A 51,471-nucleotide genomic window follows, 5' to 3' on the forward strand; every position below is an offset into this window, starting at 1 on the left:
CGCGTCCGTGCTCCGCGCGGCCCCCCCCTGGCGAGGGCGCCGCCCCGTCGCCGTTTCCCCAGTCGGTACACCTAAGAATTCCGCCCAATCAGGTGTAGCCCACGCTCGCGTGGGAAGGGTCGGAATACGAAATACGCCCCGAGGGTTGTCGGCATCCGCAACACTGTCGCAGTCCCTCCTAGGAAAGTGAGCGTCGTGGCGAAGAAGGCAACATCCGTCAAGCCGTCTGCGGACACCCTGGTGGTCAAGGAGGGCGAGGAGCCCTGGACCCCCGCCGAGCTCGACGAGCTCATCGAGGAGCTCACCTCCACCCAGGCGCACAGCCTGGAGGTCCTCGAGGCCGCCGAGGCCGAGCTCAACGGCCTCATGAAGGACTCGGGGGACGGGGCCGGTCAGGACCAGGCCGACGTCGGCGCGACCAGCTTCGAGCGTGACCACGAGCTGACGGTGGTCAACAGCGAGCGCGACAAGCTCCTCCAGATCGAGCGCGCCCTCACGCGCATCGAGAACGGCACCTACGGCGTCTGCGAGTCCTGCGGCCAGCCGGTCGGCAAGATGCGGCTGATGGCGTTCCCGCGTGCGACGCTGTGCATGACATGCAAGACGCGAGAAGAGCGACGCTGAGCGACGCGGCACCCCAGGTCCACCGGTCAGGCCCGAGCACGACGTTGCGGCTGCTGTTCGCAGTCGTCGCGCTCGCGGCCTATGCCGTCGATCAGGTCACCAAGGCGCTGGCGGCGGCCCACCTGACGCCCGGCGAGCCGCGGGACCTGCTGGGGTCGCTGCTGCGGCTCAACCTGACCCGCAACCCTGGGGCGGCGTTCAGCACCGGGACCGGCCACACCGTCCTGTTCACCCTGCTCGCGATCGTCGCGCTGGTCGTGACGACCTGGTTCGCCCTGCGGTCGGGCACCCGGCTGTGGTCGGTCGCGCTCGGGATCCTGGCGGCCGGCATCGCGGGCAACCTGACGGACCGGATCCTGCGGGCGCCGCAGGGCTTCAGCGGCCATGTCGTGGACTTCCTGGAGCTGCCGCACTGGCCGATCTTCAACGTCGCCGACATCTGCATCAACGTCGCGGCTCTCCTGATCCTCGTCCTGGCCTGGCGCGGCGTGCGCCTCGACGGCCGACCGGCCGCCACGAAGGCCGCTGACGATGAGTGACCAGCGCACCCTGTTCGTGCCCGACGGGCTCGAGGGGGAGCGGCTGGACGCGGCGATGGCGCGGCTCTTCGGGGTCTCGCGCACCCGCGCCGCCGAGCTCATCTCGGAGGGGTACGTCACCCTCGACGGACGTCCGGCGATGAAGTCCGACCGGGTCGCTGCCGGCTCGATGCTGGACGCGACCATCCCCGTCGAGCGCGATCCGCTGGAGATCAAGGCCGAGCTGGTCGAAGGGATCGGGATCGTCTACGACGACGACGCGATCGTGGTGATCGACAAGCCGGTCGGCGTCGCGGTGCACCCCTCGCCGGGTTGGACCGGAGCGACCGTCGTGGGCCACCTGCGTGCCGCCGGGTTCCGGATCTCGACCTCGGGCGCCACCGAGCGCGAGGGCATCGTCCAGCGCCTCGACGTCGGCACCACCGGCCTGATGGTCATCGCGAAGCAGGAGCACGCGTACTCGGTGCTCAAGCAGGCCTTCCGCGACCGGACGCCGCACAAGGTCTACCACGCGCTGGTCCAGGGCCACCCGGATCCGCTGGAGGGCACGATCGACGCCCCGATCGCGCGCAACCCCAAGTACGACCACAAGTTCTGCGTGCGCGCCGACGGCCGGCCGTCCATCACGCACTACCAGACGCTCGAGGCGCATCGGTTCGCCTCGCTGCTGGAGATCCACCTCGAGACGGGCCGTACGCACCAGATCCGCGTGCACATGAGCGCCACCAAGCACCCGTGCGTCGGCGACCTCACCTACGGCGCCGACCCGACCCTCGCCAAGCGCACCGGTCTGCTGCGGCAGTGGCTGCACGCGCACCGGCTCGGCTTCGAGCACCCGGAGACGGGGGAGTACGTCGAGTTCGAGTCGCCCTACCCCGCCGACCTCGCGCACGCGCTCGAGGTCATCCGCGACGAGCACTGACGCCGGGCCATGGGTCCGTCGCGGGGCGAGTGATGGGTCAGTCGCCCGTGAGTGACGGATCCGTCCTGCGGCCGGCCGAGGCCGGGGAGGCTGCGAGCCTCGCCGCCATCCAGGTCGCGGCCCGCGCGGCCGCGCCGATGCCGGCCAACGTCCACCCCGCGGCCGAGATCTCGGCGTTCCTGGCCTCGCGGCTGGGCCAGGACGAGGTGTGGGTGGCCGAGGTCGATGGCGAGGCCGTCGCCTATGCCCGCTTCACCGCCACCTGGCTCGACGACCTGTACGTCCTGCCCGCGCACCAGGGGAGCGGTCTCGGCGGTGCGCTGCTCGACCTGGTGCTCTCCCTGCGCCAGGACGGTGTCGGGCTCTACGTCTTCGAGACCAACGTGCCCGCGCGGCGCTTCTACGAGGCCCGTGGCTTCGTGGTCACGGCGCGCTCCGACGGCTCGGAGAACGAGGAGCGGCGACCCGACCTGCGGATGGAGTGGGGCGTCCGTTCTGTCGGTGGCCTCGGGTAGGCTGAGGCCCTTCCCTGCAGGCCTCGGTCTGCCGTGCCCGGATCAACCCTGAGGGGAGCGTATGAGCGACTCGTTCGTCCATCTCCACGTCCACACCGAGTACTCGATGCTGGACGGTGCCTCGCTCCTCGACGGACTGTTCGAGCGCACCAGCACCCTCGAGATGCCGGCGATCGCGATGACCGACCACGGCAACCTGCACGGTGCGTACGACTTCTACTCCAAGGCGAAGAAGTACGGCGTCAAGCCGATCATCGGCATCGAGGCCTACCTCACGCCCGGCACGCACCGCACCGAGCGCAAGCGGATCCGCTGGGGCAAGGGCGACCAGTCCGAGGAGGGCGGCGACGACGTCTCGGGTGGCGGCTCGTACACCCACATGACGATGTGGGCCGAGAGCACCGAGGGGATGCACAACCTCTTCCGGCTCTCCTCGAAGGCCTCCATGGAGGGCTACTACTTCAAGCCCCGCATGGACAAGGAGCTTCTCCAGACCTACAGCAAGGGCCTGATCGTCTCCACCGGCTGCCCCTCGGGCGCCATCCAGACCCGGCTGCGCCTGGGGCAGTGGGACGAGGCCGTCCGCGAGGCCGGCGAGCTGCAGGACATCTTCGGGCGCGACAACGTCTTCCTCGAGCTGATGGACCACGGCATCTCGATCGAGAAGCGGGTCCGCGACGACCTGCTCAAGCTCGGTCGCGAGATGGGCATCAGGCCGATCGCGACCAACGACTCGCACTACAACAACCCCGAGGACGCCAGCGCCCAGGAGGCGCTGCTGTGCGTCAACTCCGGCAGCCGGCTCTCCGAGCCGACCTATGCCCAGGGCGGCAAGCGGTTCGCCTTCGAGGGCACCGGCTACTACATCAAGTCCGCTGCGGAGATGCGTGAGCTGTGGGGCTCCCAGGACCTCATGGAGGCCTGCGACAACACCCTGCTCATCGCCGAGCGCTGCAACGTCGAGTTCACCGAGTCGACCGGTGGCTACATGGCGCGCGCCGACATCCCGGCCGGCGAGACCGAGGAGTCGTGGCTGCGCAAGGAGGTCTTCCGGGGCCTCGAGTTCCGCTACCCGGGCGACAAGCTCACCCAGGAGGTCAAGGACCGGGCGGAGTTCGAGCTCGAGATCATCACGCAGAAGGGCTACTGCGGCTACTTCCTCGTGGTCGCCGACTTCATCCAGTGGTCGAAGAACAACGGCATCCGGGTCGGCCCGGGCCGTGGCTCGGGCGCCGGCTCGCTGGCCGCGTACGCGCTGAAGATCACCGACCTGTGTCCGCTGGAGCACGGCCTGTTCTTCGAGCGGTTCCTCAACCCTGAGCGACCCTCGATGCCCGACTTCGACATCGACTTCGACGACCACCGCCGCGGCGAGGTCATCCAGTACGTCACCGAGAAGTACGGCGCCGAGCGCGTCGCCCAGATCGCCACCTTCGGCCGGATCAAGGCCAAGCAGGCGATCAAGGACGCCGCCCGCATCCTCGACCACGGCTTCGCCATCGGAGACCGGATCACCAAGGCCCTGCCCGCCGACGTGATGGGCAAGGGCGTCCCGCTCAAGGAGCTCTTCAACCCCGAGCACAAGCGCTACGGCGAGGGCGGCGAGTTCCGCGCGCTGCACGACTCCGACCCCGAGGTCCGCCGGATCTACGAGGTCGCGATCGGCCTCGAGGGCCAGATCCGCCAGACCGGCGTCCACGCCGCTGGCGTCATCATGTCGAGCGAGCCGCTGCTCGACGTCGTCCCGCTGATGGACCCGAAGCAGGACGGCGCCATCATCACCCAGTTCGAGTACCCCATGTGTGAGGCGCTCGGCCTGGTCAAGATGGACTTCCTGGGCCTGTCCAACCTGCACACGCTCGAGGACGCGGTCGCCAACATCAAGGCGAACCGTGGCGAGGACCTGATCCTCGAGGAGCTGCCGTTCGACGACAAGGCCACCTACGAGCTGATGGGGCGCGGCGACACGCTCGGCGTCTTCCAGCTCGATGGTGGCGGCATGCGCCAGCTGCTGCGCCTGATGCAGCCCGACCAGTTCGCCGACATCACCGCCGTCTCCGCGCTCTACCGCCCGGGCCCGATGGGTGCCGACTCCCACACCAACTACGCCCTGCGCAAGAACGGGCGCCAGGAGATCGACTACATCCACCCGGCGCTCTCGGACGCGCTGCAGGAGGTGTTGGGGGAGACCTACGGCCTGATCGTCTATCAGGAGCAGGTGATGGCGATCGCCCAGGTGCTCGCCGGGTTCTCCCTGGGCGCCGCAGACAACATGCGTCGCGCCATGGGCAAGAAGAAGAAGGAGGAGCTCGACAAGCAGTACGCCGGCTTCGAGGCCGGCATGCTCGAGCGCGGCTACCCCAAGGACTCGGTCAAGGTCCTGTGGGACATCCTCGTCCCCTTCGCCGACTACGCCTTCAACAAGTCGCACTCCGCGGCGTACGGCGTCGTCACGTACTGGACCGCCTACCTCAAGGCCAATTACCCGACCGAGTACATGGCGGCGCTCCTGACTTCGGTCAAGGACAACAAGGACAAGATGGCGATCTACCTCGGCGAGTGCCGGCGGATGAAGATCGCGGTCCTGCCGCCCGACGTCAACGAGTCGGCGCACAACTTCACCGCCGTCGGCAACGACATCCGCTTCGGCCTCACCGCCGTGCGCAACGTCGGCTGGAACGTCGTGGACGGCATCGTCGCGGCGCGCGAGGAGAAGGGCCGCTACGAGGACTTCAACGACTTCCTCTCCAAGGTCCCGCAGCCGGTCTGCAACAAGCGCACCATCGAGTCGCTGATCAAGGCCGGTGCCTTCGACGACATGAAGCACAAGCGGCGCGCGCTGGTCACGGTGCACGAGTCCGCGGTGGACCAGTTCGTCGACATCAAGCGCAACGAGGCGATCGGCCAGGACTCGCTCTTCGGGGGACTCGACGAGGACATGGGCGGCTCGTTCGGCTCCTCGGTGACGATCCCCGACATCGACGAGTGGGACAAGATGACCCTGCTCGGCCACGAGCGGGAGATGCTCGGCCTCTACGTCTCCGACCACCCGCTGCTCGGCCTCGAGCACGTCCTGGTCAACAACTCCGACTGCTCCATCGGCCAGCTCCTCGCCGATGAGGACCGGCCGCACAACAGCAGCATCCAGGTCACCGGTCTGGTCACCGCCGTGCAGCGCCGGATCACCAAGAAGGGCGACCCCTGGGCGACGGTGACGATCGAGGACCTCGACGGTGCCATCGAGGCGCTCTTCTTCCCGAGCAGCTACGTCCTGGTCGCCCCGCACCTGGGCGAGGACGCGATCATCACGGTCAAGGGCCAGCTCTCCCGCGACAAGGAGCAGCCGGAGATCCGCGGGCAGGAGGTCAGCGTCCCCGACGTCACCGACGGGCCCAGCGGCCCGGTCGTCGTGAGCCTGCCCTCGACCCGATGCACGCCGCAGGTCGTGGCCTCGCTGCGCGACGTCCTGTCGTCCCACCCGGGCAGCACGGAGGTGCGGCTACGGTTGCTGACGCGGGAGTCGACGCGCGTGCTCCGGCTCGACGACCGGCTGCGCGTCACGCCGAGCTCCGCGCTGTTCGCCGACCTGAAGCACCTGTTGGGACCGGGATGTCTGACCAGCTGATCGCCGCTGCGGAGGCCCGCGTGGAGCGCGGCGCGCTGCGCCAGGCCGCGGTGATCGTCGCGATCTTCGCGATCGCCGGCGTGCTCTGCGGTCTGCTGTGGGAGGCGCTGTGGACCCCCGCGCAGGGCGGCGTCATCAAGCACGTCTGGTACCCCGTGTCCTGGTACGCCTGGCAGGACACGTTCTTCGCCGCCTCCGCCTGGTACATCGTGGTCGGGGCGGTCGCCGGCCTGCTCCTCGGCGCACTCGCCGCGTGGCGGTTCGACCGCGCGGAGATGGTCAGCCTGGCAGCGGTGGTCGTCGGAGGACTCGTCGCCGCCCTCCTGATGCGGCTGGTCGGAATGCACCGTGGCCCCGGCGACCCCCAGGCGGCCGCGAAGACGGCGGCTGACGGCGTCACCCTGCCGAGTGAGTTCACCGCGCCGAGCTGGTGGCTGCTCCTCGTCTTCCCGGGGAGCGCGCTGGCCTCGCTCGGGCTCTACTTCATGACCGTCGCCAAGCGTGGCGCGAGCGGTCCGGAGAACACGACGGCTCAGCCGCCGCCGGCTGAGTAGTCTGAAGACATGCCCGACTACGGTACGCCGCCACCGCCCTCCGACACCGTCACCCTCGGTGGCGGGGCGTGGCAGGACCCGCGTGAGCCACGCCGTGGTCGGACCTGGTGGTACGTCGGAGGCGGAGCCGCGGTCGCGATCGCGCTGGTGGTGGGCGGCACCGTCTTCGCGGCATCGCAGCTCAACGACGATCGCGCGCCCGGCGCGGCCGCGGGACTGCCGTCCGACACGCTCGCCTACGCCGGGATCGACCTCGACCCGAGCATGGGGCAGAAGATCGCGGCCATCCAGGCGCTGCGCAAGTTCCCCGCGTTCACCGGGGACCTCAAGATCGACCCCTCCACCGACCTGCGCAAGCTCATGCTGGACGACCTGCTCCAGGGTCCGGCCTGCAAGGACCTGTCCTGGGACGACGACGTGAAGCCGTGGCTCGGCACCGACATCGCTGCAGCGATCGTGCCGACCGTGAGCGGTGGTCCGCAGCCGGTGACGGTCCTCAAGGTCACTGATGAGTCGGCGGCCACCAAGAGCCTCCCGGCGCTGCTCAGCTGCGCTCACGGGCCGCAGGGACTGTCGGTCGCCCACGGCTGGGCAGTCGTCGCCAAGAACACCGCGATCGCGCAGAGCGTCAGCAACCAGTCGGCGAGCAACGCCCTCGCCGACGACGGCGACTTCAAGACCTGGACCGAGCGCACCGGCGACCCGGGGGTCGCCACCTTCTACGCCTCGCCCGCCGCCGGCAAGACGCTCGCCAGCTCCCTCGACTCGCTCGCGATGCTCGGCATGAGCCCCTTCGCCTTCAGCTCGGGCAGCGGCGCCTCCAGCAGCGCGAGCGGCGCCGCGGCTCCGGCCGCGCACGTCACCTCGGCGGCGAAGACCCTCGAGCCGCCGACGGACCCGTTCGCCGCGCTCGGGGCGGTCTGCCCCCACGCGATGAGCGGCAAGGGGATGGGCGACCAGACCCCGCTCAGCGGCGGGCAGATGGATCTCTACAAGGCGCAGATGCGCAAGCTCCAGGGCGCTGCCGCGACGCTGCGCTTCGCCCGCAGCGGCTTCGAGCTGGAGACCGCCTCAGGGGTGGAGGGCGCCACGCCCAGCAGCGGCACGTCGGGCCTGGCCACCCTGCCGAAGGACACCGCGGTCGCGTTCGGCTTCGGCGGCGCCCGCGACTGGATCACCTCCGTCACCGACGCGTTCGCCCAGGGCTTCGTCCAGGAGTGCGGGGGCACCCCGGAGAAGCTGTGGCAGACGGTCTCCACGATCTCGGGCCTGAGCCTGCCGGGCGACCTGCACACCCTCTTCGACGGCGGCGTCACCCTCTCGCTCTCCGGGTCGACCGACCCCGAGAAGCTGACCAACGGCGGCCCGGGCGACCTGCCCGCCGGCATCAAGCTCACGGGCGATCCCGACGCGATCGCCTCCGTGCTCGGCAAGATCACGCTGCCCGGTGTCCAGGAGATCCTGGCGACCACGAAGGGCGACGGCGTCCTGGCCGTCGGGCCCAACGCGGACTACCGCGATCAGCTGCTCAAGAACGGCGGGCTCGGTGACTCCGCCGACTTCAAGGACGTCGTCCCGCAGGCCGACAAGGCACCCACGGCGCTCTTCGTCTCCTTCGCCAACCTGCAGCCGATCCTGACGAGCGCCGCGGCCGAGGTCCCGCGCGACGTCCAGGAGAACCTCGCGCACCTGGGCGCCTTCGGTCAGAGCACCTGGGTCGGCGACGACGGGATCGGCCACGGGCTGATCCGGCTCAGCACGAAGTAGGCGAGGGTTCCGGCCGCGAAGCGGCCGGAACGGCTCAGTTCGGCGACCAGCGGTTGCGGGCCACGTCGGTGGCCGGCAGCGACGGGATCACGTTCATCGCGCGCAGCTCGCTGCGCAGCAGGTCGGTGACCAGGATCAGGCGCTCCTCGGCGTCCCCGGCCTCCAGCAGCCCCTGACGCTCGGCCATCGGCAGGGGAGCGCAGGCCGCCAGCGCCCACGACAGGTACTCGGGGTCGCGCGGCAGCGAGCCCTCGTACGGGTCTTCGCGGAACTCGGTGAGCGCCAGCCGGTAGGCGGAGAACGTCGCCCGAGCGCGCTCGACGACGTGATCGTCCGCAACGACCGCCGGCTCGGCCAGATCCTGGATCTCGCCCACGGGGAAGGGGCCCCGGCCGTCGAGGGCATCCATCTGGATGCGCTCGATGCCGACCGCCTCGATGTCGTAGCTGCCGTCGGGGTTGAGCTCGACCTCGGTGAGCTGCATCCGGACGCCGATGCGGAAGAGCGACTGTGCCCCGTGCGAGCCGACCTCGTACCCCTCCCGGATCGCGACGGTGCCGAAGGTCCGCTCCGCCGGGTCCTCGATGCCGAGCAGGTGCTCCACGAGTGCGCGGTAGCGCTCCTCGAAGACGTGCAGCGGTACGGTCACCCCGGGGAAGAGGACCGTGTTCAGCGGGAACATCGGCAGCGTCTCGGACACGTGACCAACCTAGTAGTCCGCGAGAAACAACCGTGCGGCGACCACGCGTGGCGTCCCCGTAGAATTGCGCCCATGATCCGCCGCATCGACCTCCGGGGAGCCCAGGACACGGGCCCCGGCGCCTCCCCCATGGACTACCGCGCCGCCGTGCCGCGCGCAGAGTTCGACATCGCGGCGGCGACCCATGCCGTGCAACCGATCCTCGACGACATCCGCACCCGCGGGGTCGAGGCGATCCTGGAGTACGGCCAGAAGTTCGACGGCGTCCGTCTCGACGACATCCGGGTGCCGCGAGAGGCCATGACCACGGCCCTCGCCGAGCTCGACCCGGCGATCCGGGCGGGCCTCGAGGAGTCGATCACCCGGCTGCGCGCCACCTGCCGCAACGAGCTCGAGACCGACGCGGTCACCGAGCTCGGCCCCGGTGCGCGGGTGACCCACCGCAAGGTGCCGGTCGGCCGCGTCGGGCTCTACGTCCCCGGCGGCCTCGCGCCGCTGGTCTCCAGCGTGCTGATGAACACCGTGCCGGCGCAGGTCGCGGGCGTGCAGTCGATCTCCCTGGCCTCGCCGCCGCAGAAGGAGTTCGGCGGCCTGCCGCACCCCTCGATCCTGGCCGCTTGCGAGCTCCTCGGCGTCGAGGAGGTCTACGCCGTCGGCGGCGCCCAGGCGATCGCCATGTTCGCGTACGGCGTCGGTCCCTGCGCCAAGGTCGACCTGGTCACCGGGCCGGGCAACATCTACGTCGTCACCGCCAAGCGCCTGCTCAAGGGCGAGGTCGGCATCGACTCCGAGGCCGGCCCGACCGAGATCGCGATCCTCGCCGACCACACCGCCGAGGCCGCGTACGTCGCCGCCGACCTGATCTCCCAGGCCGAGCACGACCCGCTGGCCGCCTCGGTGCTGGTCACGGACTCGCTCACCCTGGCCGACGACGTCGAGCAGGAGCTGGAGAAGCAGGTCGCCGCGACCAAGCACCAGGAGCGCATCCGCACCTCGCTGGCCGGCGCCCAGTCCGGCATCGTGCTGGTCGACGACGTCGACCAGGGCATCGACGTGGTCAACGCCTACGCCGCCGAGCACCTCGAGATCCACACCCAGAACGCGCTCGTCGACGCCGGCCGGATCCGCAACGCCGGCGCGATCTTCGTCGGCCCGTTCGCGCCGGTCAGCCTCGGCGACTACTGCGCCGGCTCCAACCACGTGCTGCCGACCGGCGGCTGCGCCTGCCACAGCTCGGGCCTGTCCGTGCGCGCCTTCACCAAGTCCGTGCACGTCATCGACTACTCCCGCGAGGGCCTCGAGGCCGTCAAGGACCACGTCGTCACCCTCGCCCACGCCGAGGACCTGCCGGGCCACGGCGCCGCGGTGTCGGTGAGGTTCGCGTGAGCTGGCCCCCGATCCGTGCGGAGCTCGCCGGCATCGAGCCCTACGGCGCCCCCCAGCTCGACGTGCCCGTCCAGCTCAACGTCAACGAGAACCCGTACGGGCCCTCCGAGGCGTGTCTCGATGACATCGCCTCGTCGGTCCGCGAGGCCGCGCGCACGCTCAACCGCTACCCGGACCGCGAGTTCGTCGAGCTGCGTGCCGGGCTCGCCGCCTACCTGACGCGCGACTCCGGAGACGCGCCGATCACGCCGGAGATGGTGTGGGCGGCCAACGGCTCCAACGAGGTCATGCTGCAGCTGCTCCAGGCGTTCGGCGGCCCGGGTCGCACGGCGGTGAGCTTCGCTCCGACGTACTCGATGTACCCGGAGTACGCCCGCGACACCAACACCGAGTGGGTCGCCGGGACGCGTGAGAGCGACTTCTCCCTGGATCTGGAGAAGGCGCGCGCGCTGATCGAGGAGGTCCGGCCCAGCGTCGTGCTGCTGCCCAGCCCCAACAACCCGACCGGCACCGCGCTCGACCCGGCCTCCATCGGCGCCTTGTCCGCGGCCGTCGGCGACACCGGGATCCTGGTCGTCGACGAGGCGTACGGCGAGTTCCGTCGCGCCGGCGTCCCGAGTGCGCTGGAGTCCCTGGCCACGCACCGCAACCTGGTCGTCACCCGCACGATGTCGAAGGCGTTCGCCGGTGCCGGGCTGCGGCTCGGCTACGTGGCCGCCGACCCGGCGATCTGCGACGCGATCCGGGTCGTCCGGCTCCCGTACCACCTCTCGGCGGTGACCCAGGCGACCGCGCTGGCCGCGCTGCGCCACACCGACGAGCTGCTCGGCAACGTCGACGCGCTGCGCGCGGAGCGCGACGCGACGGTGAGCTGGCTGCGCGAGCAGGGCTTCACCGTCGCCGAGAGCGATGCCAACTACGCCCTCTTCGGCATGTTCCCCGATCGCCAGGCGGTCTGGCAGGGTCTGCTCGAGCACGGCGTGCTGATCCGCGAGACCGGCCCCGACGGCTGGCTGCGGGTCTCGATCGGCACCCCTGCCGAGATGGACGCATTCAAGAAGGCCCTACTGGAGGTCACCGCCCGATGAGGAACACCACCGCCCGTACCGCCCGCATCGAGCGCAAGACGTCGGAGTCGACCGTCATCGTCGAGGTCAACCTCGACGGCACCGGCCAGCACGACATCTCCACCGGCGTGGGGTTCTACGACCACATGCTGACCGCGCTCGCGCGCCACGCCCTGCTCGACCTGACGGTGAGGTCCGAGGGCGACGTGCACATCGACGCCCACCACACCGTCGAGGACACCGCGATCGTCCTCGGCCAGGCGCTGCGCGAGGCGCTCGGGGACAAGAAGGGCACCCGCCGCTTCGGTGACGCGACCGTGCCGCTCGACGAGGCGCTGGTCCAGGCCGTCGTCGACATCTCCGGTCGCCCCTACTGCGTGCACACCGGCGAGCCCGAGGGCCAGCAGTACGTCCAGCTCGGCGGCTCCGGCGTCTCGTACCTGGGCTCGCTGACCCAGCACGTCTTCGAGTCGATCGCCTTCCACGCCCACCTGGCGCTGCACGTCCGCGTGCTGGCGGGGCGCGAGCCGCACCACATCGTCGAGACGCAGTTCAAGGCGTTCGCCCGGGCCTTCCGCGACGCGATCGCGCTCGACCCGCGCGAGACCGGCATCCCGTCCACGAAGGGTGTCATCTGAGCATGGCCCAGCCTTCTGTGGTGGTGCTCGACTACGGCTCGGGCAACCTGCGCTCGGCCGTGCGCGCCGTCGAGCGCGCCGGTGCGAGTGTCGAGCTGACCAGCGACATGGACGCCGCGCTCGCCGCCGACGGCCTGCTGGTGCCCGGCGTCGGCGCGTACGAGGCCTGCATGAAGGGCCTGCGGGAGATCCGTGGCGAGCGGATCATCGGCCGCCGGCTCTCCGGCGGACGCCCGGTGCTCGGCATCTGCGTCGGGATGCAGATCCTGTTCGCGCGCGGCGTCGAGCACGGCGTCGAGACCGAGGGGTGCGACGAGTGGCCGGGCGTCGTCGAGCGGCTGCAGGCCCCGATCGTGCCCCACATGGGCTGGAACACCCTCGACGTCCCCGAGGGCACCGAGCTCTTCGCCGGCGTCGAGGACGAGCGGTTCTACTTCGTGCACTCATACGGCGTGCGGACGTGGGAGCTGGTCACCAACGATCGGACCAAGGCGCCGCTGGTGACGTGGGCCGAGCACGGTGGCGACCGGTTCGTCGCAGCGGTCGAGAACGGCGCGCTGTCGGCCACCCAGTTCCACCCCGAGAAGTCCGGCGACGCCGGCGCCGCGCTGCTGCGCAACTGGGTCCAGTCCCTCAAGAGCGCCTGAGCCATGCCGTCCGGAGTGCGCGCCAAGGCCCGCGAGGAGCGTGAGCGGCAGGCGGCCGAGGCCGCCGCTGCCCGTGTCGACGCGCAGGCCAGGGCCGCACGTGGGCAGCGCCGCCGGGCGCGTCTGGCACGGCTCCTGCCGACCCGGACCGGGCGCCAGACCGGTGCCTTCGCCAGGCGCCGACGCATCCGGATCCAGGTGCTGCTCGTCGGTCTGGTCGTCCTCAACGCGCTGCTCTGGTTCGCTGAGCCGTCGCCGTCCATCCGGGCACTCGCCCTCGTCGCCAGCGTGCTGGCGGCCCCTGTCCTGTACACCGTGTTGTTCCGAAAGGCCTGAACGTGTCCTACCTCGAGCTGCTCCCCGCCGTCGACATCAAGGGCGGCCGCGCCGTCCAGCTGGTGCAGGGCGTCGACGGGTCCGAGAAGGTCTTCGGTGACCCCATCGAGGCCGCGCTGCGCTGGCAGGAGATGGGTGCGGAGTGGATCCACCTGGTCGACCTCGACGCCGCCTTCGGCCACGGCTCCAACGCCGACCTCCTGGCCGAGGTCACCCGCGCGGTCGACATCAAGATCGAGCGCTCCGGCGGCATCCGCGACGACGAGACGCTGAAGGCGGCCATGGACTCCGGCTGTCGCCGCGTCAACATCGGCACCGCCGCCCTGGAGAACCCCGAGTGGTGCCGCACGGCGATCGCCGAGTACGGCGACCGGGTCGCGATCGGCCTCGACGTCCGCGGCACCACGCTTGCGGCGCGTGGCTGGACCAAGGACGGTGGCGACCTCTGGGAGACGCTGGCCCGGCTCGACTCCGAGGGCTGCGCCCGCTACGTCGTCACCGACGTCAACAAGGACGGCATGCTCCAGGGCCCGAACCTCGACCTGCTGCGCGACGTCGCGTCTCGTACGTCCGCCCCGATCGTCGCCTCCGGCGGTGTCACCACCATCGACGACATCCGCGCGCTGATGACACTGGTCGATGATGGCGTCGAGGGCGCGATCGCCGGCACGGCGCTCTACACCGGCTCCCTCTCCCTCGAGGAGGCGCTCGCGGTGACGAGGGGCGCAGCGTCATGACGCTCGCCGTACGGGTCATCCCGTGCCTCGACGTCGACGGCGGTCGCGTCGTGAAGGGGATCAACTTCGAGAACCTGCGCGACGCCGGCGACCCGGTCGAGCTGGCCAAGGTCTACGACCGCGAGGGCGCCGACGAGTTGACCTTCCTGGACATCTCCGCCTCCTCGGACGCGCGGGGGACGACGATGGAGATCGTCTCCAAGGTGGCCGAGGAGGTCTTCATCCCCCTGACGGTCGGTGGTGGCGTGCGCGCCGTCGCCGACGTTGACCGGCTGCTGCGAGCCGGCGCGGACAAGGTCGGTGTCAACACCGCCGCCATCACGCGCCCGGAGCTGATCGCCGAGATCGCGGACCGCTTCGGCTCGCAGGTGCTGGTGCTCTCGGTCGACGCGCGCCGTGCCGCCGGCACTGCGTCGGGCTTCGAGGTGACCACCCACGGTGGCCGTCAGTCCGCGGGGATCGACGCGGTCGAGTGGGCGATCCGCGCCGCCGAGCTCGGCGCCGGCGAGATCCTGCTCAACTCGATGGACGCCGACGGCACCCGCGACGGCTTCGACCTGGAGATGCTGCGCGCGGTCCGCGCGGAGGTCTCCATCCCGGTGATCGCGTCGGGCGGCGCCGGCGCGGCGGAGCACTTCGCCCCCGCGGTGGACGCCGGCGCGGATGCCGTCCTGGCCGCCTCGGTCTTCCACTTCGGCACCCTGCGCATCGGCGAGGTCAAGTCCGCTCTCGCCGGCGCCGGCCACCCGGTGCGCTGACCCCGGGTCTGCAGAAGGCGCCGCCGGCTCTGCGGCGGTGACCGCCGAGTCCGCGCTGGGTGCGGACTCGGCGGTCGTGCTGCGATCAGGGAGCGACCGGGTAGCCCGAGGTGATGGCGAGCCGGTTCCAGCCGTTGATCGAGATGGCCAGAGCCGTGATCGCGGCGATCTCCTCCTTGGTGAGGATCGCGGCGACGTCGACCTTCGGCGCCGGGCTCGTGTGGGCGTTGCCGATCAGGGTGACCTGCTCGGCGAGCGTAAGGGCGGCCTGCTCCTTCTCGGTGAAGTACTGCGACTCCCACCAGGCGGCGACGACCGCGAGCCGATCGGCGGTCTCGCCGTTCTTCATCGCGTCCTGGGTGTGCATCCGCAGGCAGAACGCGCAGCCGTTGAGCTGGGAGGCGCGCAGCCGGACCAGGTCCAGCAGGAGGGGGTGCAGGCCGGCGGCCTCGGCTGCCTCGACCGCGGCCTTCTCGACCGCGATCTGCGCCTCGTAGAGGGCGGGGACGGCTTTGGTGACGTTGACGTGCGACATGGGTGGTCACTCCTTGGGTGTGGGCCGGTGTCTCCGGCGTACACACTGATGACGAGATAGCGGCCCCAGATGTGAGGACCTCACAGAAGTGATCGCTGCCTCGTCATGTCGGCATGAGCGAACCAGGTGGGGCCATGCATGATCTGAGCGTGGAGATGGCCGATGTGATGGCGGAGCGGCGCCGGCTGATCGCGTTGGCGTACCGGCTGCTCGGCACGCTCGAGGAGGCCGAGGACGCCGTCCAGGAGACCTATCTGCGCTGGTACCGCCTCTCCGCCGACGAACGGGCCGGGATCGACAACCCGCAGGGCTGGCTGACCCGCGTCGCCTCGCGCGTGTGCCTCGACGTGCTCAAGTCGGCGCGGGCGCGCCGCGAGCAGTACGTCGGCCCCTGGCTGCCCGAGCCGCTGCCCTCCGACGCCCTCGCGGCCGGGCCCGTCGACCCGGCCGACCGGGTCACCCTCGACGACACGATCAGCACCGCCCTGCTCGTGGTCCTCGACGCGATGACCCCGGCGGAGCGGGTCGCGTTCGTGCTGCACGACGTCTTCGCCCTGCCCTTCCCCGACATCGCGACGGTCGTCGGCCGTACGCCCGCGGCGGTGCGCCAGCTGGCCACTGCGGCGCGACGCAAGGTCGCGGCCCACCGCGAGACGATCGCTCCCGTCGAGCAGCACGACGCGGTCGTACGGGCCTTCAGCGCCGCCGTCTCGGGCGGCGACCTGGGCGCCCTCACCGCGTTGCTCGACCCGTCCGTGGTCCTGCGCTCCGACGGCGGCGGCGTGGTCAGCGCGGCGATCAACCCGGTCGCGGGCGCGGACAAGGTCGCACGGTTCATGCTCGGCGTGATGGTCAAGCGCCCCGAGTGGGAGCTCGTCGAGCGGCCGACCGCGGACGGTCTGGGCTTCGTCTGGCGCTCGGGCGACGCCGTCATGGGCGTGATCAACGTCAAGGTGGTCGCCGGCCTGGTCACCGATGTGTGGATGGTGGTCAACCCCGGCAAGCTCTCGACCTGGACGGCCTGAGCGGGGCCCTTGCTCGGCGCGCCCGCCGCAGCGCGGTCCGTACGGCGAGCGGCTAACGTGATGCGACGTGACCCGATTCGTCTTCGCCACTGCGGTCTCGCTCGACGGCTTCCTCGCGGACCCGGACGACTCGCTGGACTGGGCGCGGTCGCCGACCTGGCCGACGAGCTGCGCTCGGTGGCGGCCGGTGAGGACGTCTGGATCGTCGGCGGGGGAGACCTGGCCGGCCAGTTCCACGACGCCGGCCTCCTGGACGAGATCCGGGTGTCGATCGCGGCCGTCACCCTCGGCGCGGGCGCACCCCTGCTCCCGCGCCGCCTCGAGTCGTCGTCGCTGCGTCTGGAGGCGGTGAAGCAGACCGGCCAGTTCGCCGAGCTGCGCTACACCGTCCTCCGCGACGGGCGGCAGGCCTGACTCAGCCCTGCTGCTGGACGACCCAGATCCAGTTGTTGTCCGGGTCGTTCGCCGAGAACATCTTCGGCACCGGGCCCTCGCCGCCCATCATCTCGCCGACCTGGACGCCGGCTGCGCTGAGCGCCTCGCGCTCGGCGTCGACGTCGCTGGTCTCGACGCCGATCGAGCCGCCGCCGGGCTCGCCGTTCATCGGCGGGTTGAGCGCGAGCACGGTGGCCGAGCCCGGGGGAGCGACCTCGACCCAGCGGCCCGCGTCGGCGCCCTCGCCGAAGGACACCTCCGAGCGCAGCTCCCAGCCGAGCTTCTGCGTGTAGAACGCGATCGCGGCGTCCTGGTCGGACACCGAGAACATGGCGGTGGCGATGCTGTTGATCGTGGTCATGCCTCGAGCGTAGTTAGAAGCCGAGCTGCGCGGAACGCAGCTTCGCAACCTTTTCCTCGGGCCCGTCGAAGGCCAGCCCGGTGACCTGCGTGCGGCCGAAGAGGAGGAGCGCGAGCTCGCCCACGGGGCCGGACACCACCACCGGGTCATCGCCTCCGCGCAGCGTGGCGCGACGCGAGCCGGAGACGATCGTCACCGGGACGCCGGCCGGGCGGACCAGGCCCCGGCCCATCATCGAGAGCGGCCGCCAGAGCGTCGTCTCATCGGCATCGGAGAGCTCCCGGGCGACCCACGACGGCTGCGCGCGGCGTACGTCCTCGTGGTGCACGAAGAGCTCGAGCGTGTTCGCCAGCGCGTCAACCCCCGGAGCCCGCAGTGGCAGCGAGGGAATACGAAGGTCACCGACGAGCGCTGCGAACGGACGGGCGGCCAGCCGCGCGGAGGCGCGGTCGGTCAGGCCCGAGAGCGCGGGCACCAGGATCCCACCAGCGACCCACGGCTTGCGCTCGCGGATCAGCAGATGCACCACCAGATCCCGTACGGTCCACTCGCTGCACAGCGTCGCAGCGTCGGGGCCGACGGCCAGAGCAAGATCGCACAGCGCCTCGCGCTCGCGGCGGACGAAGGAACCAGAGGTAGCAGCCACGATGACCGACACTAGCCCGGTGAGACGCGCGAGCACGATGGACGGCTTCCGGGTCCTCGGCGTCGCGATCCGCCGCGAGCCGGTCATCTTCACCGTCTCCACGCTCGGCTCCGCGCTCTTCGGCGCCCTCACCGTCGCCGACGCCTGGGTGCTGGGCTGGTCGACCGACCACGTCATCCTCCCGTCGTACCGCGACGGCCACATCGGCGCCGGCTGGCTCATCGCCGTGGTCGCTCTCTTCGTCGCCGTCGCGATCGGACGGGCCGTCGGCGTCGTCGCCCGCCGGCTCGGCGCCGGTGTCATGCAGTACCGGATGCAGGCCCACTACCGCCGCGCGGTCACCCGGCAGTACCTCCGCCTCCCGCTCGCCTGGCACCAGGCGCACCCGACCGGCCAGCTGCTCAGCAACGCCAACGCCGACGTCGAGGCCGCCTGGGCCCCCATCGCGCCGCTGCCGATGGCGGTGGGCACGATCGCGATGATGGTGATCGCCGTCGTCCAGATGTTCGCCGCCGACGTGGTCCTCGCGCTGCTCGGCATGCTCGTCTTCCCGCTCGTCGTGCTCACCAACCTCGCCTACCAGCGCCGCGCCAGCCCGCTCATCACCCGCGCCCAGCAGCTGCGCGCCGAGCTCAGCGAGGTCGCGCACGAGTCCTTCGACGGTGCCCTCGTGGTCAAGACGCTCGGTCGCGAGAGCGAGGAGACCGAGCGGTTCGCCGCCAAGGCCCGCGAGCTGCGCGACACCAACATCCGCGCCGGCCGGATCCGGGCCGCCTTCGACCCGACCCTGGCCGCGCTGCCCGACATCGGCGTGCTCGTCGTGTTGGCCGTCGGCGTCGTCCGCGTCCTGCACGGGCACGCCCAGGCCGGCGACGTCGTCCAGGTGGGGTTCCTGCTGACCATCGTCGCCTTCCCGATCCGCTCGCTGGGCTGGCTGCTCGGGGAGTTCCCGCGCAGCGTCGTCGGCTTCGACCGGGTCCAGCACGTCCTCGACGCCACCGACGCGCTGACGTACGGCGATCAGCGGCTGCCCGCCGGCTCGGGCGACGGCGCGCGACTCGCGCTCGAGAAGGTCGCGTTCGCCTACGACGCCGACCAGCCGCTGCTCACCGACGTCACCTTCGACGTCGCCCCGGGCCGTACGACCGCGATCGTCGGCCCGACCGCGTCGGGCAAGTCGACGCTCACCAACCTGATGACCCGGCTGGTCGACACCGACGACGGCCGGATCACGCTCGACGGCGTCGACCTGCGCGACCTCGCCCCGGGCGCCCTCGCCGAGGCGATGGCGATCGTGCCGCAGCAGGCGTTCCTCTTCGACGACACGGTGCGCGGCAACATCACCCTCGGTGCCGAGATCGCCGACGAGGAGATCTGGGCGGCGCTGCGGGCGGCGCAGGCCGACGGCTTCGTCGCCGCCCTACGCGAGGGACTCGACACCCGCCTCGGTGAGCGCGGCACCAGCCTCTCGGGCGGTCAGCGTCAGCGCATCTCGCTGGCCCGCGCGCTCGTCCGCAGGCCGCGGCTGCTGATCCTCGACGACGCCACCTCGGCGGTCGATCCCGAGGTGGAGCAGCGCATCCTGGCGGCACTGCGCGGCGACGCGACGGGTGACACGACCCTCGTCGTGGTGGCCTATCGCAAGGCGACGATCGCGCTGGCGGACGAGGTCGTCCACCTCGACGGCGGCCGGATCGCCGGTCGAGGCACCCATGCCGAGCTGCTCGCCACCAGCCCGGCCTACGCCGACCTGGTCAACGCCTACGAGCAGGACGAGGAGGTCGACGCATGAGCGGCACCGTCGACAGCGGGGAGCGGCTCGGCGGCATCGAGACGATCCGCCGCGGCATCCACCACTCACCCGAGCTCGTCCAGGGCATCGGCGTCACCCTGGCCCTGGCGATCGTCGCCAGCCTCGGTCAGGTGATCGTCCCGATCGCTGTCCAGCAGACCCTCGACCGCGGCCTGCACCACGCGGGTGGGCCGGACGTACGGTTCACCGTGTGGATGGGCGTCGCCGCCGCGATCGCCCTCGCCATCGCGAGCGTCGCCTCCTACCTGATGACCGCGCGGCTGTTCACCGCCGCCGAGAGCGGCCTGGCCACGCTGCGCACCAAGGCGTTCCGCCACGTCCACGACCTGCCGATGCTCACCCAGCACACCGAGCGCCGCGGCGCTCTGGTCTCGCGGGTGACCAGCGACGTCGACCAGATCAGCCAGTTCGTCGTGTACGGCGGCCTGCTCCTGGTCGTCTCGGTCGGCCAGATGCTGATCGCCAGCGTCGTGATGGTCGTCTACTCGTGGCAGCTCGCCATCGTGGTCTGGGTCTGCTTCGTGCCGCTCTTCGCCAGCCTCCCGTTCTTCCAGCGCCGCCTCTCGGTCGCCTACACGGCTGTTCGCCGTCAGGTCGGCACCATGCTGTCGGCCATCGCCGAGCCGGTCGTCGGGGCGGCCGTCGTCAAGGCGTACGCGGTCGAGGCCCGCACCCAGGCCCGCATCGACGAGGCGGTCGAGGCCAACCGGGCCGCCCAGACGAAGGCGCAGAGCCTGGTCGCCGGCTTCTTCAGCCTCGGCGGCCTGGCGGGCGGGCTCGCGCTCGCGGGCGTCGTCGTCCTCGGCGTGCAGCTCGGTATCCACGGCAACCTGTCGAGCGGCCGGATCCTCGCCTTCGCGTTCCTGGTCTCGCTCTTCGTCGGCCCGGTGCAGACCGGATCGCAGATCCTCACCGACGCCCAGAACGCGGTCGCCAGCTGGCGGCGGGTGATCGGCATCCTCGACACCCCGGCCGATCTGGTCGACCCCGGCCCGGAGGGCGCGCAGCTGCCCCGGGGACCTATCGGTGTCGCCTTCGAGTCGGTCACCTTCGCCTACCCCGGCGGTCCCGACGTCCTGCACGACCTCACCACCGAGATCGCGCCCGGGCGCCGGATCGCGGTGGTGGGCGAGACCGGCTCGGGCAAGTCGACCGTCGCCAAGCTCCTCACCCGCCTCATGGACCCGACCCGCGGCACGATCCGCCTCGACGGGGTGGACGTACGCGAGATCAGCGGCGCCAGCCTGCGCCGCAGCGTGGTGCTCGTGCCGCAGGAGGGCTTCCTCTTCGACGACACGCTGGCCGCCAACGCCCGCTACGGACGGATCGAGGCCACCGACGCCGACATCGAGCGCGCGGCCGAGCAGATCGGCCTCGGCGACTGGCTCGCCGGGCTCCCGTCCGGCGTGCGGACCCGCGTGGGCCAGCGCGGCGAGGCCCTCAGCGCCGGCGAGCGCCAGCTCGTCGCCCTGCTGCGCGCCCAGCTCGCCGACCCCGATCTCCTGGTCCTCGACGAGGCCACCTCCGCGGTCGATCCTGCGCTGGAGATGCGGATCAACCGGGCCCTCGAGCGGCTCATGCAGGGCCGGACCTCCGTCACGATCGCGCACCGGCTCACCACCGCCGAGGGCGCCGACGAGGTGATCGTGGTCGACAAGGGCCGGATCGTGCAGCGCGGCCCGCACGCCGACCTCGTACGCCAGGAGGGGGCCGTCTACGCCGGGCTCCACGCCTCCTGGGTCGCCCAGCAGGGATAATCGACTCCGTGACCGACCCGAGCTCTGGCCTGGACCCGAAGATCGCCGACCGCCTCAAGCGCACCGAGGACGGCCTGGTGCCCGCGATCGCGCAGCAGCACGACACCGGTGAGGTGCTGATGATGGGCTGGATGAACGACGAGTCGCTCGCGCGCACCATCGAGACGGGCCGGGCGACCTACTGGAGCCGCAGCCGCCAGGAGTACTGGGCCAAGGGCGACACCTCCGGGCACCTCCAGTACGTCAAGGAGATCCGCCTCGACTGCGACGGCGACACGCTGCTGCTCAAGGTCGACCAGATCGGGGCCGCCTGCCACACCGGCGACCGGACCTGCTTCGACGCCGACCTGATCGCGGACCTGGGATGAGCGCTCCGGGCCGGGTCGTCGAGCGCCGTACCTTCTGGCCCACCGCACTCCTCGGGCTGATCGGCGCGTGCGTCGCGGCCTGGGCCGGCCACCACCCGTGGATCAAGGCCGCTGCCAACGACCCGTTCAGCCAGGCGCAGGGCAACGTCGACAGTCCCGGCATCACCGCGCTCGCGCTGGTCGCCCTCGCCGCCTGGGGTGTGATCCTGGTGACGCGCGGCCTGGCGAGGCGCTTGGTCGCGATGCTCGGCCTCGTCGCCGCCGGGGCGCCCGTCCCCGCCATCTGGGGCACCCGCCACCACCTGCTCTCCACCCACGACGGCAGCCACGGCACTGCCTGGCCGTGGGTCTCGCTGGTCGCCCTGGTGGTGACGTTCCTGAGCTTCGTGGTCGCGGTGATGAAGAGCCCGGTATGGCCCGAGATGGGTGCCAAGTACGACGCGCCCACCGGAGCGACGTCGACCGCTCCGCTCGAGGAGCAGAGCAGCATCGACCTATGGAAATCGCTCGACGAGGGCACCGATCCCACGGTGGGGCCGGCCACAGACCCGACCCACGAATCCGAGTGACCCCGCCGACCCCATAGAATCGGCGCGCACCGTCCACCGCACCATCGAGGAGCACTCATGTCCGACAACCACGGCAACACCCCGGCTGCCTGGAGCGCCGTCGTGGTCGGCCTGCTCGGCTTCCTGATCGGCTCGATCGGCCTCATGCTCAGCCCGATCAGCTACATCGTCTTCTGGGTCGGCGTCGCCGTCACCCTCGCGTCGGGTGCGGTCTTCATCGTGCTGGCGAAGATGGGCTACCACGCCGAGTCACACTGACGATGTCGGTTCTCGACGACATCATCTCGGGCGTACGAGAGGACCTCGCCGCCCGGCAGTCGCAGGTCAGCGTCGCCGACCTCAGGGCAGCGCTCGCCGACGTCGACGCGCCGCGCGACCCGATGCCGCACCTGCGCGGTGCCGGCAGCAGCGTGATCTCCGAGGTCAAGCGCAAGAGCCCCAGCAAGGGCCATCTCGCCGACATCCCGGACCCGACGGCCCTCGCCGCCGCCTACGAGCGTGGGGGAGCGGCCGCGATCTCGGTGCTCACCGAGCAGCGCCGCTTCGGGGGCTCGCTCGATGACCTGCGTGCCGTCCGGGCCGTCGTCGACACCCCGATCCTGCGCAAGGACTTCATCGTCGAGGAGTACCAGCTGCTCGAGGCCCGAGCCGCCGGCGCCGACCTCGCGCTCCTAATGTGCTCCGCCCTCCTCGGCGACGACCTCACCCGCCTCTACGAGTACGCCCGCGAGCTCGGGCTGACCCCGCTCGTCGAGGTGCACGACGAGGAGGAGACCGCACGCGCAGTCGCGCTCGGGGCCGAGCTGATCGGCGTCAACGCGCGCAACCTCAAGACGCTCGAGATCCACGCCGACATGTTCGGCAGACTCGCGCCCCTCATCCCGGCCGACCGGGTCACGGTGGCCGAGTCCGGCATCTTCTCCGCCGCCGACGTCCAGCGCTATGTCGACGAGGGCGCCCGCGCGGTGCTCGTCGGCGAGGCGCTGGTCAAGGACGGCGACCCCGAGGCAGCCGTCCGTGGCATGACCGGCCTCACCGCCCAGGAAGGCGTCCGACGATGACGACCCACCTCAACGAGACCACCAGCTTCGACGCCGACGCGCAGGGCTGGTTCGGCGGCCCGGTCGAGGGCTTCGGCGGCAAGTTCATGCCCGAGGCGCTGATGAAGGCCCTCGACGAGCTCGACGCCGCCTGGAAGGGCGCCAAGGCCGACCCGGAGTTCGTGGCCGAGTTCGACGCGATCCTGCGCGACTACGCCAACCTCCCGAGCCCCCTGTACGAGGCCAAGCGCCTCTCCGAGCAGGCCGGCATCCGGATCCTGCTCAAGCGCGAGGACCTCAACCACACCGGCGCCCACAAGATCCGCAACGTGCTGGGTCAGGCCCTGCTCACCAAGCGGATGGGCAAGACCCGTGTCATCGCCGAGACCGGTGCCGGCCAGCACGGGGTCGCCAGCGCCACCGCCGCGGCGTACTTCGGGCTTGACTGCACCGTCTACATGGGCAAGGTCGACACCGAGCGCCAGGCCCTCAACGTCGCCCGGATGCGCCTGCTCGGCGCCGAGGTGATCGCCGTCGACTCCGGAAGCGCCACCCTCAAGGACGCCATCAACGAGGCCCTGCGCGACTGGGTCTCCAGCGTCGAGCACACCGCGTACCTCTTCGGCACCGCCGCCGGCCCGCACCCGTTCCCGACGCTGGTGCGCGACCTGACCCGTGGCATCGGCGACGAGGCCCGCGAGCAGTGCCTGCAGCAGTACGGCCGGCTCCCCGACGCGATCGCGGCCTGCATCGGCGGCGGCTCCAACGCCATCGGCCTGTTCACCGCGTTCCTCGAGGACCCGTCGGTGCGGATCTACGGCTTCGAGGCCGGCGGTGACGGCTTCGAGACCGGCCGTCACGCGGCCACCATCGTCGCCGCCGACCAGGGCGTCCTGCACGGGGCCCGCACCTACGTCCTCCAGGACGAGGACGGCCAGACCATCGAGTCCCATTCCATCTCCGCCGGGCTCGACTACCCGGGCGTCGGCCCGCAGCACGCGTGGCTGGCCAAGGCCGGTCGCGCCACGTACGAGCCCGTCACCGACGTCGAGGCGATGGACGCGATGGCGCTGCTCGCCCGCACCGAGGGCATCATCCCGGCCATCGAGTCCGCCCACGCCCTCGCCGGCGCGATGCGGATCGCGCCCACGCTCCGCGAGGAGCTCGGCCCCGACGCCACCTTGCTGGTCAACCTGTCCGGCCGCGGCGACAAGGACATGGGCACCGCGATGGAGTGGTTCAAGCTCGGCGACCCCGACGACGAGACCGGAGACGTGAGCAAGTGACCACGACCAGCTCCGCCTTCGCGACCGCGAAGGCCGAGGGCCGCGCGGCCCTCGTCGGCTACCTGCCGGCCGGCTTCCCCGACGTCGACGGCTCGATCGAGGCGATCCGGACGATGGTCGCGGCCGGGTGCGACGTCATCGAGATCGGTCTGCCCTACAGCGACCCGGTGATGGACGGCCCGACCATCCAGGCCGCCGCCCAGCAGGCCCTTGAGCGCGGCGTCCGCACCCGGGACGTCCTCCGTACGGTCGAGGCGGTCGCCGCCACCGGCGTGCCGACGCTCGTGATGACCTACTGGAACCCGGTCGAGAAGTACGGCGTCGACCGGTTCGCCGCCGATCTCAAGAGCGCCGGAGGAGCCGGGCTGATCACGCCGGACATCACTCCCGACTACGGCCAGGCCTGGATCGCGGCCGCCGATGCGCACGACCTCGACAAGGTCTTCCTCGTCGCCCCGTCGAGCACCGACGAGCGGATCGCGATGACCACGGCCGCCTGTCGCGGCTTCGTCTACGCCACCGGGGTCATGGGCGTCACCGGCGGCAAGCAGGCCACCACCGACGTCGTCGGACCCCTCGTGACCCGGACGAAGGCGCTCGCCCCGGCCGGGCTCCCGGTCGGCGTCGGCGTCGGCGTCAGCACCGGCGATCAGGCCGCAGCGATCGCCGCGCACTCCGACGGCGTCATCGTCGGCAGCGCGTTCGTGCGGGCCATCTTGGAGAACCAGGGCGACAAGGCCGCCTACCTCAAGGCGCTGAGCACCCTCACCGAGGAGCTGGCCGCAGGAGTCCGGCGTGCCTAAGCGCGTCCTCGCAGCGACCCTCGCCGTGGTCGCGCTGCTCCTCAGCGCCTGCGGTGGCAGCTCCGCCCCGGCGAAGTTCTACGGCATCACCCACGACGCCTACACGGTGCCGACGGACAAGCTGACCGATACCGAGGGCAAGCCGTTCTCGCTGGTCAGCGACACCGGCAAGCCGCTCACCCTGGTGTTCTTCGGCTACACCCACTGCCCCGACATCTGCGGACAGGTGATGAACGCCCTGGCCAGCGCGATGACGCGGCTGAGCGACCACGAGCGGTCCGAGGTGCAGGTCGTCTTCATCACGACGGACCCGAGCCGTGACACCCCGACCGTGCTGCGGCACTACCTCGACCACTACAACCCGGCGTTCGAGGGGCTGACCGGCGATCTCGACACGATCGCCGCGATCGGCAAGCCGCTGGCCGTCTACGTCGCGCAGGGCCAGAAGCTCGCCAGCGGCGGGTACGACCTCAACACCCACTCCACCCAGGTCACCGCGATCGGCTCGGACGACCGCTCCCGGGTGCTGTGGACCATGGACACCTCGTCGGCCCAGTACGCCTCCGACATCCGCAGCCTGCTGAAGCAGGCCTCCTGAAAGGCGTGGCGATGCTTCCGCTATCGATCCCCAGCCCCAGCCGCGGTGTGGTCCACCTCGGACCGCTCCCGATCCGCGGCTACGCGCTGTGCATCATCGCCGGCATCGTCATCGCCGTCTGGATCTCCGAGCGGCGCTGGAAGGCCCGCGGCGGCGAGCCGGGCCGGATCCAGGACATCGCCCTGTGGGCGGTCCCGTTCGGCGTCGTCGGCGGCCGGCTCTACCACGTCCTCACCGACCACCGCCTCTACTTCGGGGAGGGCCGGCACCCGATCGAGGCGCTGTACGTCTGGCGCGGAGGACTCGGCATCTGGGGCGCCATCGCCCTCGGCGCGGTCGGCGGCATCATCGGAGCCCGCCGGATGGGGATCAAGGTCGCGCCCCTGCTCGACGTCGCCCTGCCGACCTGCCTGCTCGCCCAGGCGGCGGGCCGCTGGGGCAACTGGTTCAACCAGGAGCTGTACGGCAAGCCCACCGACCTGCCGTGGGGTCTGCGGATCGAGCCGGCCAACTTCCCGCAGGGACCCGACCAGTTCCCGGCCGGCACCACCTTCCACCCGACGTTCCTCTACGAGTCGCTGTGGTGCGTGCTCGGCTTCTTCGCGATCCTCTGGGTCGAGCGCCGTCTCAAGAACGGCCCGCACGCCCTCGGCCACGGCCGTGCCGCCGCGCTCTACGTGATGGTCTACTGCTTCGGCCGGTTCTGGATCGAGCAGCTCCGGATCGACACCATCGAGCTCAACGACGTGCTCGGGCTGCGCTGGGCCGACTGGATGTCGATCATCCTGTTCGTGCTCGCGGCCGCGTACTTCGTGTGGTCCCTGCGTGCCCGGCCGGGCGTCGAGCAGAGCGTCTACCGCGGCGATCGCGAGCCCGCGGCTCTCTGAGGAGGAGACGGGCGTGATAGCGTTCGTCCAACGCGCGGGCCAATGTCGTCCCCTGCTTCGCACTGCCACATGCCGACTTCCGGCGCGCGTACCCGTCTGACCTCTCTTCGGCGAGGCCTGCGGAGGCGTGTGTGGCGCCCCGACAACGACGGGAGAGAACGGTGCCCTACCAGCACTCATTCCCCGCCCCGCAAGGGCTGTACGACCCGCGGTTCGAGAAGGACGCCTGTGGCGTCGCCTTCGTCGCGACCCTGAGCGGTGAGGCCACTCACCGCATCGTCGAGCAGGGCATCACCGCCCTGGTGAACCTCGACCACCGCGGTGCCGCTGGCGCCGAGGTCAACTCCGGCGATGGCGCCGGCATCCTGATCCAGGTCCCGGACGCCTTCCTGCGCGCCGTGACGGCCGAGCAGGGCATCGCGCTCCCGGCCGCCGGCACCTACGCGGTCGGCACCGCCTTCCTCCCGGGTGACGAGGCCAACGTGGCGGCCGACCGGGAGACGATCGAGAAGATCGCCGCCGAGGAGGGCCTCGAGGTCCTCGGATGGCGCGAGGTCCCGGTCAACCCGGAGAGCCTCGGCGCCACCGCGCTCGCGGTGATGCCGACCTTCAGCCAGCTCTTCGTCAAGGCCGCCGGCGGCCGCGTGACGGGCATGGCGCTGGAGCGCCTCGCCTTCGTGCTGCGCAAGCGCGCCGAGAGCGAGACCGACGCGTACTTCCCGTCGCTGTCCTCGAAGACCCTGGTCTACAAGGGCATGCTCACCACCCACCAGCTGGGCGACGTCTTCCCGGACCTGCGCGACCCGCGGATGGCCTCGGCCATCGCCGTCGTGCACTCCCGGTTCTCGACGAACACGTTCCCGAGCTGGCCGCTGAGCCACCCGTTCCGCTACATCGCGCACAACGGTGAGATCAACACCGTGATGGGCAACCGGAACTGGATGCGCGCCCGTGAGGCGCTCCTGGCCTCCGACGTCATCCCCGGCGACCTCGAGCGGATCTACCCCATCTGCACGCCCGGCGCGAGCGACTCGGCCTCCTTCGACGAGGTCCTCGAGCTGCTCCACCTCGGCGGCCGCAGCCTGCCGCACTCGGTGCTGATGATGATCCCCGAGGCGTGGGAGAACCACACCGAGATGGATCCCAAGCGCAAGGCGTTCTACGAGTTCCACGCCAAGCTGATGGAGGCGTGGGACGGCCCGGCCAACGTCGTCTTCACCGACGGCACCCAGGTCGGCGCCGTGCTCGACCGCAACGGTCTGCGCCCGGGCCGCTACTGGGTGACCGAGGACGGCCTGGTCATCTACGCATCCGAGGCCGGCGTCCTGCACGACATCGAGCCGAAGAACGTCATCCGCAAGGGCCGCATGCAGCCCGGCAAGATGTTCCTCGTCGACACCGAGCAGCACCGCATCATCGAGGACGACGAGATCAAGGACGCGCTCGCGTCCGAGCACCCGTACGAGGAGTGGCTGCACGCCGGCCAGATCAACCTCGCCGACATCCCCGAGCGTGAGCACGTCGTGCACACCCACGCCTCGGTGACCCGTCGCCAGCAGGTCTTCGGCTACACCGAGGAGGAGCTGCGCGTCATCCTGGCGCCGATGGCCAACTCCGGCGGTGAGCCGCTCGGCTCGATGGGCACCGACAGCCCGATCGCGGCGCTCTCGGCCAAGCCGCGTCTGCTGTTCGACTACTTCGTGCAGCTCTTCGCCCAGGTCACGAACCCGCCGCTGGATGCCATCCGCGAGGAGCTGGTAACCAGCCTGGCCAGCACCATCGGCCCGGAGGCCAACCTGCTCGAGCCGAGCCCCGCCTCGTGCCGCCAGGTCGTGCTGCCCTTCCCGGTCCTGTCCAACGACGACCTGGCGAAGATCCGCCACATCAACCGTGACGGCGACATGCCCGGCTTCATCACCCACGTGGTGCGCGGCCTGTACGACGTGCACGGCGGCGGTGCCGCGATGGCTGCCCGCCTCGAGGAGATCTGTGGCGAGGTCAGCGCCGCCATCGCCGACGGCGCGCGCATCATCGTGCTCTCCGACCGGCACTCGACGGCCGACCTGGCCCCGATCCCGTCGCTGCTGCTCACCGGCGCGGTCCACCATCACCTGGTGCGGGAGAAGACCCGAACGCAGGTCGGCCTGCTGGTCGAGGCGGGCGACGTCCGCGAGGTGCACCACGTCGCGACCCTGATCGGCTACGGCGCGGCCGCGGTCAACCCGTACCTGGCCATGGAGTCGGTCGAGGACCTCGCGTTCGAGGGCTTCTTCGTCAAGAACGACCCCGAGAAGGCCGTCCAGAACCTCATCAAGGCCCTCGGCAAGGGTGTCTTGAAGGTCATGTCGAAGATGGGCGTCAGCACGCTGGCCTCATACACCGGCGCGCAGATCTTCGAGGCCGTCGGTCTCTCGCAGGCCGTCGTCGACACGTACTTCACCGGCACCACCTCGAAGCTCGGCGGCATCGAGCTCGACGTCATCGCCGAGGAGGTCGCCCAGCGTCACGCGACCGCCTACCCCCGCGACGGTGTCGCGGCCGCTCACCGCGAGCTGTCGATCGGTGGCGAGTACCAGTGGCGTCGTGAGGGCGAGCCGCACCTCTTCGACCCGGAGACGGTCTTCCGGCTCCAGCACGCCACCCGCGAGGGTCGCTACGACATCTTCCAGCAGTACACGCAGCGCGTGAACGAGCAGTCCGAGCGCCTGATGACGCTGCGGGGCCTGTTCAAGTTCAAGGACGCGGGTGCCACCGGTCGTGCGCCGATCTCGATCGACGAGGTCGAGCCCGTCGAGGACATCGTCAAGCGCTTCAGCACCGGCGCGATGTCGTACGGCTCCATCTCGCAGGAGGCGCACGAGACCCTCGCGATCGCGATGAACATGCTCGGCGCCAAGTCGAACACCGGCGAGGGTGGCGAGGACCCGGAGCGTCTGCACGACCCGGCCCGCCGCTCGGCGATCAAGCAGGTCGCATCGGGTCGCTTCGGCGTCACGTCGGAGTACCTGACCAACGCCGACGACATCCAGATCAAGATGGCGCAGGGCGCGAAGCCCGGCGAGGGCGGCCAGCTCCCCGGCCACAAGGTCTACCCGTGGGTCGCCAAGACGCGTCACTCGACGCCGGGCGTGGGCCTGATCAGCCCGCCGCCGCACCACGACATCTACTCGATCGAGGACCTGGCTCAGCTGATCCACGACCTCAAGAACGCCAACCCGGCGGCCCGCGTCCACGTGAAGCTGGTCTCCGAGGTCGGTGTGGGCACGGTTGCGGCGGGTGTCTCCAAGGCGCACGCCGACGTCGTCCTCATCTCGGGTCACGACGGTGGTACGGGCGCCTCGCCGCTCACCTCGCTCAAGCACGCCGGCGGCCCCTGGGAGCTCGGCCTCGCCGAGGCCCAGCAGACCCTGCTGCTCAACGGCCTGCGCGACCGCATCGTGGTCCAGGCCGACGGTCAGCTCAAGACCGGTCGCGACGTCGTCATCGCGGCGCTGCTCGGCGCCGAGGAGTTCGGCTTCGCCACCGCTCCGCTGGTGGTCTCCGGGTGCATCCTGATGCGGGTCTGCCACCTCGACACCTGCCCGGTGGGCGTCGCGACGCAGAACCCGGTGCTGCGCGAGCGGTTCTCCGGCAAGGCCGAGTACGTCGTGAACTTCTTCCGGTACATCGCCGAAGAGGTCCGCGAGATCCTCGCCGAGCTCGGCTTCCGATCCATCGAGGAGGCGATCGGCCAGGCCGGCATGCTCGACACCCGCGACGCGATCGACCACTGGAAGGCGGCCGGTCTCGACCTGGCGCCGATCTTCCACGTCGTCACCTCGCCCGAGCAGTTCGCCGACCAGGACCTGCGTCACACCACGACGCAGGATCACGGCATCGAGCGCTCGCTCGACTTCACCACCCTCGTCCCGCTGGCCCAGCCGGCGCTCGAGAGCGGTGACCCGGTCCGCGCCCAGCTCGAGATCAAGAACGTCAACCGCACGGTCGGCACGCTGCTCGGTCACGAGGTGACCAAGCGCTACAAGGGGGCCGGTCTGCCGGACGGCACGATCGACATCACCTTCACCGGCTCGGCGGGCCAGTCGTTCGGCGCGTTCGTGCCGCGCGGTGTCACGCTGCGCCTCGAGGGCGACGCCAACGACTACGTCGGCAAGGGCCTCTCCGGCGGCCGCATCGTGGTGCGACCCGACCGCTCGGCGCCGTTCGCGGCCGACGGCCAGATCATCGCCGGCAACACCATCGCGTACGGCGCCACCTCCGGGCAGATCTTCCTGCGCGGCGGTGTCGGCGAGCGCTGCTGCGTGCGCAACTCCGGTGCCACCGTCGTCACCGAGGGCGTGGGCGACCACGGCTGTGAGTACATGACCGGTGGACGCGTCGTCGTCCTCGGCCCGACGGGCCGCAACTTCGCGGCCGGCATGTCGGGTGGTGTCGCGTACGTGCTCGACTTCAAGAAGCAGCGGGTCAACCCCGAGCTGGTCGAGCTGGGCGCGGTCGAGGGCAGGTTCGCCGACGAGCTCGAGCAGATCGTCCGCACCCACCACGAGGAGACCGAGTCCGAGGTGGCGGCCGCGCTGCTCGCCGACTGGCCGGCTGCTCTGGCCCGGTTCACCCGGATCATGCCCAGCGACTACAAGCGGGTCCTCGAGGCCCAGGAGGAGGCCCTCGAGGAGGGCCTCTCCGAGGACGAGGCCGCGGCCCGGATTATGGAGGTGCTCCATGGCTGACCCGAAGGGGTTCCTGAAGAACGGCCGCGAGGGTGCGACCCGTCGCCCCGTCGACGAGCGGATCGGCGACTGGAACGAGGTGTATCCGGACAGCATCGGCAAGGCGCTGCTCCCGATCATCAACGTCCAGGCCAGCCGCTGCATGGACTGCGGCATCCCGTTCTGCCACCAGGGCTGTCCGCTCGGCAACATCATCCCCGAGTGGAACGACCTGACCTGGCGCAACGACTGGGACGGCGCCATCGAGCGTCTGCACGCGACCAACAACTTCCCGGAGTTCACCGGTCGCCTGTGTCCGGCCCCGTGCGAGACCGCCTGCGTCCTGGGCATCAACCAGGACCCGGTGACGATCAAGAACATCGAGGTCTCGATCATCGATCGCGCCTGGGACGACCGCAACGTCAAGCCCCAGCCGCCGGAGTGGCTCTCGGGCAAGACCGTCGCGGTCATCGGCTCGGGCCCGGCGGGCCTCGCCGCCGCCCAGCAGCTCACCCGCGCCGGTCACACCGTGGCGGTCTACGAGCGGGCCGACAAGATCGGCGGCCTGCTGCGCTACGGCATCCCCGAGTTCAAGATGGAGAAGAAGCACGTCGACCGGCGCCTCGAGCAGATGCGCCGCGAGGGCACGGTCTTCCGGGCCGGCGTCGACGTGGGCACCGCCATCACCGGCCAGGAGCTGCGCGAGCGCTACGACGCCGTCGTCCTGGCCGTCGGGTCGACGATCCCGCGTGACCTGCCGGTCCCGGGTCGCGAGCTCAACGGCATCCACCAGGCGATGGAGTTCCTGCCGCAGGCCAACCGCCAGGCGCTGGGAGAGACCGTCGAGGGTCAGATCCGGGCCGACGGCAAGCACGTCGTCATCATCGGCGGCGGCGACACCGGCGCCGACTGCCTCGGCACCTCCATCCGGCACGGCGCCACCTCGATCACCCAGCTGGAGATCATGCCGCGTCCCGAGGAGTCCAACGGCCGCGCCGACGCGCGTCCGAACGGGCAGCCGTGGCCGACGTACCCGATGATCTTCCGCGTCTCCTCGGCCCACGAGGAGGGCGGTGACCGGGTGTACGGCGTCTCCACCAAGGAGTTCCTGGGCGACGAGAACGGCAACGTCCGCGCGCTCAAGATCGTCGACGTGGTCTTCGAGGGCGGCAAGCTCACCGAGGTCGAGGGCACCGAGCGCGAGATCCTCGCCGACCTGGTGCTCTTCGCGATGGGCTTCACCGGCCCGGAGCAGAACGGCGTGGTCGAGCAGCTCGGGGTCGAGCTGGACGCGCGCGGCAACATCGCCCGCGGCGCGGCGTTCCAGACCTCGGTCGAGGGCGTCTACGTGGCCGGCGACGCCGGTCGCGGCCAGTCGCTCATCGTCTGGGCGATCGCCGAGGGCCGCTCGGCGGCCGCCGCGGTGGACGCCTACCTCACCGGCTCGACGACGCTCCCGTCGCCGATCAAGCCGACCGACCGTCCGCTGATGGTCTGACGCCGCCGGAAACGCGCTGAACAGGCGCTGTTCGTGCCCTGAGCACGGACAGCGCCTGTTCTGTCATTTGTTACTCGTGAGTCATGGCCCGGATCACATTGGAACGATCAAGAGACGTTAGGGTGGACCCGTGCGCAGAGCGAAGATCGTATGTACGTTGGGTCCGGCCGTCGACGGCGAGGAGAAGCTCAGTGAGCTCATCCACGCGGGCATGGACATCGCGCGGCTCAACATGAGCCACGGAGGTCAGGCCGACCACGCCGAGCGCTACAACGCGGTGCGCGCCGCCTCGGACAAGACCGGCAAGGCCGTCGGCATCTTCGCCGACCTGCAGGGCCCGAAGATCCGCCTGGAGAAGTTCGCCGAGGGCAAGGCCGTCCTCGAGCGCGGCCAGTCCTGGACCATCACCACCCGCGACGTCGCCGGCGACGCCACCATCTGCGGCACCACGTACAAGGGCCTGCCCGGCGACGTGAACGTGGGCGACCCGATCCTGATCGACGACGGCAAGGTCCGCCTGCGCGTGACCGGCGTCGAGAACGACACCGACGTGGTCACCGAGGTCGTCATCGGCGGCCCGGTCAGCAACAGCAAGGGCATCAACCTGCCCGGCGTCGCCGTCTCCGTCCCGGCGCTGTCCGAGAAGGACATCTCCGACCTGCGCTTCGCGCTCAACCTCGGCGTCGACATGGTCGCGCTGAGCTTCGTGCGCGACGCGAAGGACGCCGAGGACGTCCGCGCGATCATGCGCGAGGAGGGCCGTGTCGTCCCGATCATCGCCAAGATCGAGAAGCCGCAGGCCGTCGACAACCTCGACGAGGTCATCGAGGCCTTCGACATGTTCATGGTCGCCCGCGGTGACCTCGGCGTCGAGTGCCCCCTCGAGGAGGTCCCCTTCCTGCAGAAGCGGATCGTCGAGCAGGCCCGCCTCAACGCCAAGCCGGTCATCGTCGCCACCCAGATGCTCGAGTCGATGATCACCAACCCGCAGCCGACCCGCGCCGAGGCCAACGACGTCGCCAACGCCGTCCTCGACGGCGCCGACGCCGTGATGCTGTCAGCCGAGACCTCGGTCGGCGAGTTCCCGATCCACACCGTCGAGACGATGGCCCGGATCATCGCCGCCACCGAGGGTCACGCCTTCGCCGCCGGAGGCGGGGTGGGCCACCTGTCGCAGATCCACTGGGACCCGCACACCAGCTCGGGCGTCATCGCCAAGGCCGCCGAGGAGGTCGCCGAGCGCGTCGGCGCCAAGTACCTCGTCGCCTTCACGACCACCGGCGACTCGGCCCGCCGCCTCGCGCGTCTGCGCGGCCCCATCCCGCTGCTCGCCTTCACGCCGTTCGCGCCCGTGCGCAACCGGCTCGCGCTCAGCTGGGGCATCGAGACCTTCCTGACCGACGAGGTCGAGCACACCGACATGATGGTGCGGCAGGTCGACGAGGTGCTCCTCGCCGACGGCCGCATCAAGGAGGGCGAGCTCATCGTCATCATCGCCGGCGCTCCGGCCGGCCTGCCGGGCTCGACCAACGCCCTGCGCATCCACCGGATGGGCGACGCGATCAACGAGGTCTCGCCCGCGTACCGGAAGTTCTGACCCACGCACGCCGAAGAGCCCGCCACCGTGAGGTGGCGGGCTCTTCGCATCGGTGCCCCGGGTCGGATTCGAACCGACACTGGATGGTGTTTGAGACCACTGCCTCTGCCGTTGGGCTACCGGGGCGGCGCGGAGCAAACCTACCGGAGCGCCGCGGGGGACGCTGACTCCGGGCGTACCGACTAGCCTGTGGCGGTGACCGATCTACCCCCGCGCCGCGTCGTCATCGCCGAGGACGAGGTCCTCATCCGGATGGACCTCAAGGAGATGCTCACCGACGAGGGGTACGACGTGGTGGGGGAGGCCGGCGACGGTGCCGAGGCGGTGCGCCTGGCCGAGGAGCTGCGGCCCGACCTGGTGATCCTCGACGTGAAGATGCCGATCCTCGACGGGATCGCCGCCGCCGAGCAGGTCGCGCGCCAGCGGATCGCCCCGGTCGTGATGCTGACCGCCTTCTCCCAGCGCGACCTGGTCGAGCGCGCTCGCGACGCCGGCGCGATGGCGTACCTGGTCAAGCCGTTCAACCCCAGCGACCTGGTGCCGGCGATCGAGCTGGCCGTCAGCCGCTTCCAGGAGGTCGCCCAGCTCGAGGCCGAGGTGGGCGAGCTGACCGAGCGGCTCGAGACCCGCAAGGCGGTCGATCGGGCCAAGGGCGTGCTGCAGAAGGAGCTCGGTCTGAGCGAGACCGAGTCGTTCCGCTGGATCCAGAAGACGGCCATGGATCTGCGGCTCTCGATGCGCCAGGTCGCCGACGGAATCGTGGAGCACGGTGTCGGGATCGCCGGCGGGGGAGTACGTTCCGAGGGCTGAAACGACCTCTCAGGTTGCGTATCGGTAACGAATCGGGTCGAAACCGAGGCTGTGTCCGTGGGATGTCCCACGCGAGGGCCCGGACAGGGTTAGATTTCGGCAGATCACGTCCCAGTGAACAGTGGAGGAAACCCCGATGATGGGAACCAAGAAGACCGCTCGCATGCTCGCGGTCGCCGGCATCGCCGCGCTCGCCCTGAGCGCCTGCGGCAGCAGCGGCAACAACGCCAGCGACAACACCGCCGGCGGTGGTGGCGGCAAGGGCGGCTGCGGCAACTACAGCCTCGCCTTCATGGGCGCGCTCACCGGCGACGCCGGCGCACTCGGCGTCAACATGATCAACGGCGTGAAGCTCGCCGTCGACGAGTACAACCAGAAGCACGCCGACTGCAAGGTCACCGTCAAGGACTTCGACTCGCAGGGCAGCCCGGACAAGGCTCCGGCTCTCGCGACCCAGATCGTCCAGGACTCCTCCATCGCCGGCCTCGTCGGCCCCGGCTTCTCGGGTGAGTCGAACGCGACCGGCAAGACGTTCTTCGAGGCCGGCATGCCGTCGATCTCCCCGTCGGCCACCGACGACGGTCTCACCAAGCAGGGCTGGACCACCTGGCACCGCGTCATCGGCAACAACGGCGCCCAGGCGACCGCCGCCGCGAAGTACCTCAAGGAGACCGTCGGCGCCAAGAAGGTCTTCGTCGTCGACGACGCCCAGGACTACTCGAAGGGTCTCGCCGAGGCGTTCAAGACTGCTGCCGGCTCGATGGTCGTCGGCTCGGACCAGATCCAGGTCGGCCAGACCGACATGTCGGCCGTCGTCACCCAGGTCAAGGCCTCCGGTGCTGACGCGTTCTACTACGGCGGCTACTACGCCGAGGCCGGTCTGCTCGCGAAGCAGCTGCGCAACGCCGGCTTCAAGGGCACCTTCATGTCGGGCGACGGCGCCGAGGACCCGGCGTTCGTCAAGGCCGCTGGCTCGGCGGCCGCTGAGGGCGCGCTGCTGACGGCTCCGGCCGGTCCGGCTCCGGCCGACTTCAACAGCCGGGTCAAGGCCTCCACCGGTGCTGCCGCTGGTCTGTACACGACCCAGGCCTACGACGCCGCGAACATCTTCCTCGCGGCCCTCGACGCCGGCAAGACCAGCCACCAGGACATCAACAGCTTCATCGGCAGCTACACCGGTGATGGCGTCTCCGGCCCGATCGCCTTCGACCAGAACGGCGACATCAAGCAGTCGACGATCTGGGTCTACACCGTCAAGAACGGTCAGCTCGACCAGGAGAACCCGACCGCGATCAAGTGATCGTGATCGACACCTTCTGACATCCTGTGGCCGGGGCGGGGATCCTGCTCCGGCCACAGACACGTCCCCGCACACTGAGGAAAGAGCCGTGCACTTCGACGTACTATTCAACGACTTCACCGCCTATACCGCCGGCGGCCTCGTCTATGGCGCGATCTACGCGCTGATCGCGCTGGGCTACACGATGGTCTACGGCGTCCTGCAGCTGATCAACTTCGCCCACTCCGAGGTCTTCATGTTCGGGACCTACGCGATGGCCTGGGTCTTCGTCCTCCTCCACGGCACCGAACAGGTCCAGTGGGGTCTGGGCAGGGCCGCTCCCATCCTGCTGGTCTCGCTCGTCGCGGCGATGCTCGTCTCCGGAGCCGTGGCGCTCCTACTCGAGCGGGTCGCGTATCGCCCCCTGCTGAAGAAGGGAGCCCCGAAGCTGATCTGTCTCATCTCCGCGATCGGCGCCTCCTTCGCCCTCTCAGAGGCGATGGGTCTGCGTGACCGCTTCGCCGGCTGGGTCGGCCTCGACGGCAAGCTCGACAACTACGTGAGCAACGCGCGCAACCTCTACGCCAACCCGGTCGACATCAAGCCGCACACCTTCTTCACCGTCGGCGGCTACCACGTCAGCGACATCGACGTCGTCATCATCGTCGCGGCGCTGCTGATGATGGTCGCCCTGGTCTTCTTCGTCGACAAGACGAAGTTCGGCCGCGGCATCCGCGCGGTCGCCCAGGACCCCGAGTCGGCCACCCTGATGGGGGTCAACTCGACCCGCGTCATCCAGGTGACCTTCCTGGTCGGCGGACTCATGGCCGGCGCTGCGGCCATGCTCTACATGCTCAAGATCGGGACGACCCGGCCCAACATCGGCTTCCTGTTCGGCGTCAAGGCCTTCACCGCCGCCGTGATGGGTGGCATCGGCAACCTGCGGGGAGCGCTGCTCGGCGGCCTCATCCTTGGCGTCGTCGAGAACTGGGGGTCGGCCGTCTTCGGCAGCGACTGGAAGGACGTCGTCTCCTTCGTCCTGCTCATCCTGATCCTGCTCGTCCGTCCGTCCGGCATCCTCGGTGAGGCTCTCGGAAAGGCGCGCGCATGAGCACCAACACCGCTTCCGCCGCATCGACGGGCCCGGTGCGCCGCTTCGGCGCCTGGTGGGACTCCGTCGTCGACCGCTACAACGCCCAGCCCAAGGGAGCCAAGCTCGCCTGGGTGGTGCTGTTCGCGGTCTTCTTCTACGCGTTGCCGCTGCTGCGCCCGCCGATCATCACGACGGACCGCATCGACTTCGGTGGTGTCCTGTTCTCCTCGGCGGCCTTCGCCCTGGTGGCGCTCGGACTCAACATCGTGATCGGCTACGCCGGCCTGCTCGACCTCGGGTACGTCGGCTTCTACGCCACCGGTGCCTACACCACCGGTGTGCTCACCGCGCAGCACTGGCACTGGCCGTTCTTCCTGGCCCTTCCACTGGCGATCGCCGTCTCCATGGTCACCGGCGTCATCCTCGGCGCTCCGACCCTGCGGGTGCGCGGCGACTACCTCGCCATCGTCACGCTCGGCTTCGGTGAGATCATCCGGCTCATCGTCACCAACGTCGACTGGCTGGGCGCGGCGGGTGGCATCAAGAACATCCCGCACCCGAACAACATCGGGCCGGCACCCACGCCACCGTTCGACCCGGGCGGTCTCTTCGCGATCCCGCGCCTGCAGTGGAACGGGCTGATCCCCTCGATCGACCACACCCCGCTGCACCAGACCCACTTCCTGGTCTTCGGTGCGCTCGACGCCACGCCGTTCTACTGGCTGGTGCTGACCGCGCTGATCCTCGTACTGATCGGCGACCGGCTGGTCAAGGCCAGCCGCGTCGGCCGGGCGTGGGAGGCAACCCGCGAGGACGAGGACGCCGCCGAGCTGATGGGGGTGCCGACGTTCCGCTACAAGCTGCTCGCGTTCGCACTCGGTGCTGCCATCGGTGGTCTCTCCGGCTCGCTCTACGCCAGCAGCCAGGGCAGCTTCATCAGCCCGCAGAGCTTCCCGCTGCTGCTCTCCATGCTGTTCGTCGCCGCCGTCATCGTCGGTGGCTCGGGCAACCGCTGGGGCGCGATCGCGGGCGGCGTGCTGGTGGCCTACCTGCCGGAGCGCTTCCGCGACTTCGCCGACTACCGTTTGCTGGTCTTCGGCATCGCGCTGATGGTGCTGTCGATCTGGCGCCCGCAGGGGATCTTCCCCTCGACACGCGCACGACGCGCCAAGGCGGCCGCCGAGGAGATCGAGGAGCTCGAGGAGGGGCCCGCCCATGTCTGAGACCACTACCACCGCAGCGACGGCGACCGGCGCGACCGGCGAGAGACTGCTCGAGGTCGATGACGTCACCATCAAGTTCGGCGGCCTGACGGCCCTCGACTCGGTGACGTTCGACATCAAGCGCGGCGAGATCCTGGGGCTGATCGGTCCCAACGGCGCCGGCAAGACGACCTGCTTCAACGTGATGACAGGCGTCTACCGGGCGACGTCGGGCGAGGTCCGCCTGGACGGCGCGCCCCTCGGCAAGCTGAAGAAGTACGAGATCACCAAGCTCGGCATGGCCCGGACGTTCCAGAACATCCGGCTCTTCAAGACGATGACGGTCCTGGAGAACGTCATGGTCGGCGCCGACGCCAACAGCAAGGTCGGCTTCCTCAACGCGCTGTTCCGCACGCCGCTGCACCGCCGGACCGAGAGCGCGGCCAAGGCCCGGGCGCGTGAGCTGCTCGACCTGGTCGGCATCAGGGCCGACGAGAACGAGCTGGCGTCCAACCTCTCGTACGGCGACCAGCGCCGTCTGGAGATCGCGCGTGCCATGGCGACCGAGCCCAAGCTGCTGTGCCTGGACGAGCCGGCCGCCGGCTTCAATCCGGCCGAGAAGCAGCGGCTGATGGAGCTGATCCGCAAGGTCCGCGACGCCGGCTACACCGTGCTCCTCATCGAGCACGACATGCGCCTGGTCATGGGCGTCACCGACCGGATCGTGGTCCTGGAGTTCGGTCGCAAGATCGCCGAGGGCACGCCGGCCGAGGTCCGAGAGAACCCCGCGGTCATCGCGGCCTACCTGGGTGTCGAGGAGGACGACGATGCCGCTTCTTGAGGTTGAAAGCCTCTGCGTCAACTATGGCCACATCGAGGCGATCCGTGACATCTCGTTCAGCGTCGAGCGAGGCACGATCACCACCTTGATCGGCGCAAACGGCGCGGGCAAGACCACCACCCTGAAAACGATCTCCGGCCTGCGTACCGTGCGGGCCGGCAAGATCATCTTCGACGGCAAGGACATCACCAACCTCCCGCCGTACGAGCGCGTCAAGCTGGGCCTGAGCCAGTCTCCCGAGGGTCGCGGGGTCTTCCCCGGCATGACCGTCCGGGAGAACCTGGACATGGGCGCCTTCGTCCGCACGGACACCAAGACGCCTGCGTACAAGGAGGACCTGGACCGGGTCTACGCGCTCTTCCCTCGTCTGGAGGAGCGGGCCAAGCAGGTCGCCGGCACCATGTCGGGCGGCGAGCAGCAGATGGTCGCGATGGGCCGTGCGCTGATGGCGCGGCCCAAGCTGGTGCTGCTCGACGAGCCGTCGATGGGTCTGGCACCCAAGCTGATCGCGCAGATCTTCTCGATCATCGACGAGATCAAGGCCCAGGGCACCACCGTGCTCCTGGTCGAGCAGAACGCCGCTCAGGCGCTCAAGCGCTCCGACACCGCCCACATCCTGGAGACGGGCGAGATCGTCCGCTCCGGCACGGGCACCGAGCTCGCCGCCGACGGCTCGGTCAAGGCCGCCTACCTCGGCGGAGACGTCTGACCGTGAGACGCTCCACCAAGCGATACCTCCGCCAGGGCGGCCTGTACGCCGTCCTGGCGGCGGTGGTCATCTTCCTCGCCGTCTCCGTCGACTGGGGCAACGTCCATAGGAATTTCTGGACGCCGGGCCTCGGCGACAACTGGCACGACCTGATCCTCACGGGCGTGAAGAACACCGCGATCTACACGGTGATCTCCTTCGCGCTCGGTTTGGCGCTCGCGCTGCTGCTGGCGCTGATGAAGCTCTCCGACGTGCTCGTCTACCGCTGGATCGCGACGGTCTACATCGAGCTCTTCCGCGGTCTGCCGGCGCTGATCACGATCCTGTTCATGGCCTTCGCCGTGCCGATCGCGTTCCAGTGGCATGCTCCGGGCGGTACGGCCGGCGCCGGTGTGATCGGCCTGGTCATGGTCGCCGGTGCCTACATGGCCGAGACGCTGCGAGCCGGTCTCCAGGCGGTGCCGAAGGGCCAGACCGAGGCGGCCCGCTCGCTGGGCATGGGCCCGGTCGCGACGCACGTCCACGTCATCATCCCGCAGGCGTTCCGGATCATCATCCCGCCGCTGACCAACGAGTTCGTGCTGCTGATCAAGGACACCTCGCTGCTCTCGATCGTCGGCGCGGCCGTCGGCCAGCGCGAGCTGACCAACGTCAGCCGTGACTTCCTCAGCTCGGGGAGCACCGCCGGAACCGGGACCAGCCTCGCCCAGGCGGCGTTGTTGTACCTGATCATCACGCTTCCTCTGACCCGCCTCGTGGCGTGGCTCGAGAAGCGCCAGCAGAGGGCCCGGTGAGTGCGATGACCGCAGCCATCCACGTCAGCAAGCTGCACAAGTACTTCGGCAAGAACGAGGTGCTCAAGGGCATCGACTTCCAGGTCGACCCTGGACAGGTCGTCTGTGTCGTCGGCCCGTCGGGATCGGGCAAGTCGACCCTGCTGCGCTGCGTCAACCGGCTCGAGGAGCCGACGTCGGGGCAGATCCTGGTCGAGGGCATCGACATCACCGACCCGGAGACCGATCTCGACTCGGTGCGCACCCGGATCGGGATGGTCTTCCAGCAGTTCAACCTCTTCCCGCACATGACGGTGCTGCAGAACCTGTGCATCGCTCAGCGCACGGTGAAGAAGCGTTCCAAGGCCGAGGCGATCGAGGTCGCCCGGCGCAACCTCGCCAAGGTCGGGCTGTCCGAGAAGGAGGGCGCCTTCCCGGCGCACCTCAGCGGCGGCCAGCAGCAGCGGGTCGCGATCGCGCGGGCGCTGTCGATGGACCCCGACATGATGCTCTTCGACGAGCCCACCTCCGCGCTCGACCCCGAGCTCGTCGGTGACGTGCTGGACATCATGAAGCAGCTCGCGGCCGAGGGCATGACCATGATGGTCGTGACCCATGAGATGGGCTTCGCCCGCGAGGTCGGCGACAAGCTGGTCTTCATGGACGGCGGAGTCATCGTGGAAGAGGGGGACCCGCGCGAGGTGCTCGCCAACCCGCGGCACGAGCGCACCCAGGCATTCCTCTCCAAGGTGCTCTGAGGCGCACCGACGCACCACCCAGAGACACGAAGAAGCCCCCGGCCGGTCGGCCGGGGGCTTCTTCGTACACCGCGTGCGATCAGCTGGTCGCGAAGTACTTGTCGTAGATCTTCTTGTACGTGCCGTCGGACTTCATCTTGGCGAGGTCCTGGTTGACGGCCTGGACCAGCTTGTCGTTGCCGAGCTTGGCGGCGAGGCCGTACGACTCGCCGGTGCTGTACTTCTCGACGACCTTGAAGTCACCGGTCTTCTGGTGCTCGATGTTGACCGGGAGGTCCTGGAGCAGGGCGTCGACCTGCCCGGCCTTGATCGCCAGGAACATCTCGGCGTCGCTCGGGAAGTCGATCACCTGGGCGCCCTTGGCGTGCTCGGTCGCGTAGGCCTTGCCGGTGGTGCCCTTCTGGACACCGACCTTCTTGCCGGCGAGGTCCGCGATCGAGGCGATCGAGGAGTCGGCCGGCACGAGCAGCGACTGCTCCGAGTCGTAGTAGCCGTCCGTGAACGACAGGTGCTTGGCGCGGTCGTCCGTGATGGTCAGAGCGCTGGAGACCAGGTCGCAGGTGCCGGCGTTGAGGGTCAGACCGCTCTGCAGGCCGTCGAAGTCCTCGTCGAGGACCTTCAGCTTGAGGCCGAGGTCGGTGGCCAGCTGGGAGTCGATGTCGATGTCGAAGCCCTTGAAGCCGCTGGCCGAGGTCTTGTCGAAGTCCTCGAACGGCGCGTACGGCACGTCCGAGCAGACGGTCAGGGTGCCGGAGGAGACCAGGTCGAGGTTGGCACCGGCGCCCGTGGACGAGCCGGCGTTGTCCGTGGCGTTGTTCGTCGAGCTGCCGCACGCGGCGAGCATGAGAGTGGCGGCTACGGCGGTGGCGCCGAGCATCGTGCGCTTGATCATGGGCTGACTGTAACGGCGCGTCCGCGAAAATTCCGCACTCGCGTGGATAGGGCCGTAACGATCGGAAGTCAAGAGTGTTTCGCCTCCGTTCGGACGCGTACGATCGGCCCTTGAGCATCCGGACCGGGGAGGGTCCGCGTGCGACTCAGGGGAACCGTCAATGGTTGGAGTGTGGGAGTGACTCGTTCACTGGTGACGCTGCGGGAGGCTGCGGCCTCGGACGCTCTGTTCTTGGTGGAGCTCTGGCACGAGAGTCTGCGACGTGCGGATCGACAGGATCAGTGCGCGGATCTTGAAATCGTTATCAAGGAGGCCGCGGCCTCGCCGGAGCGACGGCTCGTCATCGCCGAGTACAACGACGTCCCGGTCGGTGCGGTCTTCCTCAAGGTCACCACGCTGAGCCCGATCAACCTCGAGCCGATCGTGCAGGTGCTCTCCCCGCAGGTGCTTCCCTCGGCGCGTCGCAAGGGCGTCGGCCGCGCGCTGATGGAGGAGGCCGTGACCTTCGCCGATCAGCTCGGCGTCGCCCACGTGATGACCGCCGCCTCGTCGACGTCGCGCGACGGCAACCGCTTCCTGGCCCGGATGGGGTTCGGCGCCCACGCCACCCTGCGGGTCGCCCCGACCGCCGTGCTGCGAGGCAAGCTCACCAGCGGGCTCACGGCCGGCCAGCGCGCGGTGGCCAACCGCGGCCACCTCGGTCAGGTGCTGGCCGCTCGCCGCTCGATGCGGCACCCGCGCGCGGGCACCGGCGCCGCCTGACCCGCCCGTTCGATCAGCCGATGCGCTGGGGATCGATCAGCGCGCAGGTGATCCGCGAGGTGCAGACCCGCTTGCCGCGCTCGTCGGTGATGACGATCTCGTAGGTCGCGGACGTACGGCCGAGGTGGGCCGGCGTCGCGACGCCGGTGACGATCCCGCTTGTCGCCGCGCGGTGGTGCGTCGCGTTGATGTCCACGCCGACCGCGAGCTTGCCGAGTGTCTGCGCGTGCAGGCCGGAGCCCACCGAGCCGAGCGTCTCCGCCAGGGCGATCGAGGCGCCACCGTGCAGGAGGCCGTACGGCTGGGTGTTGCCCTCCACGGGCATCGTCGCGACCACGCGCTCGACCGAGATCTCGGTGAGCGTGACGCCCATCTTCTCGTTGAGGCCGCCCATCCCATGGGGCAGGGCGCTGAGGTAGGCGTCGATCTCGGTGCTGCTGAGCGGGGTCGTGTCGGTCATGGATCCATCGTGACAGACGTGCTGTCACGATGATGCGCGGGCCGGCCGTGTCAGTGCCTCCGGATGCCGCCGCTGCGCGTCCGCGCACCCGCTCGCGCGGAGCAGGCCAGCAAGGTCGATGCTCCTCGCCCACTTCGTCTAGGCTCGCGCCCGTGGTTGAAGCGAAGCGTCCCCGCCTGCTCCTGCTCGATGGTCACTCGTTGGCCTACCGGGCGTTCTTCGCCCTGCCGGTGGAGAACTTCTCCACCACGACCGGCCAGCACACCAATGCCGTGTACGGCTTCACCTCGATGCTGATCAACGTGCTGCGCGACGAGCAGCCGACCCACCTGGCCGTCGCCTTCGACGTCTCGCGGCAGACCTTCCGGATGGAGGAGTACAGCGAGTACAAGGCCAAGCGGGCCAAGACGCCCGACGAGTTCCGCGGCCAGCTGCCGCTGATCGAGGACGTGCTCACCGCGCTGCACATCCCGTTCCTGAAGAAGGACGGCTTCGAGGCCGACGACATCATCGCCACGCTCTCCACCCAGGCACGCGACGCCGGGATGGACGTCCTCATCCTCACCGGCGACCGCGACTCGCTCCAGCTGGTCCGCGACGAGGTGACCGTGCTCTACCCGATGCGCGGCGTCTCCGACCTCGCGCGGATGACGCCCGAGGCCGTCGAGACCAAGTACGGCGTGCCGCCCGAGCGCTATCCCGAGCTCGCCGCCCTGGTCGGCGAGGACTCCGACAACCTGCCCGGCGTCCCGGGCGTCGGGCCCAAGACCGCCGCGAAGTGGATCACCGCCTACGACGGCCTCGACAACGTCATCACCCATGTCGACAAGATCACCGGCAAGGCCGGTGAGAGCCTGCGTGCCCACCTCGGCGACGTGATCCGCAACCGTCGGCTCAACCACCTCATCACCGACCTCGAGCTCGGCGCCGCCCCCGCCGACCTCGCGGTGCAGCCGTGGGACCGCCAGGAGGTGCACACGCTCTTCGACAGCCTCGAGTTCCGGGTGCTGCGCGACCGGCTCTTCGAGACGCTCACCAGCGAGGAGCAGGTCGAGGAGGGCGGCTTCGAGCTCGACGGACGCCGGCTGGCGGCCGGAGAGGTGAGTGCCTTCCTCCAGGGACTGGACACGGGTCGGGTGGGCGTCCACGTCCGCGGGGCGTGGGGCTCCGGCACCGGTCGCGTCGACGGCATCGCGCTCGTCGACGGCGAGGGTGCCGCGGGCTACGTCGAGGTCGACGACCTCGAGGTCGCCGACGAGACCGCCCTCGCCGCCTGGCTCGCCGACCCCACCCGCCCCAAGGTGCTGCACGACGCCAAGGGCCCCCAGCTCGCGCTGGCCGGTCACGGGTGGCCGCTCGCCGGCCTCGCGCGCGACACCGCGCTGGCCGCCTACCTGGTGCGCCCCGACCAGCGCTCCTACGACCTGGCCGACCTGACGGTCCGCTACCTCAAGCGCGAGCTCAAGAGCGAGCAGGACGGCGGTGGCCAGGGGGCGCTCTTCGACGACCTCGATGGTGGCGCAGACGACGTCGCCGACACCGCGATGGTGTACGCGCGGGCCGTCCTCGACCTCGCCGAGGCGCTCGACGCCGAGGTGGATTCCGCCGGCGGCACGGCGCTGCTCGGCGACCTCGAGCTGCCGCTGCTGGGCCTGCTCGCTCGGATGGAGCAGACCGGTATCGCGATCGACTCCGAGCACCTCGAGTCGCTCGAGGCGCACTTCGCCGCCGAGGTCCGCCAGGCCGCCGAGGAGGCGTACGCGGTGATCGGCAAGGAGATCAACCTCGGCTCGCCCAAGCAGCTCCAGGTGGTCCTCTTCGACGAGCTCGACATGCCGAAGACCAAGCGCACCAAGACCGGCTACACCACCGATGCTGACGCGCTCCAGGGTCTCTATGCGAAGACCGAACATCCCTTCCTGCTTCACCTGCTCCGCCACCGCGACGTCACGCGTCTGCGCGTCACGATCGAGGGGCTGCTCAAGACGGTCCAGCCCGACGGCCGGATCCACACCACGTTCAACCAGACGATCGCCGCGACCGGCCGGCTCTCGTCGACGGAGCCCAACCTGCAGAACATCCCGGTCCGGACCGAGGAGGGGCGCCGCATCCGCGAGGGGTTCGTCGTCGGCACGGGTTACGAGTGCCTCATGACCGCCGACTACAGCCAGATCGAGATGCGGATCATGGCGCACCTGTCGGGCGACGAGGGGCTCATCGAGGCGTTCAGGTCCGGCCAGGACTTCCACTCCATCACCGCCCGGCGGGTCTTCGGCGTTGCCGAGGACGTCGCGGTCTCGCCCGAGCAACGCGCCAAGATCAAGGCGATGAACTACGGCCTCGCGTACGGTCTGTCGGCCTTCGGGCTCTCCCAGCAGCTCGGGATCTCGCCAGGCGAGGCCAGCGGCCTGATGGAGGAGTACTTCCTGACCTTCGGCGGCATCCGCGACTATCTGGCCAGCGTCGTGGACGAGGCTCGCCGGACCGGCTTCACCGAGACGATCCTCGGCCGCCGTCGCTACCTGCCCGACCTCACCAGCGACAATCGTCAGCGCCGCGAGATGGCCGAGCGGATGGCGCTCAACGCGCCCATCCAGGGCTCGGCCGCCGACCTCATCAAGGTCGCCATGCTCCGGACCGAGGACGCCATCGAGGCGGCCGGTCTCCAGTCGCGGATGCTGCTCCAGGTGCATGACGAGCTCGTGCTCGAGGTCGCGCCGGGGGAGAGGGACACCCTCGAGAAGGTCGTGCGCCAGCAGATGGGCGCGGCGGCGGACCTGCTGGTGCCGCTCGACGTGTCGGTGGGGACGGGACACTCCTGGCACGAGGCGGCTCACTAGTCGAGCCGCACCGGTCAGGCGGTCAGCGTCTCGGGCCGCGGCGTCCGCTGGTCGTGGCGCAGGTGCCACAGGCTGAGGGCGAGCAGGGCGACGGTGAGGACCCCGTCGACGGCGATGACGGCGTGGATGAGGGCGTCGAGGCGGTCGGGGCGCGGGATCGAGTGGATGTGCGCACCGAGGGCGAGCAGGACGACGACCGCTGCCCAGACCATCAGGCTGGCGGCGCGGTGCTGGCGGGCCAGGGCCGAGTAGACGAGCAGCTGAAGCAGCGACAGGAACGTCCCGATCACGGCGAAGAGCCAGAGCCGGTGCTGGATGGCGCTGTAGTCGTCGCCGCCGACGAAGACCAGGGCCAGGCCGGACAGGACTGCCGTGCCGGCGATGCCGAGGACACCCAGGCCGGCGATCGCGCCGAGGCTGGTGAGCAGCGCCCGCAGGCGTGTGCCCACTGCCGACATCGACGGGAACGCGATGACCACCACGGCCTGGGGAAGGAACAGCAGCGCCTTGGTCACGATGAGCCCACCGGCGTAGAGGCCGGCCGCGGCCGCCTCGGCGCCCTTGCCCGGCATGATGTTGCGCGCGATCAGCAGATCGATGTTGGAGAGCACGAAGAAGCCGAGGAGGGCCAGCGAGCCGCTGAGCATCTCGCGCACGGTGGCTCGTACAGCCCGGTGCGGGGCGTCGCTGCGCCGGTGTCGCAGGACGAACGCGCCGACGATGGCGGGCGCGAAGGCGGTGAGGGCGACGGCGGCCATCGCAGCGCCCTCCGTCGGTCGGACGAGCATCGCGCCTACCCCGACGATGACGCGCGGCACGCCCGTAGCGAGGTAGACCAGCGAGAGCTCGGACCAGCGACGCTCGCCCTGGAGGATGCCGCACTGGCCGCCGAGCACGGTGAGCGGAACGGCGGTCACGGCCAGCAGGAGCGCCGGATAGATGCTGTCGAGGCGCAGCAGCTCCTCGACCGGTTTGGCGAGCACGAGCATGCTCACCCCGAGGATCGCGGCCGTGCGATAGCTGACGGACTTGATGACCTGCTCGATCTCGCGCACGTCGCCGGGCGTCGAGGCGACGCGACGCGCGGCGGTGGCCTGCAGGCCGAGCTGGAAGACGCTGATGATGAGCAGCAGGTTCATCAGGCTCGCGATGCCGCCGTAGCGCTCGTTGCCGAGCAGGCGTGCGGCGATCATCTGGAAGCCGTAGGTCGCGACGTTCATCACCAGGGTGGCGATGGCCATCCCGGCCGTGCCGCGCAGCAGGGCGAGCACCTTGGAGCGCGGCGGAGCCGACGCGGTCGCAGTCACGGAGAGAGAGCCTAGGCGTCTTAGCGAGCGACGACGCGAACCAGGTGCAACCTCAGGCGCTGGCCGCGGGCGCCGCGGCGGGCTATCTGGCAGCAACCTGGAACCGTGGACGTCCAAATAATTTTTGTGCAAACCACCGCGAACTGCGGCAGAAGTGCCGATAAATGTGCAAAGAATGTGATCCAGCCTACACTTCCTCAAGGTTCGCGCCATGGGAGGGTGCGGGCCGTTCCGCGCGTAGGGCGTATGGAACATGCTTCGGAGGGAGTCCGCGCGATGCGCGCAACATTGTCGTCTCTGGTGGTGGGAGCTCTGCTCGCCGTCGCTGTGGTCGCTGTCATCGGAGTCAGCTCCGCGATGGATCTGGAGATCGAGCCGTACGCGCTCGCGGGCGTGCTCGCCGGCGGTGTCGTCGCCCTGATCCCCGAGCGCTCGGCGTTCGCCCGCCTGGGTGCGTTCGTGATCGGCTTCGTCGCCTCGTGGATCGGCTTCATCCTGCGCGCCGCCCTGATGCCCGACAGTGAGGGCGGCCGGACCGTCGCCGCGCTGATCACCCTGGCGATCTGCCTCCTCGCCGTGGCCATCAGCCGCACCCGCCTGCCGCTGGTCGCCATGCTCGTCGGCGTGGCCCTGCTCGCCGCCGCGTACGAGACGAGCTTCGTCGCCAACGAGGCCGAGGTCGCGCAGACGTCGATGGACGCGCTGACCGCGCTGCTCGTCGCCGTCGCCGTCGGCTTCGGCGTCGCTGTGCTGGCCGGCACCAGGAGTGTCGCCGTCGCGGCTGCCCCGGTCGCGCCCGTGGCACCGGCCGCGCCCGTCAGCGACACCATCAACATCAGCAAGGCCGAGGTGACCCGATGAAGAAGCGTCCGACCTACCTGCGCCCGCTCGCGGTCGCGGCTGTCCTGACCACCGCTGTCCTCGGTACGGGCGCTGCCACCGCGGCGACCTCGGGCGACTCCGGGGTCAAGGTGACCAACACCGAGAGCGTCCAGGTCTACCTGGACCCCGACGGCACGCTCGGCATGCAGCACGTCTACGAGCAGCTCACCCTCGCCGGCCACGGCTCGGTCAAGCTCTCCAACCCGATCGCCACCGACGGGCTGCGCAACCTCAACGGGTTCTCGGGTGTCTCCGTCAAGGACGGCAACCAGATCGTCGACACCACCGTCGACGGCAAGAAGCAGCTGCGCTCGGTGAGCAACTACAAGGGCAAGCTGCCGGTCACGCTGAAGATCGTCTACAAGCTCGACGGCAAGGTCGTGAAGCCCGGTGACCTCGTCGGCAAGTCCGGTCACCTCGAGGTCACGTACACGGTCGAGAACGTCACCGCCGTCCCGACCGACCTGACGTTCAACGACGGCAAGGGTGGCAAGGTCACCAAGTCCGTCGACGTCCCGATCCCGCTCGTCGGCAGCCTCAGCACCACCGCCCCGGAGAACTTCGACAACGTCGTCTCGAAGGAGGCGAGCATGGGTGGCGACGGCCACGGTGGCACGCAGATGCAGTTCACCATGACCCTGCTGCCCCCGGTCGGCCCGGCCACCTCGACCTTCGGCTACAGCGCCGACATCACCGACGGCGTCGTCCCGCGTGCCGAGCTCCAGGTGCTGCCGGTCGACCCGCTGCAGAGCCCGACCTTCTCCGGCGCGGCCGCCAGCTACAAGGGCGGCGCCGACACGGGTGTCGAGCTCACCGACGGCGCGCTCCAGATGGATGACGGCCTGGTCCGCCTGCGCGGCGGGGCCTCCGACCTCGTCGCCGGCCTGATCAAGCTGCACGACGGCGCCGGCCAGCTCAGCACCGGCCTCAAGGACACCGCCGTGCCCGGCGCCCACAAGCTCGCCGACGGCACCACCCAGCTGGACGACGGCGGCAAGAAGCTCGCCGACGGCGCCGGCCAGCTCAGCGACGGGCTGCAGCAGCTCAAGTCGAAGACGCCGCAGCTGGCGGACGGCGTGCACCAGATCTATGCGGGCCAGGTAGCGATCGCCGCCGGCCTCACGAAGATGTACGACGGCGTCACTGACCCGGCGAAGAAGCAGCAGATCGATCAGCTCATCGGCTGGGCGAAGACCGTCAACGACGACATCGGCTCCGCAGGCACCGCGGGCGACGGTGGCAAGACGGTCTTCGGCGCGCTCGTCGAGATCGAGGACCACCTCAGCAACCTGGACCAGTCGAACCCCGACGTCGCGGCAGCGCTGGGCGTGGCGCATGACTGGGTCGAGAAGTCGGGTAGTGGCTACAAGGGCAAGCTGACTGTCGACGCCATCAACGCGCTACTCGTCTCGATCGGAACCCAGACGGTCAAGAGCTCGCTCGCGGAGATCTCCGCGGGTCTCGGCACGCCGACCGGCCCCTGCGACACTAAGGACGAGAAGCGGCAGAGCCTGCGGGCCTGTATGGCACGGCTCGTCGATGGGGGCCGTCAGCTCAACGACGCCGTTCCGCAGCTTCGCGCGGGCGTCAACCAGCTCGCCGCGGGCAGTCTCCAACTCAAGGACGGCTCGTCCCAGCTGAGCGATGGTCTCGGCCAGGCCAACACCGGCGCGCACCAGCTCGCCGACGGTCTCGGTGCCGCGGCCGACGGCGCCGGCCAGATCGACGACGGTCTCGGCCAGGCCCGCGACGGTGCTCCGCAGATCGTCGACGGCGCCAAGCAGCTCTCGGAGAAGGGCAGCCAGAAGATCGCGCAGGCCGGTCAGGACACCGCCCAGAGCTACGGCGAGATGTACGCCGAGCTGGTCGCCGAGGGCAAGCGCGCCCGCGAGGACTCGATGGCCATCGGGGCTCCCGAGGGTGCCACCGCGATGACCGCCTACCAGTTCATCGTGACCGGTGACGACGGCCAGGGCTCGCGCAACACCGACCGCGCGCTGCTTGCGGGCGGCCTGCTCATCGCCACCGGCGGCGGCCTGCTGCTGCGTCGTCGCTTCGCACGCTGATCGATCCGTCCAGAGAGGGCCGGCTGCTCACGCAGCCGGCCCGGTCGTGATCCTCGGG

48 protein-coding genes and 1 tRNA gene are annotated in these 51,471 nt (G+C 70.0%); 41 read left to right on the plus strand and 8 right to left on the minus strand.

Annotated features, from left to right (window positions below):
- The first annotated feature begins 195 nt into the window (after nucleotides 1-195).
- The 7 genes from KSO98_RS06345 (at nucleotide 196) to KSO98_RS06375 (ending at nucleotide 8,546) form a co-directional block, all read left to right on the plus strand.
- A complete protein-coding gene (locus KSO98_RS06345; protein ID WP_225284234.1) occupies nucleotides 196-624 on the plus strand; it encodes a TraR/DksA family transcriptional regulator in 429 nt (142 codons plus the stop codon).
- Nucleotides 625-668: 44 nt separating this feature from the next.
- Nucleotides 669-1,163 (plus strand): signal peptidase II, encoded by a 495-nt coding sequence (locus KSO98_RS06350; protein WP_225284235.1) that lies wholly within the window; start codon nucleotides 669-671, stop codon nucleotides 1,161-1,163.
- Nucleotides 1,156-2,085 carry an RluA family pseudouridine synthase gene (locus KSO98_RS06355; protein ID WP_225284236.1) on the plus strand — a complete coding sequence of 310 codons (930 nt, stop codon included), beginning with the start codon at nucleotides 1,156-1,158 and terminating at the stop codon, nucleotides 2,083-2,085. The genes KSO98_RS06350 and KSO98_RS06355 overlap by 8 nt, the downstream gene beginning before the upstream one ends.
- A gap of 47 nt (nucleotides 2,086-2,132) precedes the next feature.
- Nucleotides 2,133-2,600: a GNAT family N-acetyltransferase gene (locus tag KSO98_RS06360; protein ID WP_225284237.1), complete on the plus strand. Its 468-nt coding sequence runs from the start codon at nucleotides 2,133-2,135 to the stop codon at nucleotides 2,598-2,600.
- A gap of 61 nt (nucleotides 2,601-2,661) precedes the next feature.
- A complete protein-coding gene (gene dnaE / locus KSO98_RS06365) occupies nucleotides 2,662-6,225 on the plus strand; it encodes a DNA polymerase III subunit alpha (protein ID WP_225284238.1) in 3,564 nt (1,187 codons plus the stop codon).
- Nucleotides 6,210-6,779: a hypothetical protein gene (locus KSO98_RS06370; protein WP_225284239.1), complete on the plus strand. Its 570-nt coding sequence runs from the start codon at nucleotides 6,210-6,212 to the stop codon at nucleotides 6,777-6,779. Before dnaE ends, KSO98_RS06370 begins: the two co-directional genes overlap by 16 nt.
- Before the next feature lie 9 nt (nucleotides 6,780-6,788).
- Entirely contained in the window at nucleotides 6,789-8,546 is a 1,758-nt protein-coding gene (locus tag KSO98_RS06375; RefSeq protein ID WP_225284241.1) for a DUF3352 domain-containing protein, read from the plus strand.
- 34 nt (nucleotides 8,547-8,580) lie between these two features.
- On the opposite strand, the gene KSO98_RS06380 is transcribed toward KSO98_RS06375, so the two are convergent.
- Nucleotides 8,581-9,246, minus strand: coding sequence for an LON peptidase substrate-binding domain-containing protein (locus KSO98_RS06380; protein ID WP_225284243.1), 666 nt, complete (start codon nucleotides 9,244-9,246; stop codon nucleotides 8,581-8,583).
- Between the two features lie 72 nt (nucleotides 9,247-9,318).
- Between KSO98_RS06380 and hisD the strand changes: the two genes are divergently transcribed.
- The 7 genes from hisD to hisF are packed head-to-tail and all read left to right on the plus strand — an operon-like array spanning nucleotide 9,319 to nucleotide 14,815.
- Nucleotides 9,319-10,632 (plus strand): histidinol dehydrogenase, encoded by a 1,314-nt coding sequence (hisD, locus tag KSO98_RS06385; RefSeq protein ID WP_225284244.1) that lies wholly within the window; start codon nucleotides 9,319-9,321, stop codon nucleotides 10,630-10,632.
- Nucleotides 10,629-11,720, plus strand: coding sequence for a histidinol-phosphate transaminase (locus tag KSO98_RS06390; RefSeq protein ID WP_225284246.1), 1,092 nt, complete (start codon nucleotides 10,629-10,631; stop codon nucleotides 11,718-11,720). The genes hisD and KSO98_RS06390 overlap by 4 nt, the downstream gene beginning before the upstream one ends.
- Nucleotides 11,717-12,337: an imidazoleglycerol-phosphate dehydratase HisB gene (hisB, locus tag KSO98_RS06395; RefSeq protein WP_225284247.1), complete on the plus strand. Its 621-nt coding sequence runs from the start codon at nucleotides 11,717-11,719 to the stop codon at nucleotides 12,335-12,337. The genes KSO98_RS06390 and hisB overlap by 4 nt, the downstream gene beginning before the upstream one ends.
- Nucleotides 12,338-12,339: 2 nt before the next feature.
- Complete coding sequence (gene hisH, locus KSO98_RS06400) at nucleotides 12,340-12,984, plus strand: imidazole glycerol phosphate synthase subunit HisH (RefSeq protein WP_225284248.1); 645 nt, start codon at nucleotides 12,340-12,342, stop codon at nucleotides 12,982-12,984.
- A 3-nt stretch (nucleotides 12,985-12,987) separates the two neighbouring features.
- A complete protein-coding gene (locus KSO98_RS06405; RefSeq protein WP_225284249.1) occupies nucleotides 12,988-13,320 on the plus strand; it encodes a hypothetical protein in 333 nt (110 codons plus the stop codon).
- Nucleotides 13,321-13,322: 2 nt separating this feature from the next.
- Entirely contained in the window at nucleotides 13,323-14,057 is a 735-nt protein-coding gene (gene priA / locus KSO98_RS06410; protein WP_225284250.1) for a bifunctional 1-(5-phosphoribosyl)-5-((5-phosphoribosylamino)methylideneamino)imidazole-4-carboxamide isomerase/phosphoribosylanthranilate isomerase PriA, read from the plus strand.
- A complete protein-coding gene (gene hisF, locus KSO98_RS06415) occupies nucleotides 14,054-14,815 on the plus strand; it encodes an imidazole glycerol phosphate synthase subunit HisF (protein WP_225284251.1) in 762 nt (253 codons plus the stop codon). The genes priA and hisF overlap by 4 nt, the downstream gene beginning before the upstream one ends.
- 85 nt (nucleotides 14,816-14,900) lie before the next feature.
- Here the strand turns inward: hisF and KSO98_RS06420 are convergent, their stop codons facing one another.
- The gene (locus KSO98_RS06420; protein ID WP_225284252.1) at nucleotides 14,901-15,350 is read right to left on the minus strand and encodes a carboxymuconolactone decarboxylase family protein; all 450 of its coding nucleotides are present in this window, start codon (nucleotides 15,348-15,350) and stop codon (nucleotides 14,901-14,903) included.
- 134 nt (nucleotides 15,351-15,484) lie between these two features.
- On the opposite strand from KSO98_RS06420, the gene sigJ reads away from it, so the two are divergent.
- Both sigJ and KSO98_RS06430 read left to right on the plus strand, forming a co-directional pair.
- Entirely contained in the window at nucleotides 15,485-16,375 is an 891-nt protein-coding gene (gene sigJ, locus KSO98_RS06425) for an RNA polymerase sigma factor SigJ (protein WP_225284253.1), read from the plus strand.
- A gap of 60 nt (nucleotides 16,376-16,435) precedes the next feature.
- Nucleotides 16,436-16,789 carry a dihydrofolate reductase family protein gene (locus KSO98_RS06430; RefSeq protein ID WP_225284254.1) on the plus strand — a complete coding sequence of 118 codons (354 nt, stop codon included), beginning with the start codon at nucleotides 16,436-16,438 and terminating at the stop codon, nucleotides 16,787-16,789.
- A 1-nt stretch (nucleotide 16,790) separates the two neighbouring features.
- Here KSO98_RS06430 and KSO98_RS06435 read toward each other — a convergent pair whose 3' ends face one another.
- Nucleotides 16,791-17,171 (minus strand): VOC family protein, encoded by a 381-nt coding sequence (locus KSO98_RS06435; RefSeq protein ID WP_225284256.1) that lies wholly within the window; start codon nucleotides 17,169-17,171, stop codon nucleotides 16,791-16,793.
- Nucleotides 17,172-17,184: 13 nt separating this feature from the next.
- A complete protein-coding gene (locus tag KSO98_RS06440; RefSeq protein ID WP_225284257.1) occupies nucleotides 17,185-17,817 on the minus strand; it encodes a TIGR03085 family metal-binding protein in 633 nt (210 codons plus the stop codon).
- Between the two features lie 19 nt (nucleotides 17,818-17,836).
- Between KSO98_RS06440 and KSO98_RS06445 the strand changes: the two genes are divergently transcribed.
- The 13 genes from KSO98_RS06445 to pyk all read left to right on the plus strand — a co-directional run bounded on the left by KSO98_RS06445 (nucleotide 17,837) and on the right by pyk (nucleotide 34,739).
- Nucleotides 17,837-19,609: an ABC transporter ATP-binding protein gene (locus KSO98_RS06445; protein ID WP_308012731.1), complete on the plus strand. Its 1,773-nt coding sequence runs from the start codon at nucleotides 17,837-17,839 to the stop codon at nucleotides 19,607-19,609.
- Nucleotides 19,606-21,387 carry an ABC transporter ATP-binding protein gene (locus tag KSO98_RS06450; RefSeq protein ID WP_225284259.1) on the plus strand — a complete coding sequence of 594 codons (1,782 nt, stop codon included), beginning with the start codon at nucleotides 19,606-19,608 and terminating at the stop codon, nucleotides 21,385-21,387. Before KSO98_RS06445 ends, KSO98_RS06450 begins: the two co-directional genes overlap by 4 nt.
- Before the next feature lie 8 nt (nucleotides 21,388-21,395).
- Nucleotides 21,396-21,755 (plus strand): phosphoribosyl-AMP cyclohydrolase, encoded by a 360-nt coding sequence (hisI, locus tag KSO98_RS06455; RefSeq protein ID WP_225284260.1) that lies wholly within the window; start codon nucleotides 21,396-21,398, stop codon nucleotides 21,753-21,755.
- Entirely contained in the window at nucleotides 21,752-22,324 is a 573-nt protein-coding gene (locus KSO98_RS06460) for a Trp biosynthesis-associated membrane protein (protein ID WP_225284261.1), read from the plus strand. The genes hisI and KSO98_RS06460 overlap by 4 nt, the downstream gene beginning before the upstream one ends.
- A gap of 57 nt (nucleotides 22,325-22,381) precedes the next feature.
- On the plus strand, nucleotides 22,382-22,582 hold the full coding sequence (locus KSO98_RS06465; RefSeq protein ID WP_225284262.1) for an HGxxPAAW family protein: 201 nt from the start codon (nucleotides 22,382-22,384) through the stop codon (nucleotides 22,580-22,582).
- A 2-nt stretch (nucleotides 22,583-22,584) separates the two neighbouring features.
- Nucleotides 22,585-23,385, plus strand: a complete 801-nt coding sequence (trpC, locus tag KSO98_RS06470) for an indole-3-glycerol phosphate synthase TrpC (protein ID WP_225284263.1) — start codon at nucleotides 22,585-22,587, stop codon at nucleotides 23,383-23,385.
- On the plus strand, nucleotides 23,382-24,650 hold the full coding sequence (gene trpB / locus KSO98_RS06475) for a tryptophan synthase subunit beta (protein ID WP_225284265.1): 1,269 nt from the start codon (nucleotides 23,382-23,384) through the stop codon (nucleotides 24,648-24,650). The genes trpC and trpB overlap by 4 nt, the downstream gene beginning before the upstream one ends.
- Nucleotides 24,647-25,453, plus strand: coding sequence for a tryptophan synthase subunit alpha (gene trpA, locus KSO98_RS06480; RefSeq protein WP_225284266.1), 807 nt, complete (start codon nucleotides 24,647-24,649; stop codon nucleotides 25,451-25,453). The genes trpB and trpA overlap by 4 nt, the downstream gene beginning before the upstream one ends.
- Nucleotides 25,446-26,051: an SCO family protein gene (locus KSO98_RS06485; RefSeq protein ID WP_225284267.1), complete on the plus strand. Its 606-nt coding sequence runs from the start codon at nucleotides 25,446-25,448 to the stop codon at nucleotides 26,049-26,051. Before trpA ends, KSO98_RS06485 begins: the two co-directional genes overlap by 8 nt.
- 11 nt (nucleotides 26,052-26,062) lie before the next feature.
- Nucleotides 26,063-26,938: a prolipoprotein diacylglyceryl transferase gene (lgt, locus tag KSO98_RS06490; RefSeq protein WP_225284268.1), complete on the plus strand. Its 876-nt coding sequence runs from the start codon at nucleotides 26,063-26,065 to the stop codon at nucleotides 26,936-26,938.
- 161 nt (nucleotides 26,939-27,099) lie between these two features.
- A complete protein-coding gene (gene gltB / locus KSO98_RS06495; RefSeq protein ID WP_225284269.1) occupies nucleotides 27,100-31,665 on the plus strand; it encodes a glutamate synthase large subunit in 4,566 nt (1,521 codons plus the stop codon).
- A complete protein-coding gene (locus tag KSO98_RS06500) occupies nucleotides 31,658-33,142 on the plus strand; it encodes a glutamate synthase subunit beta (RefSeq protein ID WP_225284270.1) in 1,485 nt (494 codons plus the stop codon). The genes gltB and KSO98_RS06500 overlap by 8 nt, the downstream gene beginning before the upstream one ends.
- Before the next feature lie 130 nt (nucleotides 33,143-33,272).
- Complete coding sequence (gene pyk, locus KSO98_RS06505; protein ID WP_225284271.1) at nucleotides 33,273-34,739, plus strand: pyruvate kinase; 1,467 nt, start codon at nucleotides 33,273-33,275, stop codon at nucleotides 34,737-34,739.
- A gap of 53 nt (nucleotides 34,740-34,792) precedes the next feature.
- Here the strand turns inward: pyk and KSO98_RS06510 are convergent.
- A tRNA-Leu gene (locus tag KSO98_RS06510) sits at nucleotides 34,793-34,865 on the minus strand.
- Nucleotides 34,866-34,934: 69 nt separating this feature from the next.
- On the opposite strand from KSO98_RS06510, the gene KSO98_RS06515 reads away from it, so the two are divergent.
- The 8 genes from KSO98_RS06515 to KSO98_RS06550 all read left to right on the plus strand — a co-directional run bounded on the left by KSO98_RS06515 (nucleotide 34,935) and on the right by KSO98_RS06550 (nucleotide 42,204).
- The gene (locus tag KSO98_RS06515) at nucleotides 34,935-35,549 is read left to right on the plus strand and encodes an ANTAR domain-containing response regulator (RefSeq protein ID WP_225284272.1); all 615 of its coding nucleotides are present in this window, start codon (nucleotides 34,935-34,937) and stop codon (nucleotides 35,547-35,549) included.
- A gap of 136 nt (nucleotides 35,550-35,685) precedes the next feature.
- Nucleotides 35,686-36,849, plus strand: coding sequence for a branched-chain amino acid ABC transporter substrate-binding protein (locus KSO98_RS06520; RefSeq protein WP_225284273.1), 1,164 nt, complete (start codon nucleotides 35,686-35,688; stop codon nucleotides 36,847-36,849).
- Between the two features lie 88 nt (nucleotides 36,850-36,937).
- Complete coding sequence (locus KSO98_RS06525) at nucleotides 36,938-37,939, plus strand: branched-chain amino acid ABC transporter permease (protein ID WP_225284275.1); 1,002 nt, start codon at nucleotides 36,938-36,940, stop codon at nucleotides 37,937-37,939.
- On the plus strand, nucleotides 37,936-39,144 hold the full coding sequence (locus tag KSO98_RS06530; protein ID WP_225284278.1) for a branched-chain amino acid ABC transporter permease: 1,209 nt from the start codon (nucleotides 37,936-37,938) through the stop codon (nucleotides 39,142-39,144). Before KSO98_RS06525 ends, KSO98_RS06530 begins: the two co-directional genes overlap by 4 nt.
- Nucleotides 39,137-39,964, plus strand: coding sequence for an ABC transporter ATP-binding protein (locus KSO98_RS06535; RefSeq protein ID WP_225284280.1), 828 nt, complete (start codon nucleotides 39,137-39,139; stop codon nucleotides 39,962-39,964). The genes KSO98_RS06530 and KSO98_RS06535 overlap by 8 nt, the downstream gene beginning before the upstream one ends.
- A complete protein-coding gene (locus tag KSO98_RS06540) occupies nucleotides 39,951-40,673 on the plus strand; it encodes an ABC transporter ATP-binding protein (RefSeq protein ID WP_225284282.1) in 723 nt (240 codons plus the stop codon). The genes KSO98_RS06535 and KSO98_RS06540 overlap by 14 nt, the downstream gene beginning before the upstream one ends.
- Before the next feature lie 2 nt (nucleotides 40,674-40,675).
- Nucleotides 40,676-41,467: an amino acid ABC transporter permease gene (locus tag KSO98_RS06545; RefSeq protein ID WP_225284283.1), complete on the plus strand. Its 792-nt coding sequence runs from the start codon at nucleotides 40,676-40,678 to the stop codon at nucleotides 41,465-41,467.
- A gap of 5 nt (nucleotides 41,468-41,472) precedes the next feature.
- Nucleotides 41,473-42,204: an amino acid ABC transporter ATP-binding protein gene (locus KSO98_RS06550; RefSeq protein ID WP_225284284.1), complete on the plus strand. Its 732-nt coding sequence runs from the start codon at nucleotides 41,473-41,475 to the stop codon at nucleotides 42,202-42,204.
- Between the two features lie 79 nt (nucleotides 42,205-42,283).
- Here KSO98_RS06550 and KSO98_RS06555 read toward each other — a convergent pair whose 3' ends face one another.
- A complete protein-coding gene (locus KSO98_RS06555; protein WP_225284285.1) occupies nucleotides 42,284-43,096 on the minus strand; it encodes an ABC transporter substrate-binding protein in 813 nt (270 codons plus the stop codon).
- A gap of 177 nt (nucleotides 43,097-43,273) precedes the next feature.
- Here KSO98_RS06555 and KSO98_RS06560 point away from each other — a divergent pair, with 177 nt between their 5' ends.
- Nucleotides 43,274-43,858, plus strand: a complete 585-nt coding sequence (locus KSO98_RS06560; RefSeq protein WP_225284286.1) for a GNAT family N-acetyltransferase — start codon at nucleotides 43,274-43,276, stop codon at nucleotides 43,856-43,858.
- Between the two features lie 13 nt (nucleotides 43,859-43,871).
- On the opposite strand, the gene KSO98_RS06565 is transcribed toward KSO98_RS06560, so the two are convergent.
- Nucleotides 43,872-44,318, minus strand: a complete 447-nt coding sequence (locus KSO98_RS06565; RefSeq protein WP_225284287.1) for a hotdog fold thioesterase — start codon at nucleotides 44,316-44,318, stop codon at nucleotides 43,872-43,874.
- 152 nt (nucleotides 44,319-44,470) lie between these two features.
- Here KSO98_RS06565 and polA point away from each other — a divergent pair, with 152 nt between their 5' ends.
- Nucleotides 44,471-47,158, plus strand: coding sequence for a DNA polymerase I (polA, locus tag KSO98_RS06570; protein WP_225284288.1), 2,688 nt, complete (start codon nucleotides 44,471-44,473; stop codon nucleotides 47,156-47,158).
- Between the two features lie 14 nt (nucleotides 47,159-47,172).
- On the opposite strand, the gene KSO98_RS06575 is transcribed toward polA, so the two are convergent.
- Nucleotides 47,173-48,465 (minus strand): lipopolysaccharide biosynthesis protein, encoded by a 1,293-nt coding sequence (locus KSO98_RS06575; protein ID WP_225284289.1) that lies wholly within the window; start codon nucleotides 48,463-48,465, stop codon nucleotides 47,173-47,175.
- Nucleotides 48,466-48,768: 303 nt separating this feature from the next.
- Here KSO98_RS06575 and KSO98_RS06580 point away from each other — a divergent pair, with 303 nt between their 5' ends.
- Together KSO98_RS06580 and KSO98_RS06585 are read left to right on the plus strand one after the other, a co-directional pair.
- Nucleotides 48,769-49,326 carry a hypothetical protein gene (locus tag KSO98_RS06580; protein ID WP_225284290.1) on the plus strand — a complete coding sequence of 186 codons (558 nt, stop codon included), beginning with the start codon at nucleotides 48,769-48,771 and terminating at the stop codon, nucleotides 49,324-49,326.
- Nucleotides 49,323-51,413 (plus strand): hypothetical protein, encoded by a 2,091-nt coding sequence (locus KSO98_RS06585; protein ID WP_225284291.1) that lies wholly within the window; start codon nucleotides 49,323-49,325, stop codon nucleotides 51,411-51,413. Before KSO98_RS06580 ends, KSO98_RS06585 begins: the two co-directional genes overlap by 4 nt.
- Nucleotides 51,414-51,471 lie beyond the last annotated feature (58 nt).

The organism is Nocardioides nematodiphilus, from assembly GCF_020216525.1.
Lineage (GTDB): Bacteria > Actinomycetota > Actinomycetes > Propionibacteriales > Nocardioidaceae > Nocardioides > Nocardioides nematodiphilus.

What these genes read in the sequence shown, in the direction of transcription:
- KSO98_RS06355 (WP_225284236.1), top strand. Translation starts at nt 1,156, where the DNA reads ATGAGTGACCAGCGCACCCTGTTCGTGCCCGACGGGCTCGAGGGGGAG.
- dnaE (WP_225284238.1), top strand. Translation starts at nt 2,662, where the DNA reads ATGAGCGACTCGTTCGTCCATCTCCACGTCCACACCGAGTACTCGATG.
- KSO98_RS06370 (WP_225284239.1), top strand. Translation starts at nt 6,210, where the DNA reads ATGTCTGACCAGCTGATCGCCGCTGCGGAGGCCCGCGTGGAGCGCGGC.
- KSO98_RS06375 (WP_225284241.1), top strand. Translation starts at nt 6,789, where the DNA reads ATGCCCGACTACGGTACGCCGCCACCGCCCTCCGACACCGTCACCCTC.
- hisD (WP_225284244.1), top strand. Translation starts at nt 9,319, where the DNA reads ATGATCCGCCGCATCGACCTCCGGGGAGCCCAGGACACGGGCCCCGGC.
- hisB (WP_225284247.1), top strand. Translation starts at nt 11,717, where the DNA reads ATGAGGAACACCACCGCCCGTACCGCCCGCATCGAGCGCAAGACGTCG.
- hisH (WP_225284248.1), top strand. Translation starts at nt 12,340, where the DNA reads ATGGCCCAGCCTTCTGTGGTGGTGCTCGACTACGGCTCGGGCAACCTG.
- KSO98_RS06405 (WP_225284249.1), top strand. Translation starts at nt 12,988, where the DNA reads ATGCCGTCCGGAGTGCGCGCCAAGGCCCGCGAGGAGCGTGAGCGGCAG.
- hisF (WP_225284251.1), top strand. Translation starts at nt 14,054, where the DNA reads ATGACGCTCGCCGTACGGGTCATCCCGTGCCTCGACGTCGACGGCGGT.
- KSO98_RS06420 (WP_225284252.1), bottom strand. Translation starts at nt 15,350, where the DNA reads ATGTCGCACGTCAACGTCACCAAAGCCGTCCCCGCCCTCTACGAGGCG.
- sigJ (WP_225284253.1), top strand. Translation starts at nt 15,485, where the DNA reads ATGCATGATCTGAGCGTGGAGATGGCCGATGTGATGGCGGAGCGGCGC.
- KSO98_RS06430 (WP_225284254.1), top strand. Translation starts at nt 16,436, where the DNA reads ATGCGACGTGACCCGATTCGTCTTCGCCACTGCGGTCTCGCTCGACGG.
- KSO98_RS06435 (WP_225284256.1), bottom strand. Translation starts at nt 17,171, where the DNA reads ATGACCACGATCAACAGCATCGCCACCGCCATGTTCTCGGTGTCCGAC.
- KSO98_RS06450 (WP_225284259.1), top strand. Translation starts at nt 19,606, where the DNA reads ATGAGCGGCACCGTCGACAGCGGGGAGCGGCTCGGCGGCATCGAGACG.
- KSO98_RS06460 (WP_225284261.1), top strand. Translation starts at nt 21,752, where the DNA reads ATGAGCGCTCCGGGCCGGGTCGTCGAGCGCCGTACCTTCTGGCCCACC.
- KSO98_RS06465 (WP_225284262.1), top strand. Translation starts at nt 22,382, where the DNA reads ATGTCCGACAACCACGGCAACACCCCGGCTGCCTGGAGCGCCGTCGTG.
- trpC (WP_225284263.1), top strand. Translation starts at nt 22,585, where the DNA reads ATGTCGGTTCTCGACGACATCATCTCGGGCGTACGAGAGGACCTCGCC.
- trpB (WP_225284265.1), top strand. Translation starts at nt 23,382, where the DNA reads ATGACGACCCACCTCAACGAGACCACCAGCTTCGACGCCGACGCGCAG.
- lgt (WP_225284268.1), top strand. Translation starts at nt 26,063, where the DNA reads ATGCTTCCGCTATCGATCCCCAGCCCCAGCCGCGGTGTGGTCCACCTC.
- KSO98_RS06500 (WP_225284270.1), top strand. Translation starts at nt 31,658, where the DNA reads ATGGCTGACCCGAAGGGGTTCCTGAAGAACGGCCGCGAGGGTGCGACC.
- KSO98_RS06520 (WP_225284273.1), top strand. Translation starts at nt 35,686, where the DNA reads ATGATGGGAACCAAGAAGACCGCTCGCATGCTCGCGGTCGCCGGCATC.
- KSO98_RS06530 (WP_225284278.1), top strand. Translation starts at nt 37,936, where the DNA reads ATGAGCACCAACACCGCTTCCGCCGCATCGACGGGCCCGGTGCGCCGC.
- KSO98_RS06535 (WP_225284280.1), top strand. Translation starts at nt 39,137, where the DNA reads ATGTCTGAGACCACTACCACCGCAGCGACGGCGACCGGCGCGACCGGC.
- KSO98_RS06540 (WP_225284282.1), top strand. Translation starts at nt 39,951, where the DNA reads ATGCCGCTTCTTGAGGTTGAAAGCCTCTGCGTCAACTATGGCCACATC.
- KSO98_RS06550 (WP_225284284.1), top strand. Translation starts at nt 41,473, where the DNA reads ATGACCGCAGCCATCCACGTCAGCAAGCTGCACAAGTACTTCGGCAAG.
- KSO98_RS06555 (WP_225284285.1), bottom strand. Translation starts at nt 43,096, where the DNA reads ATGATCAAGCGCACGATGCTCGGCGCCACCGCCGTAGCCGCCACTCTC.
- KSO98_RS06565 (WP_225284287.1), bottom strand. Translation starts at nt 44,318, where the DNA reads ATGACCGACACGACCCCGCTCAGCAGCACCGAGATCGACGCCTACCTC.
- KSO98_RS06585 (WP_225284291.1), top strand. Translation starts at nt 49,323, where the DNA reads ATGAAGAAGCGTCCGACCTACCTGCGCCCGCTCGCGGTCGCGGCTGTC.